Annotated in this window: 44 protein-coding genes (2 of these 44 cut by a window edge); 20 read left to right on the top strand and 24 right to left on the bottom strand. The window is 71.8% G+C overall.

The genetic code is table 11. From position 1 onward, the window contains the following. Positions 1-576, bottom strand: the 5' portion of a protein-coding gene (locus tag ACZ7M7_RS31505; protein ID WP_472122686.1) for a carbohydrate kinase family protein. The gene continues 354 nt to the left of window position 1, outside the view; 576 of the gene's 930 nt are visible here — the first part of the coding sequence; its start codon is at positions 574-576; the stop codon falls past the left edge of the window. Next, positions 573-1259, bottom strand: coding sequence for a class II aldolase/adducin family protein (locus ACZ7M7_RS31500; RefSeq protein ID WP_472122683.1), 687 nt, complete (start codon positions 1257-1259; stop codon positions 573-575). Before ACZ7M7_RS31500 ends, ACZ7M7_RS31505 begins: the two co-directional genes overlap by 4 nt. Positions 1260-1316: 57 nt before the next feature. Between ACZ7M7_RS31500 and ACZ7M7_RS31495 the strand changes: the two genes are divergently transcribed. Beyond that, positions 1317-1976, top strand: coding sequence for a TetR/AcrR family transcriptional regulator (locus tag ACZ7M7_RS31495; protein ID WP_472122680.1), 660 nt, complete (start codon positions 1317-1319; stop codon positions 1974-1976). 79 nt (positions 1977-2055) lie between these two features. After that, positions 2056-2817 carry a YqjF family protein gene (locus tag ACZ7M7_RS31490; RefSeq protein ID WP_472122677.1) on the top strand — a complete coding sequence of 254 codons (762 nt, stop codon included), beginning with the start codon at positions 2056-2058 and terminating at the stop codon, positions 2815-2817. A 139-nt stretch (positions 2818-2956) separates the two neighbouring features. Here the strand turns inward: ACZ7M7_RS31490 and ACZ7M7_RS31485 are convergent, their stop codons facing one another. The 3 genes from ACZ7M7_RS31485 to ACZ7M7_RS31475 all read right to left on the bottom strand — a co-directional run bounded on the left by ACZ7M7_RS31485 (position 2957) and on the right by ACZ7M7_RS31475 (position 6436). After that, positions 2957-4954: a DUF1996 domain-containing protein gene (locus ACZ7M7_RS31485; protein WP_472123308.1), complete on the bottom strand. Its 1998-nt coding sequence runs from the start codon at positions 4952-4954 to the stop codon at positions 2957-2959. Between the two features lie 232 nt (positions 4955-5186). After that, positions 5187-5639 (bottom strand): flavodoxin family protein, encoded by a 453-nt coding sequence (locus ACZ7M7_RS31480; protein WP_328429991.1) that lies wholly within the window; start codon positions 5637-5639, stop codon positions 5187-5189. Positions 5640-5698: 59 nt separating this feature from the next. Next, entirely contained in the window at positions 5699-6436 is a 738-nt protein-coding gene (locus ACZ7M7_RS31475) for an ANTAR domain-containing protein (RefSeq protein WP_472122674.1), read from the bottom strand. A gap of 129 nt (positions 6437-6565) precedes the next feature. On the opposite strand from ACZ7M7_RS31475, the gene ACZ7M7_RS31470 reads away from it, so the two are divergent. Further along, a complete protein-coding gene (locus tag ACZ7M7_RS31470) occupies positions 6566-6931 on the top strand; it encodes a helix-turn-helix transcriptional regulator (protein WP_472122671.1) in 366 nt (121 codons plus the stop codon). Positions 6932-7209: 278 nt separating this feature from the next. Here ACZ7M7_RS31470 and ACZ7M7_RS31465 read toward each other — a convergent pair whose 3' ends face one another. Both ACZ7M7_RS31465 and ACZ7M7_RS31460 read right to left on the bottom strand, forming a co-directional pair. Beyond that, entirely contained in the window at positions 7210-8091 is an 882-nt protein-coding gene (locus ACZ7M7_RS31465) for a YegS/Rv2252/BmrU family lipid kinase (protein ID WP_472122668.1), read from the bottom strand. Between the two features lie 91 nt (positions 8092-8182). Next, complete coding sequence (locus ACZ7M7_RS31460) at positions 8183-9781, bottom strand: FAD-binding oxidoreductase (RefSeq protein ID WP_472122665.1); 1599 nt, start codon at positions 9779-9781, stop codon at positions 8183-8185. 74 nt (positions 9782-9855) lie between these two features. Here ACZ7M7_RS31460 and ACZ7M7_RS31455 point away from each other — a divergent pair, with 74 nt between their 5' ends. Next, positions 9856-10455, top strand: coding sequence for a TetR/AcrR family transcriptional regulator (locus ACZ7M7_RS31455; RefSeq protein ID WP_383605971.1), 600 nt, complete (start codon positions 9856-9858; stop codon positions 10453-10455). Continuing rightward, entirely contained in the window at positions 10452-12026 is a 1575-nt protein-coding gene (locus ACZ7M7_RS31450; RefSeq protein ID WP_472122662.1) for a glycerol-3-phosphate dehydrogenase/oxidase, read from the top strand. Before ACZ7M7_RS31455 ends, ACZ7M7_RS31450 begins: the two co-directional genes overlap by 4 nt. A gap of 12 nt (positions 12027-12038) precedes the next feature. Here the strand turns inward: ACZ7M7_RS31450 and ACZ7M7_RS31445 are convergent, their stop codons facing one another. Continuing rightward, a complete protein-coding gene (locus ACZ7M7_RS31445; protein ID WP_472122659.1) occupies positions 12039-12680 on the bottom strand; it encodes a class I SAM-dependent methyltransferase in 642 nt (213 codons plus the stop codon). Between the two features lie 219 nt (positions 12681-12899). Between ACZ7M7_RS31445 and ACZ7M7_RS31440 the strand changes: the two genes are divergently transcribed. Beyond that, positions 12900-13529: an NADPH-dependent F420 reductase gene (locus ACZ7M7_RS31440; RefSeq protein ID WP_472122656.1), complete on the top strand. Its 630-nt coding sequence runs from the start codon at positions 12900-12902 to the stop codon at positions 13527-13529. A 1-nt stretch (position 13530) separates the two neighbouring features. On the opposite strand, the gene ACZ7M7_RS31435 is transcribed toward ACZ7M7_RS31440, so the two are convergent. Continuing rightward, positions 13531-14328 (bottom strand): maleylpyruvate isomerase family mycothiol-dependent enzyme, encoded by a 798-nt coding sequence (locus tag ACZ7M7_RS31435; protein ID WP_472122653.1) that lies wholly within the window; start codon positions 14326-14328, stop codon positions 13531-13533. Positions 14329-14433: 105 nt separating this feature from the next. On the opposite strand from ACZ7M7_RS31435, the gene ACZ7M7_RS31430 reads away from it, so the two are divergent. Next, positions 14434-15159, top strand: a complete 726-nt coding sequence (locus ACZ7M7_RS31430; RefSeq protein WP_472122650.1) for a lipoprotein — start codon at positions 14434-14436, stop codon at positions 15157-15159. A gap of 90 nt (positions 15160-15249) precedes the next feature. Here the strand turns inward: ACZ7M7_RS31430 and ACZ7M7_RS31425 are convergent, their stop codons facing one another. The 8 genes from ACZ7M7_RS31425 to ACZ7M7_RS31390 form a co-directional block, all read right to left on the bottom strand. Beyond that, positions 15250-16632 (bottom strand): glycoside hydrolase family 10 protein, encoded by a 1383-nt coding sequence (locus tag ACZ7M7_RS31425; protein ID WP_472122647.1) that lies wholly within the window; start codon positions 16630-16632, stop codon positions 15250-15252. Between the two features lie 169 nt (positions 16633-16801). After that, positions 16802-17440, bottom strand: coding sequence for an SRPBCC family protein (locus ACZ7M7_RS31420; RefSeq protein WP_472122644.1), 639 nt, complete (start codon positions 17438-17440; stop codon positions 16802-16804). After that, positions 17433-17786, bottom strand: coding sequence for an ArsR/SmtB family transcription factor (locus tag ACZ7M7_RS31415; protein WP_383625492.1), 354 nt, complete (start codon positions 17784-17786; stop codon positions 17433-17435). Before ACZ7M7_RS31415 ends, ACZ7M7_RS31420 begins: the two co-directional genes overlap by 8 nt. Before the next feature lie 108 nt (positions 17787-17894). After that, the gene (locus ACZ7M7_RS31410) at positions 17895-18674 is read right to left on the bottom strand and encodes an alpha/beta fold hydrolase (RefSeq protein ID WP_383605996.1); all 780 of its coding nucleotides are present in this window, start codon (positions 18672-18674) and stop codon (positions 17895-17897) included. 73 nt (positions 18675-18747) lie between these two features. After that, positions 18748-19887, bottom strand: a complete 1140-nt coding sequence (locus ACZ7M7_RS31405; RefSeq protein WP_472122640.1) for an alpha/beta hydrolase — start codon at positions 19885-19887, stop codon at positions 18748-18750. After that, entirely contained in the window at positions 19884-22406 is a 2523-nt protein-coding gene (locus ACZ7M7_RS31400) for a thioester reductase domain-containing protein (protein WP_472122637.1), read from the bottom strand. Before ACZ7M7_RS31400 ends, ACZ7M7_RS31405 begins: the two co-directional genes overlap by 4 nt. A gap of 61 nt (positions 22407-22467) precedes the next feature. Next, positions 22468-36252: an SDR family NAD(P)-dependent oxidoreductase gene (locus ACZ7M7_RS31395; RefSeq protein ID WP_472122634.1), complete on the bottom strand. Its 13785-nt coding sequence runs from the start codon at positions 36250-36252 to the stop codon at positions 22468-22470. 69 nt (positions 36253-36321) lie between these two features. After that, a complete protein-coding gene (locus ACZ7M7_RS31390; protein ID WP_472122631.1) occupies positions 36322-38082 on the bottom strand; it encodes a fatty acyl-AMP ligase in 1761 nt (586 codons plus the stop codon). A gap of 619 nt (positions 38083-38701) precedes the next feature. Here ACZ7M7_RS31390 and ACZ7M7_RS31385 point away from each other — a divergent pair. Genes ACZ7M7_RS31385 through ACZ7M7_RS31360 form a run of 6 tightly spaced genes read left to right on the top strand, consistent with a single transcriptional unit; the run spans position 38702 to position 44122 of the window. Further along, on the top strand, positions 38702-40246 hold the full coding sequence (locus ACZ7M7_RS31385) for an ATP-binding protein (protein WP_472122628.1): 1545 nt from the start codon (positions 38702-38704) through the stop codon (positions 40244-40246). After that, positions 40243-40665, top strand: a complete 423-nt coding sequence (locus ACZ7M7_RS31380) for a roadblock/LC7 domain-containing protein (protein ID WP_383606012.1) — start codon at positions 40243-40245, stop codon at positions 40663-40665. The genes ACZ7M7_RS31385 and ACZ7M7_RS31380 overlap by 4 nt, the downstream gene beginning before the upstream one ends. After that, the gene (locus ACZ7M7_RS31375) at positions 40662-41027 is read left to right on the top strand and encodes a DUF742 domain-containing protein (RefSeq protein ID WP_472122624.1); all 366 of its coding nucleotides are present in this window, start codon (positions 40662-40664) and stop codon (positions 41025-41027) included. Before ACZ7M7_RS31380 ends, ACZ7M7_RS31375 begins: the two co-directional genes overlap by 4 nt. Continuing rightward, positions 40996-41640 carry a GTP-binding protein gene (locus ACZ7M7_RS31370; protein ID WP_383625506.1) on the top strand — a complete coding sequence of 215 codons (645 nt, stop codon included), beginning with the start codon at positions 40996-40998 and terminating at the stop codon, positions 41638-41640. The genes ACZ7M7_RS31375 and ACZ7M7_RS31370 overlap by 32 nt, the downstream gene beginning before the upstream one ends. Beyond that, positions 41637-42875 carry a cytochrome P450 family protein gene (locus tag ACZ7M7_RS31365; protein ID WP_472122621.1) on the top strand — a complete coding sequence of 413 codons (1239 nt, stop codon included), beginning with the start codon at positions 41637-41639 and terminating at the stop codon, positions 42873-42875. Before ACZ7M7_RS31370 ends, ACZ7M7_RS31365 begins: the two co-directional genes overlap by 4 nt. Then, positions 42872-44122, top strand: coding sequence for a cytochrome P450 family protein (locus tag ACZ7M7_RS31360; RefSeq protein ID WP_472122618.1), 1251 nt, complete (start codon positions 42872-42874; stop codon positions 44120-44122). Before ACZ7M7_RS31365 ends, ACZ7M7_RS31360 begins: the two co-directional genes overlap by 4 nt. Before the next feature lie 126 nt (positions 44123-44248). Here ACZ7M7_RS31360 and ACZ7M7_RS31355 read toward each other — a convergent pair whose 3' ends face one another. Continuing rightward, the gene (locus tag ACZ7M7_RS31355; protein WP_472122615.1) at positions 44249-45781 is read right to left on the bottom strand and encodes a helix-turn-helix domain-containing protein; all 1533 of its coding nucleotides are present in this window, start codon (positions 45779-45781) and stop codon (positions 44249-44251) included. 173 nt (positions 45782-45954) lie between these two features. On the opposite strand from ACZ7M7_RS31355, the gene ACZ7M7_RS31350 reads away from it, so the two are divergent. The 3 genes from ACZ7M7_RS31350 (at position 45955) to ACZ7M7_RS31340 (ending at position 49158) form a co-directional block, all read left to right on the top strand. Continuing rightward, positions 45955-46575 carry an L-threonylcarbamoyladenylate synthase gene (locus ACZ7M7_RS31350; RefSeq protein ID WP_383606030.1) on the top strand — a complete coding sequence of 207 codons (621 nt, stop codon included), beginning with the start codon at positions 45955-45957 and terminating at the stop codon, positions 46573-46575. A 123-nt stretch (positions 46576-46698) separates the two neighbouring features. Beyond that, positions 46699-47454, top strand: a complete 756-nt coding sequence (locus ACZ7M7_RS31345) for a dienelactone hydrolase family protein (protein WP_472122612.1) — start codon at positions 46699-46701, stop codon at positions 47452-47454. A 306-nt stretch (positions 47455-47760) separates the two neighbouring features. Beyond that, positions 47761-49158: an MFS transporter gene (locus ACZ7M7_RS31340; protein ID WP_472123306.1), complete on the top strand. Its 1398-nt coding sequence runs from the start codon at positions 47761-47763 to the stop codon at positions 49156-49158. Here ACZ7M7_RS31340 and arsM read toward each other — a convergent pair. Beyond that, positions 49067-49840 (bottom strand): arsenite methyltransferase, encoded by a 774-nt coding sequence (gene arsM, locus ACZ7M7_RS31335; RefSeq protein WP_472122609.1) that lies wholly within the window; start codon positions 49838-49840, stop codon positions 49067-49069. The genes ACZ7M7_RS31340 and arsM overlap by 92 nt on opposite strands. A gap of 105 nt (positions 49841-49945) precedes the next feature. Between arsM and ACZ7M7_RS31330 the strand changes: the two genes are divergently transcribed. Continuing rightward, entirely contained in the window at positions 49946-50323 is a 378-nt protein-coding gene (locus ACZ7M7_RS31330) for an ArsR/SmtB family transcription factor (RefSeq protein WP_472122606.1), read from the top strand. 4 nt (positions 50324-50327) lie between these two features. Here ACZ7M7_RS31330 and ACZ7M7_RS31325 read toward each other — a convergent pair whose 3' ends face one another. The 3 genes from ACZ7M7_RS31325 to ACZ7M7_RS31315 all read right to left on the bottom strand — a co-directional run bounded on the left by ACZ7M7_RS31325 (position 50328) and on the right by ACZ7M7_RS31315 (position 52721). After that, entirely contained in the window at positions 50328-51695 is a 1368-nt protein-coding gene (locus ACZ7M7_RS31325) for an ankyrin repeat domain-containing protein (RefSeq protein ID WP_472122603.1), read from the bottom strand. A gap of 151 nt (positions 51696-51846) precedes the next feature. Next, the gene (locus ACZ7M7_RS31320; RefSeq protein ID WP_383625523.1) at positions 51847-52338 is read right to left on the bottom strand and encodes an SRPBCC family protein; all 492 of its coding nucleotides are present in this window, start codon (positions 52336-52338) and stop codon (positions 51847-51849) included. Further along, the gene (locus tag ACZ7M7_RS31315) at positions 52335-52721 is read right to left on the bottom strand and encodes a metalloregulator ArsR/SmtB family transcription factor (protein ID WP_472122600.1); all 387 of its coding nucleotides are present in this window, start codon (positions 52719-52721) and stop codon (positions 52335-52337) included. The genes ACZ7M7_RS31320 and ACZ7M7_RS31315 overlap by 4 nt, the downstream gene beginning before the upstream one ends. 128 nt (positions 52722-52849) lie before the next feature. Here ACZ7M7_RS31315 and ACZ7M7_RS31310 point away from each other — a divergent pair, with 128 nt between their 5' ends. Continuing rightward, the gene (locus ACZ7M7_RS31310; RefSeq protein ID WP_472122597.1) at positions 52850-53650 is read left to right on the top strand and encodes a DUF899 domain-containing protein; all 801 of its coding nucleotides are present in this window, start codon (positions 52850-52852) and stop codon (positions 53648-53650) included. A gap of 83 nt (positions 53651-53733) precedes the next feature. Next, a complete protein-coding gene (locus ACZ7M7_RS31305; RefSeq protein WP_472122594.1) occupies positions 53734-54924 on the top strand; it encodes an MFS transporter in 1191 nt (396 codons plus the stop codon). Between the two features lie 49 nt (positions 54925-54973). Here ACZ7M7_RS31305 and ACZ7M7_RS31300 read toward each other — a convergent pair whose 3' ends face one another. Together ACZ7M7_RS31300 and ACZ7M7_RS31295 are read right to left on the bottom strand one after the other, a co-directional pair. Then, positions 54974-55972, bottom strand: coding sequence for an alpha/beta fold hydrolase (locus ACZ7M7_RS31300; protein ID WP_472122591.1), 999 nt, complete (start codon positions 55970-55972; stop codon positions 54974-54976). A gap of 186 nt (positions 55973-56158) precedes the next feature. Next, positions 56159-57058, bottom strand: coding sequence for an arginase family protein (locus ACZ7M7_RS31295; protein ID WP_472122588.1), 900 nt, complete (start codon positions 57056-57058; stop codon positions 56159-56161). Between the two features lie 299 nt (positions 57059-57357). Here ACZ7M7_RS31295 and ACZ7M7_RS31290 point away from each other — a divergent pair, with 299 nt between their 5' ends. Then, positions 57358-57671, top strand: partial view of an MHYT domain-containing protein gene (locus tag ACZ7M7_RS31290; RefSeq protein ID WP_472122585.1) — the beginning only. It continues 568 nt past the right edge of the window; only the first 314 of its 882 coding nucleotides appear in the window; its start codon is at positions 57358-57360; the stop codon falls past the right edge of the window.

The raw sequence follows: 57671 nt of genomic DNA, 5'->3' as shown, positions 1-57671 counted from the left end.
CTGGTCCTCGTTGGGCAGCATGTGGTCGACGTACGGCAGCGCTGACTCGATCTGTTCGAAACTCCCGAGGGCGCCAGGTGCGAGGAGGTCCACCGAGGTGACCACACCGTGCTCCTTGGCGTACGACAGGACGCGCGTGGCGGTGTCGACGCCGATCAGTTCGGGGCCGCCGAGGTGGAGGTGGCTCGCCTCGGCGATCGCGTCCCAGGGCACGTCGTCGGGGCCGTACGTGATGTTGGCGCCCAGCAGGTGCAGCGAGGGCCGGTCGCCGTTGGGGCGGATGGGCAGGACGCTCGCGGAGGTGGGGGTGTCCGTGCGGCGGACGAGGAAGCGGGTGTCGATGCCCGCAGCGCCGAGCAGTTGGACGAGCATGTCCCCGGTGGGGTCCGAGCCGATCGCCCCGGCGCTGCTGACGGACGCCCCGAGTTTGGCGAGGGTGAGCGCGGTGCCGCCGGCCGTTCCGGCGGCGGTCATCCTGATGTCGTCCACCAGCGTCGCGCCCTGGCCCTCGGGAATCGCGTCCACCGGCCGCACCAGCACGTCCAGCACATGCACGCCCATCGTGACGACCTTCATCGGTGTCCCTCCTGCACGGGTGGTACGGGGTGGGTGGTGCCGTAGTTCCGGGCGAGCGCTGCCTCGATCACCGCGAGTTGCTGGTGTTCGTCGAGCACGCGGGGCTTTCCCAGGGCGGCTGCGTGCTGGTACACGCCGCACGCCCACTCCAGCAGCAGGGCGTGCTCGACCGCCTTGGCCAGCGTGGGGGCGTGGGTGACCGAGCCGTGGCCGGCCATCAGCGCGGCGCTACGGCCCTCCAGCGCCGTCAGGACGGACTCGGCGAGCTCCGGTGTGCCGAACGTCGCGTACGGCGCCACGCGCACCGAGCCGCCCAGGCTCAGCAACTGGTAGTGGATGCAGGGCAGTTCGTCGAGTACGCAGGACAGCGCGGTCGCCATCGGCGCGTGGGTGTGGACGACCGCGCCGGTGCCGTAGCGGCGGTGGACACCGAGATGCAGGTCCAGTTCGGAGGTGGGCTCCAGGGTTCCGGCCACGATGTTTCCGTCCAGGTCGACCACGGTCACCTGGTCGGCCGTCAGTTCCGCGAGCACCGCGCCCGTGGCCGTGATCGCGACAAGGTTCTCGACCCGCGTGCTGACGTTGCCGGCCGTGCCGATGAGCAGCCCCTCCGCCCCCAGGCGACGGCACGCCTCGGCCACGGCGGCGCGCTCCTGACCCAGCGCTGGGCTTGAGTCGGTCATGTACGCGACGCTAACGTAAACCTGAAACAATGTCACGTTCGGTTTCGGAGGCCGCACATGGGCGATCCCGCCCCGCAACCAGGTGGCGACACATGGCATGTCCAGCTGCGCCGCACTCCCCAGCAGGCGCGCAGCAAGGCCCGGCTGGCCCGCGTGCTCCAGGCGGCGGAACGCGTTCTGGTCGACGAGGGCGTCCAAGCGCTGACCACGACCCGCATCGCCGCCGAGGCGCAGGTCTCGGTCGGTTCGCTGTATCAGTACCTGCCCGACCGCGACGCGATCATCGATGCCCTCGCGGCCGGATACTTCGCCCGGCTCGAGGGCGCCATGGAGGACCTCGTACGCGCCGCCGCGGCCGAACAGTGGGACGACCCCGTCGGCGTGCTCATCGACGCGTACGCCGCGATCTATCGCACCGAGCACGGCTTCAGGGCCCTGTGGTTCGGCAGCATCCTCACCGAGCAGACCCGGGCCGCGGACCGTGAGCACAAGCGCCGTATGGCGGACGGAATCCGGCGCATCCTGCTGGTCCTCGGCGTCGCCCAGGACGACGATGCGCTCGGCCTGGCCTGCCATGCCGCGATCCTCGCCGCCGACGCCCTCGCGCAGGAGGCCTTCCGCCGTGACCCCGAGGGCGATGCGGGGGTGCTCGACGAAGCCAGGCTCATGCTGCGGGGGTACCTCACCGGTGTCGCCGCCCGCTATGAGGGGCCGTAGGGCAGGTGCCGGACAGGTGCGGCGCGCGGGACCCTGCCATGCCTGGGGCGTCGGAGTGCGACTCTGACATCCTGGCTGTGTGCCGAAACCGTCTCCTGTCACCCCAGATGCCCCCGCCCACATACGCACCCCGCTCCTCACCCAGCAGTGGCTCGACCTCGCCTTCATCCACTGGGCCGTCGAGCCGGACGTCGTGGCGGGCCTGCTGCCGAAGGGCACCGTTCCGGACATCCATGACGGCGTCACGTACGTCGGGCTCGTCGCCTTCCGGATGCATCGGGTCGGCTGGCTGCGGATGCCCGGAGTGCCGTATCTCGGCACGTTTCCCGAGACCAACGTGCGCCTGTACTCGGTGGACGCACACGGGCGGCGCGGCGTCGTGTTCCGGTCGATGGACGCGTCCCGGCTGATTCCGGTGGTGATGGGGCGGGTCGGATTCCGGTTGCCGTATCTGTGGTCCCGGATGGCCGTGCGTTCGGCCGGCGACACGGTCACGTACACCAGCTCCCGTCGCTGGCCGGGGCCGCGCGGCGCGTCCAGCCGGATCACCGTACGCACCGGTGAGCGCATCGAGGAGCCCACCGAGCTGGAGCACTTCCTCACCGCGCGCTGGGGCATGCACAACGCGTTCTTCGGCGGTCCCGAGCCGGTGGCGTACCTGCCCAACCACCACCCTCGGTGGCCGCTGTACCGTGCCGAGGTGGTCACCTGCGAGGAGAACCTGATCACCGCGGCCGGGCTGCCCGCCCCGAGCGCCGCCCCGATCAGCGTCCTGTACTCCCCCGGTGTGCCGGTCCGTCTGGGCCGCCCGGCGCGGCCGGCGGGCATCCCCACGCCATGATCGGCGGATGACGGCAGCGGCACTACCTGCACGGAGCCGCGAGCCCGCAAAGCTCAGGGGGCCCGGACCGGGATGACCGGTCCGAGCCCCCTGGAAGGTATCGGCGTCAGACGCCGTTACGGGGTGTCCGTCCGCACCTTCACTCGGCGCGGCGCCTCGTGCGCATGAGCAGCAGGAAGCCGCCCATCAGGAGCACTGCGCCGGCCGCGGCCGGCCACAGCGACGTGCCCGTCTCCGCCAGGTCACCGTTCCCGACCGCTTGCGGCTCCGTCCCGGAACCGCTGCCGGAGTCGTCGCCGACCGCGGCGGGCTGGGTCTGCTCGGGAGTGCTTCCCGAGCCGCCCTGTGCCTGGCCGCCCTCGGCCTCGTTCGCCGTGGGGGTGCCGTCCGCCTTGGGCGCCACCGTGCTCGACAGGGTGGGCTGGCCGTCTTCCTCCGCCGGTTCGGTCGCGGGTTCCTGCGTCGCAGGCTCGTCCGTCGCGGGCTTCTCGGTCGCAGGCTTCTCCGTCGCGGGCTCCTGCGTGGCGGGCTCGTCGGTGGCGGGGTCCTCGGTCGCCGGCGCGTCGGTCGGCTTGTCCCCGTCGTCGCCGGGCTCCGGCTTGTCGTTGCCGGGGTCGTCGTTCCCGCCCGGCGGGGTGGTGGGGGCCTGCGTCGGCTCCTCGGTCGGCTCCTCGCCGCCCGGCTCGCCGCCGTCGCCCGCTCCGGCGCCGCACTTGCGGCCCTCATTGATGCAGTCGACCATCTCGCCCATCAGGTCCTCGCTGAAGACGTTGATGAAGTCGCCGTGGTCGGTGACCGGCTTGTGCAGCTGCTCGGGGAAGGAGTCCACCGCGAACAGCGGGGTTGTCTTCCCGCCGTCCTGGAGGCTGGGCGCGTCGACGTCGTACACGATCCGCTGCACCAGCTGCGGAATGGCCTTGAACCCGTTCGCGCAGCTGCCGTCGGCCGCCGCGAACGCCACGTGGGTGCGGTGGTTGGCGCTGTCGATGTTCTGGCCGTCCCAGCAGCTCTGGAACTTGAAGGTGCGCACCACGTCACTGCCCTGCGGGCACAGCGGGTACTTGTCCTTCAGCTGCCGGTCCTCGAAGCCGGTGCAGCTCCAGGAGGCGTTGGCGTTGGCGGTGCCGTTGACGAACGCCTTGGCGTCGCCGGTGATGATGCGCAGCAGGCGCGGCATTTCGGCGACCTTGCTGCGGGGGTTGCCCACGAAGTCCAGCGTCACTGCCTTAGGAGTGACGATCTCGCCGGCGTTGCCCTCGATGCCACCGCCGGGCGAGTTGGCGTCCTGTTCCTGCGTTCCGTTCTGGAGCCGGATCACGGGCCAGTAGTACGTGGACTTGTCGCCCTGGTCGACGCAGCTCGTCTCGGCGTTCGCCAGGTCCTCGTCGCTCGCGAAGGCGTCGTTGGACTGGTTGCCGATGTAGTCGTGGAAGTGGTGGGCGCCGTTGGAGACGCCGGGGGCCACGATGACGTTGTCGGAATTGAACAGGCCGTTCTCGTTGACGCCGCAGCTGGTGGCGAAGGTGCCCCGGGAGGCTCCCTTCTGCGCAGCCGGGTCGGACACGTTCGGCTGGACGGACTTGATGTCCACATAGTCCGCGGCGACCGGGCCGTTGCCCGCCTGTCCTCCGTTGCCCTGCTGGTCGCCGTTCCCGGGCTGCTGGTTGCCCTGGTCCGCGCCGTCCTGGTTGTCGCCGCCCTGTTCCTCGTCGCCGGCGTTGCCGTCCTCACCCGTGCCGTTGTCCGCGGCGCGCAGCGTGCAGGCGGCGAGGGAGTCCAGGCCTTCGGGCCTGTCTCCCACGCGGTCGACGGCGACGGCGATCCGCTCGATCGTCGCAGCCCGCTTGTCCTTGAGCGGATTCATGATCGCGCTGTCGGCGAACCCGGCGTCCTGCTGGATGGCCTGAGCCGACTCCTGCAGCCGCTGGTAGGCCTCGGCTATCTGCTGGTCGAGGAGCGCGAGTTCCTTCGCGACGTCCTCCCGTGCTCCGTCCGGCACGTCCGTCAGTTCGCTGCCGACATCCGGGCAGTCGATCGTGCCGGCCGGGGTGGACAGCGTCCGGGCGGGATCTGCTCCGCCGTCCTCGGTGGCCGAGGCATAGACGTTGGCCGCGACCAGGCCGCCGCCGCCCAACATCAGCGCGACCGCTGCAAAAGTCGCGCGCCGTGCGCCCGTGGGGCGTCTTCGCGTGCTGCGTCCCAAGGAAGTACTCCTACGCCTCGTGATCGGTCAGGGCATGAAAATCCCCCAGTCCAATACGGAGATGGGTCGCGCTGTGTTCAAACGCCTCACGGATTCACAGAAATTTCTCACAACGAGGGTAAACACCCTGGTCAGTGTGGGGTGTTGGGAGAAACTGCCGTTCAGGTCAGCCCATCAGACCGGCGGCGAGCGTGGCTCCGAGCTCCCAGCAGGCCTCGGTGTCCGCCTTGGTGGGCTCGCCCGTGACGGTCACCGGATTCGCCGCCCGGCGCCAGCCCAGGCCCGTCGTGATCGAGTCGATCGCCCGTACCGCCCCGGTGACGTCGCTGCCGCCGTGCACGTAGTAGCCGAAAGGCCGGCCCTGGGTCGCGTCCAGGCAGGGGTAGTAGACCTGGTCGAAGAAGTGCTTGAGGGCTCCGGAGATGTAGCCGAGGTTCGCCGGGGTGGCGAGCAGGTAGCCGTCGGCGGCCAGCACGTCGGAGGCCGTGGCCGACAGTGCCGGCCGTCGCACGACCTCGACGTTCTCGATCTCCGGCGCCGTGGCACCGGAGATGAGGGCTTCGAGCATGGCCTGGCAGTTGGGCGAGGGCGTGTGATGCACGATCAGCAAGGTGGGCACATCCGAACCCTGCCGGGCTGCCCGTTCGCGACGCAACCCTGACGTGCGGAGTGTTGCCCTCAGTGCTCGGGGATGACGGTACTGACGCTGGCGACCGCGGCCGACAGATGTTCCTGCACCTCTTCGGGCAGCGCATCGCCCTTGACCGCGGTGACCAGGTCACCCGCCAGGGAGTGCAGTTTGGTGTTGGTGTTCTGGGAGGCCGTGACCAGTACCGTCCAAGCGTCCTCGGAGCTCAGGCTGAACGAGGCCATCAGGATTCCGCGGGCCAGGTCGATGGTCGGCCGGGTCTGCATCGCCCGGCGCAGTTGGGCGACTTCTATCCGCAGATCGTGATGGGCGCCCACGGGCGCCTCCGGGTCCTGGGCGTGCCCATCGACCGCGGCATGCCCGTCCGGGTCGAGCCGGCCGAACAGCGAGTGCGTGCCGGTCAGGGAGAGCAGGCGGTCGACTGCCGTACTCGTTGCATGGATCGCGACCGTCTTGCCCTGCTCCAAGGCGAAGTGGCGCATGTTGAGCAGGATGTTGAGGGTCGAGCAGTCGCAGAAGGAGACGCCCTCCAGATGCAGGTCGATGCCGCGGACCGAGCGGTTCAGCGCTTCACGAAGGACGCCCTGGAGTCGCTCGCCACTGTCGAGGTCGAGCTCTCCGGAGACCTTCACCATGACCCTGTCGCCGTCCGCGCGGACGGTGGTGACCAGCGGACACGACGAAGCCGCCGCTGGTTCGCCGTCGTAGTTCACACGGTCGGCAGCGCCCCTGTTGGGGGGCTGTGCAGAAGACGCGAGCTCGGGCATGACCGCCTCTCTCTCAGGTACTCCCCGTCTCGCTACAAGAGTGAACCCGAACCGCGGAACACGTCAACAGATACATGAAATTGAGTGCGTGTATTTGTATTCGTGAACACCCCGCCCTACTCTTGGGGCATGGACGGAGTCCCTGAGCCGCACACCGGATGGACGTTTCTGACGAACCATGCCCGCGTCCTCGCGGCCATCGCCGACAACCCGAACGTGCGGATCCGGAACATCGCCGCGCACTGCCGACTCACCGAGCGCGCTGTCCAGAAGATCATTTCCGACCTGGAGCAGGACGGCTATCTGTCCCACACCCGCGAGGGACGCACGAACACCTACCGGATCGAGGCCGGCAAGGTGCTGCGGCACCCCGCCGAGGCCGGACTGCCGGTGGCCCAACTGCTCTCGCTGCTCATCCAGGCCGAGGCCGGCCACATCTCCGCCCCGGAGCAGCTCAGGACGGCACGCCCGCGGATGCCCGTGGACGGCGGTTGACCCGCGGAGGGTAGATGACTGGCGGACGGCGCCCGCTCCGCCGAGGGCTGACGACCGGCTGACGGCGCGTGCCCCACGAAAGGCGCATTGTCTGCTGACGCGCTTGTCCCGCGGAAAGCGCATGGTCTGCCGCGGCGCGTGCCCCTGGAAGGGCGTATGACCTGCGGATGGCGTATGAGCCGCGGATGGCGCACGCCCCGCGCAGATGACATGCCTCGGCCACGGCGGGCGGCCGGTCGCCTGACTCGGCCGCCCGGGAAGCACCCGGTGGCCCGGCCTCAGCACAGGACGCGCAGTGCCCCCGGCAGAACCCTGACCGTGACCGGCAGGGTGGCCTCCACCTCGCCGTCCGCGCCGTAGGGCACCTCACGGTCGGCCGCGATACGGATCTCCCTGCCCCGCAGGATCTGCACCTGGGGGCGATGCACGTGGGCGCCGGTCTTGAGCTCGTTCATCAGGGCGAAGAACAGCCGGCGCGGCGCCTCGCGGATCATCACGACGTCCAGCAGACCGTCGTCAACGCGGGCGTCGGGGGCGATCAGGCGGCCGGATCCGTAGTAGCCGGAGTTGGCGGCCACGACCGTGTAGCCGGTGTGCAGATGTTCCTGGCCGTCGACGGTGACGCGGTAGCGCGCGGGGCGCCAGGTGGTGACGGCTCGCAGGCCGCCCGCGTAGTAGGAGGCCGAGCCGCGCAGCAGTTTGGCTTCGTTGGCGTGGCGGTTGGCCAGGGCGTCGACGCCGGCGTACACGCTGCCCAGGACCACCGTGCGATCGTGTACGGCGGACTCGACCTCGATCGTGTCGACCTGCCGGGGTTCGTTGTGGAGCAGTACCTCGGCGAGGGCGGCGGGCTCGGTGGGCAGGCTCAGTGCCCGGGCGAAGTCGTTGCCGCGGCCGGCGGGGACCAGGCCGAGCAGGGCGTCGGTGCCGCTGAGGGCCCCGCCGACACCGCCGGCGATTCCGTCGCCGCCGACGGCGAGGACCACCCGGCCCCGCTCCCCGGCGTCACGCGCCAGTTCCTGCGCGTGGGCCAGGCTGCGGCTGTACTCGGTTTCCAGGTCGGCCCCGGCCTCCCGCAGCGGCCTGGCCACGTTCAGCAGTGCGGCAGCTGAGGCGGATCCGCCCGCCGTGGGGTTGACGATGGCGGTGAACTGTCGCATCGGGGGTGCCTTTCGGGCCGACGGGAGGGTGCTGCCGGAGGCGGGCGGAGGAGGTGGATGAGCGGGGGGGGGGTGAAAAGGTGCGGTGAGGTCAGTCGAGGGGCAGGAGGACCCCGGGGTTGAGCAGACCCTGCGGGTCCAGTCGGCGCTTCACCGCCTGCAGCGCCTCGATGCCGAGGGGGCCCGCCTCGCGGACGTACCAGTCGCGGTGGTCGGTGCCCACGCCGTGGTGGTGGCTGATGGTGCCGCCCGCGGCGAGGATCGCCTCGTTGGCTGCGTGCTTGGCCTTCTCCCAGTGCACCACCGGTTCGTCGCCCTGCGCCGAGACGACGGTGAAGTACAGCGAGGCACCGTTCTCGTACACGTGGGAGATGTGGCACATGATCAGGGGCGGGGTGCCGGCCTCGGTGAGCGTGGTGGACAGGGCGTCGCGGACGGAGGCGTACAGCTCCGGCACGCGTGACCAGAAGGTCGCCGTCTCCAGCGTCTCGACGAACGCCCCGGCGTCCAGCAGGGAGTCCCGCAGGTAGGGGGCCGAATAGCGGCCGTGCGCCCAGCGCTGTCCGGGTTCCTCGCCCAGCGGGGTTCCGCCGCAGTCCCGAAGGACGGCCGACGCACGCTCCCGGCAGTACGAGGTGTCCTCGTCGGTGCCTTCGTAGCCGGCGATCGCCGTGCATCCCGGGGACTGCTGCCCGTCGACGGCGGCACCTATGGCGTCGGGCTGGGCGAGGCCGATCAGCGTCTCGGTCTCGTCGGACAGTCGCAGCACCGTCGGGCGCGGGCCGTCCTGGGCGAGGCGGCGCAGCGCGGCGGCGCCCGCCTCGAAGGAGTCGAAGCGCCAGCCCTCGTACACGCGGGTCGCGGGCACGGGACGGATCCGCACGGTGACGGACGTGATGACGCCGAACGCGCCCTCCGAGCCGAGCACGAGCTGCCGCAGGTCGGGTCCGGCCGCCGAGCGAGGCGCGCGGCCCGTGTCGAGGGTGCCCTCGGGGGTGGCGACGGTCAGGCCCAGGACCATCTCGTCGAAGCGGCCGTAGCCGGCCGACGCCTGGCCGCTGGAGCGGGCGGCGGCGAACCCGCCGATGGTGGCCCACTCGAAGGACTGGGGGAAGTGGCCGAGCGTGAATCCCTGTTCGGCCAGCAGCGCCTCGGCCTGCGGTGCGCGCAGCCCGGGCTGCAGCGCGGCGGTGCGGGAGACCGGGTCGAGGGCGAGCAACTGGTCCATGCGGCGCAGGTCCAGGGCGATGAAGGGGCCGCGCCGGGCGGGGGCGAGGCCGCCGACGACGGACGTACCGCCGCCGAACGGGACAACGGCCAGGCCGTGTTCGGCGCAGGCGCGCAGTGCCGCGAGCACGTCGTCGTGGCCGGCGGGGAGCACGACGGCCGCGGGGATGTCGTCGACCTCTCCCTCGCGCATCCGAAGCAGGTCGGGGGTGGACTTGCCGCGCGTGTGCCGGATGCGGCTCTCCGCGTCGGTGTGGACGTGCTCCTCGCCGCCGACCGCGGCGGACAGGGCCTGGAGGGCGGCGGGTTCGAGTCCCGGCTCGGGTACGGCGATGTCCGTCAGGGCGACCGCCTCGGCGGTGCGCGGCTTGACGCCGAGCCAGTCGCGCAGCAGCCCGGTCACGGTCTCGGGCAGCGGCGCCGCCTTGGCCGGGTCGCCCCAGCCGCTCCACAGCATGTCCATTGGCTGTTGTCCTCACCGGTCGATTCGAGCGATGCCGTGTCCCGGACGGCTCCGCAGGCGTTACACTGTGACACATGACGCCTATTCGTCACAACCACTCGGACAGCGACGCGGTGCTCGACGCGGTACGCGACTGCGTCCTGGCCGTCGGAGTCCGCCGTACGACGCTGACCGACGTGGCCCGCCGCGCGGGTGTCTCGCGGATGACGCTCTACAGACGCTGGCCCGATGTGCGCTCCCTGGTGGGCGACCTCATGACCCGCGAGTGGGTCGCGGTGGCCACGGCGGCCATGCCCGAGCGGCGGCCCGGCACCGACGCGCGCGGTCTGATCGTCGACGGGCTCGTGACCGGGGTGGATGCCTTCCGCGCCCATCCGCTCTTCCGGAAGATCGTCGACGTCGATCCGGAACTGCTGCTCCCCTACGTACTCGACCGCCGCGGCGCGAGCCAACAGGCCCTTCTCGCCCTGCTGGCCGACGGCCTGCGCGAAGGCCACGCCGACGGGTCGGTACGCGCCGGCCATGTCGAACGGCAGGCACGGGCCCTGCTGCTGATCGTCCAGTCCTTCACCCTGTCCTTGCGGACCATGACCGACGAGGACGACGCCGACCTGAGCAGTGAGGCCTTCCTGGCGGAACTGCGCAGCATCCTGGAAAGGACCCTCACGCCATGAGCCCCGCCACTCCCCCGGTTCCCGGATCGTCCCTGTCCGCCGCCCGGCGCTCACGCGAACTGGCCGAGGCCGTCGGCGGTCCGGCCGTGGACGTCCTGGTCGTCGGGCTGGGCGCGACGGGTGCCGGGGTCGCGCTGGACGCCGCGGCCCGTGGTCTGTCGGTGATCGCCGTCGATGCGCACGACCTGGCCTTCGGCACCTCGCGCTTCAGCAGCAAGCTCATCCACGGCGGGCTGCGCTATCTCGCCTCGGCGCAGCTCGACGTGGCCCACGAAAGCGCCGTCGAGCGCGGGGTGTTGATGGAGCGCACCGCACCGCATCTGGTGCGGGCCCAGCCCTTCGTGCTGCCCCTGACCCCTCTGGTCTCCCGGGGCCAGTCCGCCCTGGCCCGGGCCGGATTCCGCGCCGGTGACACTCTGCGCCTGGCGGCCCGCACGGCCCGCGCCACCCTCCCCGCCCCGCGCCGGCTCTCCGCGGTGGAGACGCGGCATCTCGCCCCGGCCCTGCGCACCCAGGGCCTGCGCGGCGGCCTGCTGTCCTGGGACGGGCGGCTCACCGACGACGCCCGGCTGGTGACCGCGATCGCCCGCACCGCCGCCGCACGCGATGCACGCATCCTGACCCGTGTCAGGGCTCTGGAACTCACCGCGTCCGGCGCACGCATACGTGACGAACTCACCGGCGAGGAAGGCGAGATCAGGGCCCGCGCCGTGATCAACGCGTCCGGCGTCTGGGCGGGCGATCTGGTGGAGGGCATCCGGATCCGCCCCTCACGCGGCACTCACCTCGTCCTGCGCTCCGACCGCCTCGGCCCCCTGCCCGCAGGGCTGCACGTCCCGGTCCCCGGCGAGACCAACCGTTTCGTCCTCGTCCTGCCCCAGGGCGACGGCCGCGTCTATGTCGGGCTCACCGACGAGCCTGTCGAGGGCGACATCCCCGACGTTCCCGAGGTCCCCGAGACGGACATCGGCTTCCTCCTCGACGTCCTCGGCTCCGTCCTGGACCTCCCCGTCCAACGCGACGACGTCGTGGGCGCGTTCGCAGGTCTTCGCCCCCTGCTCGACACCACCCCGACGGCACGCTCCGGCGCGGCCCCGCGGACCGCCGACATCTCCCGTCGGCACGCGGTGGTCACCTCGCCGGACGGCGTGATCACCGTGGTCGGCGGCAAGCTCACCACCTACCGGCGCATGGCCCAGGACGCCGTCGACGCGGCGGTCACCGCTCGTCGGCTCACCGCCGGCCCCTCCCCCACGGCCACCCTGCCCCTCGTCGGCGCCGCATCACCCGCCACCCTCGGCTCCCTCCAGGCGCCGCACCGCCTCATCCAGCGCTACGGCACCGAGGCACCGGCCATCCACGCACTCGCCGCCCGGGATCCCCGCCTGGCCGAACCCGTGCTGCCGGGGCATCCCGTCACCAACGCCGAACTGCTGTGGGCCGTACGCCACGAAGGCGCCCTGGACGAGGCCGACCTGCTCGACCGGCGTACCCGAATCGGGCTGGTACCGGCCGATCGCACGGCGGCGCTGGATGCCGTACGCCGGGTCTGGTCCGACGTGTCCGCCTGAGGACGCGGCACATCAGCCGCCGGTGCGCCGAAGCCGCCACACGTGGTCGTCCCGGAAGCCCTGCAGCCCCTCGGGTGACTCGCTCGGCTTGCGTACCGTGTCCAGCGTCTCCACGCTCCAGTCGGCCTCCGGCAGGGCGAGTTCGTCGAGGACGCCCTGCAGGGTGGGGAACTCCGCGTCGAAGGGCGGCTCGGTCTGCCAGGACGGCCAGCCGGCGTGCATGACGATCAGCAAGGTGCCGCCCGCCGCGACCGCCGCTGCGGCCTGCCGCAGAACCCGCTGCTGGTCCAGGGCGACCGGTGACTGCAGGAACTGCGCGTTCACCAGGTCGAAGGAGCCCTCGGGAAACGTCTCTCCCAGCACGTGCCGTTCCCAGGACGTTCGGTCGATCACACCGGCGTCGGCGGCGTGCAGGGCGGCGCGTTCCAGAGCCGTGTGCGCGATGTCGACGCCGGTGACCCGCCAGCCGCGCGAGGCGAGCCACACCGCGTCGCCTCCTTCGCCGCATCCGAGGTCGAGCGCGCTTCCCGGTGCGAGGTCGGCGGCCTCACGTACGAGCAGCGCGTTGGGGCGGCCGCTCCACAGACGCCCGTCGCGGTCGCGGTAGCGGGCCTCCCAGAACTCGGCGGCCTGCACTGCGGATGTCTCGGTCATGGCGCCTCCCGTATGCACAGATGTCGTGGTGGGACACGAGCAGCGCGAGGCTTCCCGGTCCACGCTGATGAAGCCTGCGGGAGGCCTTGGCGGGAGACAAACAGTGTTGCCGGTTCGGCAAAGCCAGGGGTGAACGACCACGGAACTACGACCTTGGTCCCGGTGCACCTGAGCCCGCGGCCCGATCTACCGGACCCGCGCTCCGCCTAGCCTCACAGCATGCGTATCGGACTACTTGGCACCGGCAACGTCGCACGAGCACTGGCCCATGGATGGAGTGCCGCAGGGCACGACGTATTACTGGGTTCACGCAACCCGAAGGAACGCACGGACCTCGGCCTCCCCGTGGCGGGCCTGAGCGAGACGGCGGCCCACGCGGAGGTTCTGGTCAACGCCACCCCCGGGACCGTCTCCGTGGAACTCCTGCACTCGATCGGGGCACCGGCGCTGGCCGGCACCTTGCTGATCGATGTCGGGGTCGGCCTCAGCGACGACTACAGCGAACTCTCCCATCCCAACAGCAGCCTGGGTGAACAGATCCAGGAGGCCTTCCCTCTGACCCCCGTCGTCAAGACGCTGTGCACCATGGACGCCACGGTGATGATCGCCCCGAACGATCTCGACGGCCCCAGCACCGTCTTCCTCTCCGGCGACGACACCGAAGCCAAGCGGACCACCGGCCGACTGCTCGCCGACCTCGGCTGGGCCCCGTCGTCCCAACTCGACATCGGCGGCATCCGCACCGCGCGCGGACAGGAGCACTTCGCGTTCCTCTTCATGGGGATCGCGGGCGGCGTGGGCGCGCACACGTTCAACATCAAGGTGGTCACCCGCGCCGCCGTCGAATAGGTCACTCCTCCGGCGCCTCCAGCCAGAAGCCAGCGCGCGTGCGCCAGAGGTCGAGGAGTGCGGTGTCGCCCTTGGTCACGACGGCGGCTGCCGGCCGGCGGTAGAAGTACAGGAGGAGGTCGGTCACGGGGCCGCGTACGGTCGCGGTCGCAGTGGCGTCGCGGGGTCCGGAGCGCCAGACCGGCTGCTTGCCCGTGAGGTCGACGACCCATTCCCCGGCGTCGGTCGCGTCGAAGTGGAGCCGACGGTCCGGGCCGAGCAGGTCGGGCAGGTCCGGACCCGGCTCGAACGCCTCGGGGAACGTCGAGAACTCCAGCCACTCCTGCACCGCGTCGACGGCGAGGTCGCCATCGAGAGCGAACTCCGCCCCCGTCGCCAGGGCGGCGTCGGCCCGGTGCAGGGCGGTCTCGTAGGTCATGCGCCGGGCCCAGAACACCACCGGCGCCGACCGCTCGTCGGACGGGTTCCACGCCTGCGCGTCGGGGCCGGCCGCGCGGAGGGTGGCACTGAGCCGTGCCGCGCCTTCGGCGAGCCACGGGACCAGGAACTCCTCGACCTCTTGGGTGTAGGGGGTCAGGTCGTTCACGCCGTCGTCGGGGATCGGACCGGTGGCGCGGGTCCGTACGATCTCCTCGGCCCACCGATGGTCGCCGCCCACGTGCCGCAGCAGCTGGCCGAGGTTCCAGCCGGGGCAGGAGAGCACCGGGGAGTCCATGGCCGCGCCGCGCACATGGGCGGTGAGCTGCTCGGTCTGGGAGACGATCGCGTCGCAGTAGCGGTCGAAGGTCAGCGAGGTCATCGCCTCATGATGCCGCAGGGCCAGAAGCCGCCTTGTCAGTGGTCTCGGATACTGTGTGCCGCCTGAGCAAGATCAGAAAGAGCAGGATCGGGTGGGGAGAGCACGATGTTGGTGGGGGCGGGACAGGTACGGCGCCGGCTGGCGCAGGTGGCATTGCTGGCAGGGGTGCTGACGGGTTGTTCGGGGGCGGCCGAGGACGACCCGAAGGCGTCGGCGAGCGCGTCGACGTCTGCGTCCGCGTCGGCCGAGGCGGCGAGTGACGGTGATACGGCGGTGAAGCGCGGGGGCACCATCGGCGCCGCCGGATCGGACTGCGAGCTCCCCGTCACCTTCGACATCGCCCAGTACTGGGAGGCGGAGGCCGTCGACGCCGGGACGGGGAAGGACAAGGCGGGTGGCAGTGAGGGGTCCGGCGACTCCGAGGACAGCGAGCTGGCCCAGGAGATCGCCGACGCGCTGCTGCACCAGGGCCCTGTCACGGCCGCCTGCGAGGTGGACGCCAAGCCTGCGGGGAACATCGGCTTCCTGCGCATCTGGACGGGCGAGCCGGGTGACGACGACGCACGCACCGTGCTGGAGGCCTTCCTGGCCGACGAGAACGGCGTGAGCAAGGCGAAGTACAGCGCGTTCACGGCGGGCGGTCTCGCCGGTGCCGAGGTGAAGTACCTCGTCACGAGCAAGCTCCTGGAGGAGACGAAGGAGGAGACCGCCCTGGCCGTCACCACCGAGAAGGGGCCGGTCGTCATACACCTCGGCGGGATGGACACCGAGGAGCACCGGGCGATGCTGCCGGCGTACGAACTGGCCAAGAAGACGCTGCGGGTCGGCTGAACGACGGGTGTGTCCGGCGCGGCTGAGAGCCGCCGCGCCGGACACCGGTCCTGAGCCCGTCCGGTGCCGGTTCGAAGCCGGTCCCGAGGGTCAGGAAGCCGTACAGGAACCGACCACCGGGGCCGCGTCGGCGCCGTTCTTCATGACCGTGAAGCCGAAGCTCGTCGACGCTCCGGCGGCCAGGGTGCCGTTGCCGTTCGGCCTCATCGTCATGACTGTGCCGCTGGTGTCCCAGCTGGGTGTGCCGTTCCAGGTTGCGGAGACCTTCTGCGGGGGTGTCACGGTGACGGTCGCGGTCCAGGTGCTGATACCTGAACTCCCCGCGGTGATGGTGACCTTGCCGTTGAAGCGGTCACTCCATTCCTCGGCCTTGCTGTAGGTGGCCGTGCAGGCGGTGCCGGGAGTGCCGCCGCCGGAGGAGGAGCCGCCGAGTGCGGTCAGGACCGCGTTGTACGCCGGCTTCTTGTTGTAGTTGCCGTCGAACAGCAGGGGCGTTCCACTGGCGCGCCAGGAGTACTTGTCGGTGACGCCCCATACGGTGATGCCGGTGCAGCGCGAGACGGCCAGGCAGGCCCGCGTCACGTTGGTGTAGCTGTTGGCCTGTGCCGTGCCCGAGCCCTCGATGTCCAGCTCGGTGATCTGCACGTCGACGCCGAGGTCGGCGAAACGCTGCAGGTTCGCCTGGTAGTCGGACGGGACCGGCGAGGCGCTGTTGAAGTGGGACTGGAAGCCGACGCAGTCGATCGGTACGCCGCGGGACTTGAAGTCCCTGACCAGGTTGTAGACGGCATTGCTCTTCGCGTTGACGCCGTCGGTGTTGTAGTCGTTGTAGCAGAGCTTGGCGGCGGGGTCCGCGGCGCGGGCGGTGCGGAACGCCTCCTCGATGAAGCCGTTGCCCAGCTTGTCCTGGAAGGGCGAGCTGCGCCGGGCGCCGCTGCTGCCGTCCTGGAAGGCCTCGTTGACGACGTCCCAGGAGTGGATCTTGCCCTTGTAGTGCTGCATGACCTGGGTGATGTGGGTGTTCATCGCCGATCTGAGGTCGGCGGTGCCGAGTCCCGCGACCCAGCTCGGTAACTGGGAGTGCCAGACCAGGGTGTGCCCGCGGACCTTCATGCCCCGGCTCTGGGCGTGGTTCACGATCTGGTCGGCGGAGCCGAAGGTGAAGGTGCCGCGGGTGCGCTCGATGGCGTCCCACTTCATCTCGTTCTCCGGCGTCACAGAGTTGAACTCGGTGTTGAGCGTCGAGGCGTACGGGGCTTCGCCCAGGTGGTTCGCGGCGACGGCGGCGCCGAAGTAGCGGCCCTTCTCGGCTGCCGCGGCGCCGAGGGTGCCGGCAGCCTCGGCGGTGCCGGCGAGGGCGGTGACACCGCCGGCGGCGAGCAGGCCCGCCATGCCGAGGGCCAGTGCGCTGTGGGTGCGCGAGCGGCGAGGGCGACGCTCGGGAGGCGGGTCGATGGATGTGCGGGGCACCATCTCGTCTCCTTCCTAGGGTTTCGAAACTTTCGGACTGATTTCCGAATTTCGCGGCAGACCCTAGGAGCGACACCTTGTGCCGTCAACAGACCGCGCACCCACCGACCCCAGTTGGCTCAAGAAAGCCTCTCTGCGACACCCGTCAACGGTTCGAAAGTTTCGAGCCGCTCTACGACCCCGCGCCGGTGTAGAACGCGATCGTCGCCGCCGTCGTGGCCGCCACGACCTGTCCGTCGGCGCCCGAGGCGGTGTAGGCCTCGCCCCACAGCTCGCCGGACCGGGTCGCGTAGGCCTTGCCCTCGTCCGAGAGCTGCCAAGCCTCGGACTCCTCCTTGCTCATCCCGCCGCCGGCGAGGTGCATGGCGAGGCCCAGCAGCCCGAGGTCCCAGCCGATGCCCACGGCTCCCGGTCCGAACTGGTCCCAGAACTCGTCCGGGACGACGGCCACGTGCTCCAGCTCCAGCACCGTGCGCTCCTCGCCCTCCGGCGTGATCCGCACCTCGACCTCGCTGAACCCCGGGTCGGGCCCGTACAGCCAGCTCACGCGCAGCCGCGTGGGCTCCTCGCACTCGAGGATCTCGCCACCGGCGTTGCCCTCCAGCTGGTAGCGCCCGCCGACCTTGAACTCCCCGCTGACGGGCAGGAACCAGCGGCTGATCCGCTCGGGCGACGTCACCGCGTCCCACACGTCGGTCAACTCGGCGTCGTACGTGCGCCGCAGCAGCACCGTACGGGCCTCGCCCGCCTCGACCTGCCGTGCACCGACCTGCCGGTGCAGGCGGTTCAACTCGTCGACGATCTCACTCATCCCCGGTCGCTTCCTTTCTCAGCCTGCGCTCACGCTTGCCTCGCGCGAGTTCCGTCCCGAGGGCGTCGAGCCGCTGTTCCCAGAAGCCGCGGAACCTCTCCAGCCATGCGTCCACCTCGCGCAGCGGCGCAGCGTCGACGGCGTACAGCCGGCGCGTGCCCTCGGCCCGCACGGACGCGAAGCCGCTCTCGCGCAGCACCCGCAGGTGCTGCGACACGGCCGGTTGGGAGATTCCGAACTCGTCCTGGATCACGGCACCGATGTCGCCCGATGCCTGCTCGCCGGTCGCGAGCAGCTCCAATATCCGGCGCCTGACCGGATCACCCAGCACATCGAATGCGTGCACGGCTTCACTATGCCAGCGACTGCTTATATAAGGCAAGGCTTAAATAATGCCCCTGGCCGGACCGGGGCCCGAGCGGGGTGGCCGCCCGCCTGCCCCGTACCCTCCCGCCTATCCCCGGTCGGTGAGGAACCCGTCGAGTGCCGCGGTCAGTTCGGCCGGCTTCTCCACCGGCAGTTCGTGGCCGGCATCCAGGACACGGATCACCGCGTCGGGGTAGGCCTTCGCCATCCGCAGCATCTGCGCGAGGGGCAACTGGATGTCGTGGTAGCCGTGCACCATCAGGGTGGGCGTGCGTATCTCGCCGACCCTGTCCAGCACATCGAAGGCACGCATGGCGCCGTAGAGCGTCATGACGACTTCGCGGGGGGTGTCGGCGGAGGCGCGGATGTACTCGCGGATCTCCTCGCGCGGATAGCCGGGGGCGAAGGCGCGCTGGATGTTGGTGGCGACGAACAGCTTGAAGGGGGCGAGCGTCGAGGCGGCCATCAGCAGGGCGCGGCCCCGGCTGTAGGCCATCCTGCCGATGGAGTTCACCAGCACCATGCGCTCGACCCGTTCCGGGTGGGCGAGGGTGATGGTCTGGGCGATCATCCCGCCCATGGAGTGGCCGGTGATCGCGAACCGCTCGATCTCGAGGTGGTCGAGAAGGGCGAGCACGTCCTTGGCCAGGTCGTCGATCGTGCGCGCACCCGCCCCGCTGCTCTCGCCGTGCCCGCGCAGGTCGAGCCGGACCACGCGCCGCTTCTCGGCGAAGTGGGCCACCTGGTGGTCCCAGCGATGCCGGTTCGCCGTCCAGCCGTGGACGAACACCAGGGGCACACCCGAGCCCTCGCGGGGGCCCTCGTCGTCGTACGTCAGCGTCGCGCCGTCGACTTCGAGCTGCGGCATGGGTGGCCTCCTGGGATACGGCGGGAAGGGTCTGGTTACTGATCGGTACGGTAACCGGCGTCGTGGCCTGCCGTCACCGCCGTTCGTCCAGGAAATCGAGGATGTGCCCGAACACGTCGAGGGCCGCTCCCCTGCCGAGGAACGTGTCCAGGTGGCCGTAGCCGGGGATCTCGGTGTAGGTCACGTCCAGTTGCGGCTGGCGGTGGGCGAGGACGTCGCGGCACAGCTCCTGGGAGTCGAGCCACAGGCCGTTCTCGCTGCCCGCCAGGAGCAGGACGGGGGTGTCGATGCGGGCCGCCGCGTCCAGGGCGTTCTGCGGGAGGGCCCGGTAGCGCTGGTCGGTGTCGTGCCAGCGGACGACGGTGCGGGCCAGTTCGATGCGACGCAGGTGCGGCAGGATCCACAGCGGGGCGGGGCCGAGGAGGTCGGCGAGGCGGCTGTGGGTCGTGTCGGTCAGGTGCTCGTGCACGAACAGGGAGGCCCCGGTTCCCCACGCCGAGTTGTGCAGGATCTGGCACGTGGGGTCCGGGCAGGTCGCCTTGCGGGAGGCGAGGGCGAACAGCGGGGTGTACTTCGACCGCAGGCCGACCTTGCGGAAGTCGACGGGGATGTGGTCGATCCGGGACTTCAGCAGCTCCCCGGCCAGCGTCATGCGCAGGGAGGTGCGGCCCGCGAGCTTCGGTGTGAGGAACACGCCCTGGGACACCACGCCGGCAAGTCCGGGGACCAGGCCCGCCGTCATGCTCAGGGAGAGGGTGAGGGAGCCGATGCAGTGGGCGACGGCGAACAGGGGGCTCTCGCCGATACGGGTGCGGATGTGGCGGACGGCCTCGGGGATGTCGTACAGGGCGACGTCGTCGTAGGTGTACCGGCGGCCCGTCTCGTTGTACGGGAGGCGGCAGCTGCCCCGCCAGTCGAGCAGCCAGGGCTCGTAGCCCTCGTCCAGCAGGACGTCGACCAGGTTGCGGGTCTCGGGCAGCAGGAACATGTCGGCCGAGGCGGTGTGTCCGTGCAGGAGCAGGACGGCGGGGCGGCCCCGGTCGCCGGTGTCGATGCGGGTCAGGCCGAGGCGTACGCCGTCGCTGGTGTGGAACGGGATCTCCTCGACCCTGGCCGGGTCGAGGCGGTGCTGGAGGGGGCGCAGGGTCGTGGTGGTCCTGACCTTGCGCAGGGCCGGCCTGGCTGTCCTGGGGTTCGTCGTCCGGAAGATCATCGGTGGTGCTCCGTGGGGGTCTGGGTGCGGCGCAGGTCGAGCAGGTCCGCGGCGGCGCGGGCGAAGGGCCCGAGCAGGCCGCGGCCCATCTCCAGGCCGAACCAGGCGAGCCAGGTCAGCTTGGCGGCGCGCTTTTCCTGGCTGGTGAGGCGTGGGTCGACCTTGATGCCGTCGATCTGGTCGCGCACGTAGGAGTCCGCGGGGACGACGACCTCGCCGGCCAGGCTCGCCGGTTCGCCCTCGCGGCCGACCTCCACGGTCAGGGCCCGCGTCTGGCGCCAGACGTCGCGGCGGGCGCGGGCGTACTTGTGACCCTCCAGCCACCAGCGGCCACCATCGGCGTCCGTCAACTCCATGCGGTAGCGCAGGAGTTGGTGGCGCAGGCCGTGGCGGTGCGGGATGCCTTCCTCGGGGCGGACCCAGATGTCGCCCCGTTCCACGGTCAGCGGCTCGGGGTGCACGGCCGGGCAGGTGACCTGGCCGCCCACGTCGACGCGGCGGTCCGTCACCAGCTGGTGCATGCTCGCGATGGAGAGGGTCAGGGACATCGAGCAAGGGGTGTCGGGCGCGGCTCCGACGGGGCCGACACTGCCCTCGGTGGTTTCGTCGAACCAGAGGTAGGGCTGGTCGTCCTTGTGCGGGAGGCGGGCCAGACCGTCACCGGCGAGGCGTTCGAACGTCTTCAGCTGGGCGCGGGCGTCGTAGCGGGCGGCCGGCTGGAGTCCGAGTGCCTCGACCAGTGCCGTGGTGCGGTCGGCGACGGCGGCCGGGCCCTTCAGGGTGGCCTCACACAGCTTCAGGGCGGTGGGGCTCTGCAACACGCGGGTGAGGAAGGCCAGTTCGGGGACCGGGTCGGCCTGCAGGCGCGCCAGAGCGTCGGTGCGCCACTCGTCCCAGTCCTGTACACGGACGTGCATGCCGCCGAGCGCCATGTCCTGCACGACGTCGTCGAGGGTGTTGGGGACGCCGGTGAGGTTGTAGTCGAAGCCCCAGGCGTCGGGTTCGCACACGGCGGCGACCGCGACGCGGCTGACCCAGTCGACCGGGGCGGCGTTGAGGTAGCGGAACGCGGGGACGGTGCGGAACCGGCCGAAGGCCGAGATGAGGCCGCTGCTGAGGTCCTGGGGGTTGTAGGCGCCGGTCCTGCTGTGGCCGCCGATTCCGCCTGGGCGCAGCGCGGTGACGACCAGGCCGTGGTCGCGGGCCCGGCGCAGGGCGACCTCCGCGGCCCACTTGGTCTGGTCGTAGCCGGCGATCAGGCGGTCGATGTGCGCGAAGGGGTCGTCCTCACCCATGGAGGGGATGCCGACCTCGTTGAAGACGGCGATCGAGGAGATGTGGTGCAGGGGCTTGGGGCGCCCGGTCGCGGCGAGTTCGGCCAGGGTGAGGGCGCCGAGGACGTTGCTGCTGCGCAGGGACTGGTACCCGCGCAGGAAGTCCACCGCGGCCGCGACGCCGACGACGCTGTCCAGTTCCTGGGCGAGGCTGTTCCAGAGGTCGTCGGACAGGCCCAGGTGGGGGTGGCGCATGTCGCCGGGGAGGACGGTGATGCGGCGGCGGACCTCTGCTGACCAGGGCAGCGAGTAGCTCTTGAGCGCCTCGCCGAGCCGGGAGGTGGCCGCCTCCTCGTCGGCGGCACGGACCAGGCAGTAGACGTGGGCGTCGCTGTGGCGCAGCAGGTCCAGGAGCATATGGCTGCCGAGGAAGCCGGTGGCGCCGGTCAGCAGGATGCGGCGGGGCGGGAGGGGGGCGGGCGAGGCGGTGAAGGGGAGACGGTCGGCGAGGGCCAGGTCGGCGAGGATCTGGGTGAGGTCCTCGGGGCGGGCCGCGGCGTCCGAGGAGGTGGGGCGGGCAAGGGTCGGGAGTGGCGGCGGGGCGGTGACGGCCGGGAGCGGGGCGGCGGCTGCCGGGGGCTGAACCGTCCGGACCGCCACAGGTATGGGCGCTTGCGGTACGGCGGCTGCCGCTACGGCCTTGGCCAGCACGGCCGCTTCCGGTACGGCCGTAGCCGATCCGTCGGCCGGGGCCCCGGTGCTGCTCCCGAACCCCCGCCTGGCCAGGTTGACCGGCCGGGCGTCGGCGAACACCTCGTCCAGGTCGATCTCCATGCCGAGTTCGTCCTCCAGCGCGGCGACGAGCTCCACGGCATTGACGGAGGTGCCCCCGGCGTCGAAGAAGTCGACGTCGGGCGCGAGCTGTCCTGCGGGGACGTAACGGCCGGCCACGGCTGCGACGGCGGCCGCAAGGGTCTCCATGTCATGCGGCGTGGCGCCGCCGGTGTCGGTGTCTGTGCCGGCGTCGGTGTAGGTGTAGGTGTCGGACGGCGCTCCCGCACCGCTCGGGACCGTCCGCTGCGGAGTTGAAGGTGCCGCGGTCTCCGGCTGCGTGGGCGGCGCGGCCGATCCCGCGAGCCTGGCCAGCAGGTCGGTCACGGACAGACCGAGACCACCCCGCTCTATCTCCTCCGCGGTCGCCCGCTGTTCGGCGGCTGCCGACACGTTCTCGTTCACCTCACGCATGAGAGCCCTTCACGGTGTTGCCCTGCCCCTTGATCGGTACTGACCGGCCGGATGCCGGCCGTCACTGCCGCCGCCACGAGCGGAACGCCCGCAGGTGTTCCGGCGTGACCACGGTCTCCAGTCGGTCGTCGTCCTGGTCGCCGCCGCCCAGTGCCGACAGCAGACGGCGGGCCGGGGTGTTGCGCGGCGTGCGCTCCGCAGTGAGGCGGACCTTGGCGCAGTCCAGTTCCTCGGCGCGGTCGGCCAGCCATTGCAGCAGCCGCTCCTCGACGCCCCGGCCGAGTGCACGGCAGCTCATCAGCCAGGCCAGGACGTCGAGTTGGTCGCCCTGGCGGTGCACCGCGAGCAGGCCGATCTGGCCGTAGTCGCCGAACCGGTCACGGGCCGCAGCCGTCCAGACCTCACCACGTTCGCGCCACCGAGCGACGTCGCCGCCGTCGGTGGAGCGGGCGCGGAGGGTGAACTGGTTGGTACGGGCGACGAGTTGCTCCGCGCGCTGGACATCGGCGTCGGCCAGGGCCCGGATGTCGACCTGCAGGTCCAGCTGGTCCAGGAACTCCTCGAAACTCGCCTGTTCACGGACGGCGTCCCGCTCCCGCTCCTGCTCGTAGAACCGCGCCCGCAGCCCGTCCTCGGCAGTCGCGGCGGCAGGGACCAGCGGCCACAACCTGCGCAAGAACCCCGGGAGTTCGGCGACCGAGGGGCAGGTCACCGACAGCACCTGCGGCAGCGCCGAGCGCATCTTGGCAATCTCGGCCGGGTTGTCGTCGAGGAACAGGAAGCTGTCCACGCCCAGGTTGAGCGTCCGCGCCACGTCCGCGAGGCGAGTCGGCTTCGGCCCCCAGGCCGCGGAGAGCACGCTGAAGTGCTCCGCCTTCAACGGGCTGTCCGGGCGGTCCAGTACGGCGCGGACCGTGTCCTCGTCGTTGTTGCTGACCAGGACGAGCAGCGCGCCCGCCGCGCGCCACTGCAGCAACCGGCGTGCCAGCAGGTCTCGCGGCCCGGTCAGGTCCACGGCCTCGGGGCCGATCTCCCCGGCCACGCCGCCCCACAGGGTCTCGTCGCCGTCGACCGCGACCACCTTCGGCGCCGGGCGCCGGACCGCCCGTACGACCTCGGCGAGGCGGAGCGCCACGGCTGCCTGGAAGTGTGGGGTGAACGGGAGGTGGGCCAGACGTTCGGTGCGCTCGTCGAAGCGTTCCTCGACGGGATGGTGGCGGGTCCACTCGTCGGGGCCGAGCACCGCGATGCCGGGCACCTCCGCCAATTCGGCGGCGATCTCCTCTTCCCACCGCCGCAAGCGGTCCTCACTCTGCGCGGCGGGCAGGAAGCCGACGATCAGCGGCTTGCGGGTGCGCTCGGCCACCGCACGCAGGGCGGCCGGGTAGGCGGTGCGCAGTTCGGACAGCAGGGCGTCGTCGACGGGGCCGAAGCGTTGCAGGTCCGTCGCCCTCAGGAGCACGACGCCCGCCGTCGTGCCGGGGTCGGCGAACACGCCGGACGGGTCGCGCAGGCTCGCCAGCACGTGGTGGTACGGGGCTTCGGCGACGGTCGTCGCGCTGCCGTCCCGTACCGACTCGTTGACCGCCGTTTCGCACATCGGCGGCAGGTTGCCGAGGGCGAAGGTGGCGGCGAGGGCGAGGGTGTGGGTGTGGGCCGGCGTCGGTGTCGTACGAACCGGCCCCGTCGCGTCCTGCGCCGTCGCCGCGAGCAGACGCACCAGCGCCTCCCCCAGCTCGGCAACGGTCGCCGCGTCCAGGATGTCGAGGTTGTGGTCGAGCCGGATCCGGCCCGCGTCCGGCGTCATGGTGACCATGAGGTCGAGGTCGGAGTAGCCCGTGCCCGCCGGCAGCACCTCCAAGCCGGTCAACCCGCCCGCGGCGCGTACGTAGTTGAAGTACACCTCCACCAGCGGCGCATTCTCCCGGTACAGGCCCTGCTGGGCGAGCACCGGCAGTACGTCGGAGAACATCGCGCCCTTGGTCAGGACCCGCTGCAGCCGCCCGTCGGTGCGGCGCAGCACCTCCTCGATGCGCTCGCCGGCATTTGCCTCGGCCGGGAAGGGCACCGGCACGCCGAAGAAGCCCAGGGCGTCGTACGCGTCGGCGTGGATGCGTGTGTCGACGGGCACGGCGAGGACGAAGCGTTCGAGCTCGCGCTTCCTGGCCAGCAGGACCGTCAGGGTGCCGAGGCAGAAGGCGGCCGGGGTCACGGCCAGACCGCTCGCGGCGGCCGAGATGCGGTCCATGAGCCCGTCGGGGATGGGCACGGTGACGCTGCCGGCGCGGTACGAGCGGGTGTCGGGCCGCGACCGGCTGAGAGTGAGGTCGAGGCGAGCGCTGCCTTGGAAGGCCCCGCGCCACTCGGCGGATTCGGCCCGGGCGTCGGCTCGGCTCCCGTCCTTCCCGTCGCCGCGCCCGTCGGCATGCTCGCCGGTCTGCTGAGCCTCGATCAACAGCGTGATGTCCCGGTTGGTGACCGTGTCGCCGAGCACGTTGCCGGACAGCTCGGCGTCGATCTCGCTCGCCACCAGCAAAAGCGACTGCAGGTCACTGACCGCGTGGTGGGCGCCGTACACCAGCATCTGGCCTCGCTCGCCGCCGTCCAGCAGCTCGAAGCGCCACAGCGGCGCGACGGCCAGGTCGAACGGCGGTTCAAGGACCTCGCGCAGCCGGTCGGCGGCGTCGAAGGAGACCTCGTCCGGGACGGCCGTCCACCGCAGCAGCGGTTCCGGCAGTTCGCGGTGCACCTGCAGCTCGCGGCCGCCCTCGCTCGCGGTGACGATGGCGGTGCGCAGGGCCGCGTGCCGTGCGGTGAGGCGGCCGAGCATGGCGGTCAGTGTCTCGGGGGTGGTCGGCGTGGTGAGGCGCACGGCGAGGCCGACGGCGTGGGCCGCGTCCGGCATGCCGGGCTGGGCGCTGCGCAGCAGCCGTACGACGTCGCGGGTCGCGGGGTGCAGTTCGGTCGCCGGTACCTCGGTGGTGTGCTGCGGCTCGTCGTCCTGTGCCGTGGTCCGCCGTTCGGGCAGTGCCGTGCTCAGGGCCTGGGCGAGGCCGCGCATGTCGGCGGCCGAGAAGACGGTGGCTGCGGGGAGTTCGACGCCGAGTTCACGGGCGAAGGCGTTGCGCAGCCGCACGAGCATGAGGGAGTCGAGGCCGAGTTCCTTCAGGGCCGTGGTGGCGGAGACCTGGACCGCGCCGCCGGCGACCTCGCCGACCCTGGCGCGTACGTATGCCTCCAGGCGTACGGTCCGCTCGGTGTCGGTCGTCGCCGCGAACACCTTCTTGACCAGGTCGTCCGTGCCGGGTGTACCGGTGGGGACGGTGACCAGGTCGGCCAGGATGGGGCGGGTGCGGGCCGCGTCCGGGTCGAGGGACAGCAACTCCCAGTCCAGGACCATGGGGGCGAGCTGACGGCGGGCGGTGCCGAGCACGCGCTCGAAGAGCTCGCCGCCGTCCTGCGCCGAGAAGGCGACCAGACCTGAGCGGCCGGTCTCCGCCTCGCGCACGCCGGACTCGGACACCATGCCCACTCCGGACCAGGCGCCCCAGTCCAGGCTCAGCGCACGACGGTCCGTGCGGGAGAGGTGGTGCGCCCAGGAATCGAGGAAGGCGTTCGCCGCCGAGTACGGGCTCTGCCCGGCGGAGCCGAGCAGACCGGCCGCCGAGGCGAACAGTACGAAGTCCGCCGCTTCCGGGGTCAGTTCGGTGAGCAGGGCGGTGCCCAGGACCTTGGGGCCGAGGACGCGCAGGACACGCTCGTCGGTCAGGTTGGCGATGGTGGCGTCGTCCAGGGCGCCGGCCGCGTGCACGACCCCGGTGATCGGGCCGAGTGCGTGTCGTACGGCGTCCAGGGCGGCGGCCAGTCCGTCGCGGTCGGCGACGTCCGCGCGCGCCAAATGCACGGTCACACCCCGCTCTTCGAGTCCCTGGATCCACCCCATGGCCTCCGTGGCAGGCGCGCTCCGGCTCATCAGGGCCAGCCGGCGGGCGCCGCGACGGACCAGGCGCTCGGCGACGACCCGCCCGAGACCGCCCAGGCCGCCGGTGATCAGATACACGCCGTCCGGGGTGGTGGCCCCGTGCCCGGCGTCGTCCGGGCGGGTGCGGGTCAGGCGGGGCACCAGTCGCCCGGTCTCGCGCAGTGCGACGAGCCGTTCGTCGTCGGCGTGCCGCAGCTGGGCCCACAGTGCGTCGACGCCGTCCGTCGGAGGGAGATCGATGAGGGTGGTCCTCAGCTCCGGGTGTTCCTGGGCCGCGGCGAGGCCGAAGCCCCAGGCGAGCGCCTGCTGAGGGTGCGTCACCTGCGTGCTGTCGCCCGCGGCTTGGCTGCCTCGCACGACGACGAAGAGCCGGGGCGCCGGTCCCTGCGCCCGCTCGGCGAACGTGCGCACCACGTGGAGGGTGCTCAGGCAGCACAGCCGCGCCGCCGCCTCGGCGCTACCGGCGTCCTCGATCGCGGGTGCGTCAAGTGCGGTCAACTGAACGACACGCTCGGGTGGTTCACTGACAAAGGCCTCGTCGAGGAGGCGGCGCAGATGCTGCGGGTCGGCAGGGTCCAGGACGTAGCGGCCGGGGCCCTCGGCGGCGAACTCCTCGCCCCTGCGGGCGATCACCAACGGCACCGCGGTGCCCAGCCGCTCGACGAGTTGGGCCGCCACGCCCGACTCGTCGGCCAGGATCAGCCAACTGCCCTGTGCAGGGGGATCGTTGGCGATCGGGAGGGGCTGCCAGCGAGTCTCGAACAGCGCGCCGTCCAGGGGTGAGAGCGCGGCAAGCTCGAACTCCTGTGCCTCCAGGAGAAGTTGATCCTTCTCGTCGTACAGCCGGAGGTCGAGCGTCGCGGTGTCGCCGGACACGGATCGCAGCTCGCAGGTGACCCACGCGGGCGTGGAGCGGAGTCCGGTGTGGCGGAGCCGGCCGACCCCGGCAGGGATGAACGCCCGTCCCTCGGGTGCGTCGCCGGGCAGCGCGGCCGTGTGGAAGGCGGCGTCCAGGACGGCCGGGTGGAGGAGATGACCGGCGGCGGGCCTGTCGGCCAGCCGGGCGAGGGCGGTGGATGGGGCCCGGTGGCCCGACTCCAGGCCTCGGAAGGCGGGGCCGTAGTCGATGCCGAGGGCGGCGAGGGCACCGTAGACGGCGGGCAGGTCGACCTGCTCGGTGCACTGCTCACGCAGCGCGGCGAGTGACTCGCCGGCCTCGACGGCGGGCTCGACGACGGGCTCTGCAGGCGTGACCGGCGTGACGGGTGTGACGGCAATCCGTCCGGAGACGTGGCGTTCCCAGGGAACGCGCTGTCCACCGCCGGTGGGCGCCGAGGCGATGGTGAAGTCCCGGAAGCCGTCGTTGGCGGGCCGCAGGACCAGTTGCAGCCGGGTCGGCCGGGACTCGTCGAGGCGCAGCGCCTGGAGGAACCTGACGTCGGCGAGCCGTACGTCGCCGCCATCCTGCACGGTGGACGCGGCTTCCAGCGCCATGTCGAGGAACGCGGCGCCGGGCAGCCAGACCTCGCCGGTGACCCGGTGGTCGGTCAGATAGGCGAAGCGGCTGTCGCGCAGGTCCACCTCGCTCTGGAAGAGGTGCCGGTCGGCTTCGTCGCTGGCCTCGACGTGCGTGCCGAGAAGCGGCGAGGCGCCCGTAGCGGTCGCCGGGGCGGGTGCGAGCCAGTGGCGTTCGCGGGCGAAGGCATAGGTGGGCAGGTCGGCACGTCGGCCCTCAGGGAACAGCGCCGACCAGTGGGGCGTGTGGCCGCCCGTGTACAACTCCCCCAGCCTGCGCAGCAGTACGTCGCGTCCGCCCCGCTGGCGGCGCAGCGAGCCGACGCTCACCGCGTCGATTCCGGCGTCCGCGGCCACCGCTTCGATGGACGCGCCGAGCGACGGGTGCGGGCTCAGCTCGACGAAGTAACGGTAGCCGTCGTCCAGCATGCGGCGGATCGTGTCGGCGAAGCGGACGGGCTCGCTGAGGTTGGCGTACCAGTAGGCGGGGTCCAGACGGTCTCCGGGCACGGGCTCCGCCAGCACCGTCGAGTAGAGCGGGATCGTGGTCCCGGTGCCCCGGATGCCGGACCAGCGGTCGAGCAGGTCCTCGCGAAGCCGGTCCATCAGCGGGGTGTGCGAGGCGAACGGGGTCGACAGCGATCGCGCCTCGATGCCCTGCTCGTCGAGGCTCCGGCGCAGCTCGGCCAGCGCCTCGCCGGTACCGGACACGGCCGTGGAGTGCGGGCTGTTGACCGCGGCCACGAACAGCCGGCCGGCGTACGGCGCGAGGAGTTCCTCGACGAGGGGCCGCGGCAGGTCCAGGGAGAGCATGCCGCCCTCGCCCGCGACCGGTGCGACCGCCTGGGCGCGCCCGGTCACGACGGCCACGGCGTCGTCCAGGGTGAGGGCGCCCGCGCCGTACGCGGCAGCTATTTCGCCCAGGCTGTGCCCGGCCACGGCATCCGCGGTGACGCCGAGCGAGCGCCAGGCGGCCGTCAGTGCCGCGTTCACCGCGAACAGGGTCGGCTGCAGATACTCGGTCCGCTCCAGAGGGGTGAACTCCTCCGGAGCGCGCAGCGCGTTGAGCACCGACCAGCCGACGTGTCGCTGGACCGCCTCGTCGATCCGGGTCAGTTCCTCGTGGAACGCCTCGGACTGGCTCATCAGGTCCAGGCCCATGCCGGGCCATTGACCACCGTGTCCGGCATAGACGAAGGCGACCTTGCCCGTCTGCTCCTCCCGGAACGGCGGCAGCGTGACCCGTCCGGCAGCCAACTCGCCCAGGACGGAACGCAGCTGGTTCGGGTCCTCGGCCAGGACTGCGGTGCGCCGCTCGAAGTGGGTGCGGTGGCGGGCCAAGGTGTGGGCGAGGTCCGGCAGCGCGGCGGCGTCGGTGCCCTCGGCGAGGTGACGGGCCAGGGCGGCCGCCTGTCCCCGCAGGCCCTCCTCGCTGCGGCCGGACAGGACGAACAGCCGCTGACCGGCGGGCGATTCGGCCGCGGTCTCCGGCACCGGCGCCTGGGGGGCCTCCTCCACGATCACGTGGGCGTTGGTGCCGCTGATCCCGAAGGCGCTCACACCGGCACGCCGTACCCGCTCCGCCGACGCGGGCCAGGCCGTCTCCTCCCGCAGCAGGTGCAGGCCGCTGTCCGTCCAGTCGACGTGACGGCTGGGCGTGTCCGCGTGCAGGGTGCGCGGGAGGGTCTCGTGCTGCAGGGACTGCACGACCTTGATCAGGCCGACCACGCCCGAAGCCGCCTGTGCATGCCCGATGTTGGACTTCAGCGAGCCCAGGTACAGCGGGCGCTCGCCGGTGCGAGTGGCGCCGAAGACCTCCGCGAGGGCGTTCGCCTCGATCGGGTCGCCCAGGGTCGTGCCCGTGCCGTGCGCCTCGACGTAGTCGATGTCGGCGGGCCCGAGGCGGGACTGCTCCAGGGCGCGCCGGATCACCTGCTCCTGCGCGGGCCCGTTCGGCGCGGACAGGCCCTGGCTGCGGCCGTCCTGGTTGACGGCGGTGCCGCGCAGCACGGCGAGGATCCGGTCGCCGTCCCGCCGGGCGTCGCTCAGCCGTTTCAGTACGACCATGCCGGCGCCCTCTGCCCAGATGGCGCCGTCGGCCGCATCGGAGAAGGAGCGGCAGCGGCCCGTCGGCGACAGGCCGCGCAGCCTGCTGAACTCGACGAAGGTCTGCGGCGTGACCATCAGCGTGACGCCGCCGGCGAGCGCCAGGTCGCACTCCCCCGCCCGCAGCGCCTGGGCCGCCAGATGCACGGCCACCAGAGACGACGAGCAGGCCGTGTCCACCGTCAGCGCCGGGCCGTTCAGCCCGAGCGTGTACGCGAGCCGGCCGGAGGCCACGCTCAGCGCGGAGCCGGTACCGACGTAGCCGTCCAGTTGGTCCAGGCGGGTGCCGGACAGGTAGTCGCTGCCGAACATGCCGACGTACACACCCGTCGTGCTGCCCGCGAGGTCGGCGGGCACGATTCCGGCGCGTTCCAACGACTCCCAGGCGGTCTCCAGCAGCAGCCGCTGCTGTGGGTCCATGGCCGCCGCCTCCTTCGGGGTGATGCCGAAGAAACCGGCGTCGAAGGAGTCGATGTCGTCGAGGAACCCGCCCTCGCGGGCGTACGACTTGCCCAGCGCGTCCGGGTCGGGGTCGTACAGCGACTCGACGTCCCACCGCCCCGCCGGGAACGGTCCGACCGCGTCCCGGCCCTCGGCGACGAGGCGCCACAGGCCCTCCGGGGCGCTCACTCCGCCGGGCACCCGGCAGGCCATGGCGACGAGGGCCACCGGCTCGTCCGAGGACAGCCCAGGCGAGGCCGTGGTCTCGGGCACGGGCACGGGCTTCCGGCTCGTACGGCCTGTTGTCGCCAGGGCGCCCGCCAGCAGGTACGCGGCGAGGCGGGTGGGCGTGGGGTGGTCGAAGAGGAGGGTCGCGGGGAGCTTGCTGCCGATGCGGGCGCTGATGCGGTTGCGCAGGTCCACCGCCGTCACCGAGTCCATGCCGAGGTCACGGAGCGGCTGATCGGGACGCACGGACTCCGCGGAGCGCAGACCGAGCGCGTGAGCGGCCTCCTCGCGGACCAGGGCGAGGACACGTGCGCCGCGTTCGGGCTCCGGGAGCCGGGCCAGACGGTCGGCCAGGCGGTGGCTGCCGGTCCGGGCGGAGCGGGGTGCGGGGAGCAGGGAGCGCCACAGTGCTCCCGTCGGGGCAGCGTTCCTGAGACGGGGCAGATCCAGAGCCCAGGCCACCAGATGCGGGGTGTCGCGCCGCAGGGAAAGCTCGGTCAGCTCGCGGCCCTGGTCGGGGGTGAGGGCGCGGTGGCCGAGTCGGGCCATCCGTTCCAGGTCGGCGTGCTCGGCGGCGAGCCCCTCGCCCGACCAGGCCCCGAAGGAGACCGAGGTGCCGGGCAGGCCCAGGGCGCGCCGGTGGTGGGCGAGTTGGTCGAGGAAGACATTGGCGGCGGCGTAGTTGGCCTGGCCCGCGTTGCCGACGACTCCCGCGGCCGAGGAGACCAGGAGGAAGAGGCCGAGCGGGTGGCCGGCGGTGAGCCGGTGCAGGTGAGCGGCACCGTCGACCTTGGGGCGCAGCACGTGGGCGAGCCGGTCGGGGGTCAGTTCGGCCATCACGCCGTCGGCGAGTACTCCGGCGCAGTGGACGACGCCACGCAACGGAGACGCGTCGCCGAAGCGCGCCAGTACGCCCGCCACGGCCGTCTCGTCCGCGACATCGCATGCGGCGACCTCGGCCTCGGCGCCGAACGTGGCCAACTCGGCGATGACTTCGGTCGCGCGAGGATCGGCAGCACCTTGACGGGACGTCAGCAGCAGGCGCGGGACGCCGTTCTCGGCCAGCACGCGGGCTATGTTGCGGCCCACCGCGCCGAGGCCTCCGGTGATCAGCACCGTGCCGTCGGTGGGGATCGGAGCCGCACGCCGGTCGGAAGGTGCGGGACGGGCACGGACCAGACGCGGCGCGAGCAACTCGCCTGCACGCAGGGCGAGTTCCGGCTCGTCGGCGTCGGCCACCGTGGTGAGCGGCGGCTCGTCACTGCCGTCCAGGTCGAGCAGGGTCAGCCCGAGGTCGGGGTGTTCGGTGCGGGCGCTGCGGGCCAGGCCCCACAGCACCGACTGGGCGGGCTCGGGGACGGTGTCGCCGTCGGCGGCCGCGATCGCTCCGCGGGTCACCCAGATGATGCGTGCGGGCGCCTCGCCGGACGGGAGGGCGATCAGCGTCTGGAGTTCGGCCAGGGCCGTGGCCGCCAACTCATGTGCCGTGGCGGCCGGTTGGATGCCGCCCGTCGGTCGGAGCCAGAATCGTACGACGGTGTCGGTGCCTTCGTCGGAGACCTGGATGCCGGCCGCGCGCAGGTCGTGCAGGGCCGCCGCGACGGCCGGGTCCGACTCGTCCCCGTGGACGGCCCATGCGGTGCCGGTCGCCTCGGCCGGCCGGTCCGGTACGGCCGCCGTCTGCTCCCGTACTGCCGTCCACGCCACCTCGTACAGGTGCCGGGCGTTCTCCGAGGCGCCGGCCAGGTCGGCCGGGTTCACGGCCCGGAGGCGTACGCCCTCCAGTCGGCCCGCCGGGAAGCCGTCGGCGTCCCACAGGGTGACGTCCAGCGTGAGGTCCGTGCCGGACCCGCCTGTGCGGCGGACGGACACGGTCAGGTCCGTCGTGCCGACGGGAGGCAGCACGCAGCGGGCCATCGCGACCGGCAGCAGAACCCGCTGGTCGGAGATGTCGAGAGCGGCGGCGACGTGGAGGGCGGCGTCCAGGAGCGCGGGGTGCACCGGGTAGGGGTCGGCCGTGTCGCGGGCGGCGGACGGCAGCGAGAGGCGGGCGATCAGGGTCCCGTCGCCGATCGCGGCGGCCCGTCGTACGCCCTGGAAGGCCGGGCCATAGCCGAGGCCGAGCCCGTTCAGCCGCTCGTAGGTGTCCTCGCGCCAGGCCGGTTCGGCGGTCTCGGGCCAGGTCGGAGGCTCGCCGGTCGGCGCGGCAGCCGGCTCGGCGGCGGAGGCGGTGGCGTGCAGGGTCCAGTCGGTGGCTTCCTGGCCGCGAGGCCGGCTGTGGACCGCGATCTCCGGAACCGTTCCTGCGGTGACCACCTCGACGGACACCTCTACCGTGCCGGTGCCGGGCAGGGTGAGCGGCGCGAGGAGGAGCAGGTCGGTCACGTCGGCAGGGATGTCCGGGCGGGCCACGGCGAGGGCGGCGCGGCAGAGCTCCATCAGGGTGGTGCCCGAGACCACGGTCCGGCCGAAGACCTTGTGGTCGGCAAGCCAGTCCGCGGTGGCCGGGGACCACTCGTTACGGAAGGTCCAGCGGGTCTCGTCCGCCGACTGGAGCTGGATGCCGAGCAACGGGTGCGCGGCGCGGTCGAAGAGGCCGGGGGCGGTCGCGGAGGCGACGGCTTCGATCCAGTGGCGCTGCGCGTCCCAGGCATACGTCGGCAGATCCGCCGGGGTGGGGTGCGGGACCAGGCGGCGCCAGTCGAGTCGCCGTCCGTGGACGTGGAGTTCGGCAGCGGCGCGGTCGAGGCAGGCGGGGCCGTCCTCGTCGCGGCGCAGCGATCCGACCGCGACCAGGTCCTCGTCGATCGTGCTCAGTGCGGTGAGCAATGAGGGGTGCGGGCTCAGTTCGACGAAGTGGCGGTAGCCGTCGGCGGTCATGCGCTCGACTGTGGGCGCGAAGCGGACGGGTTCGCGCAGGTTTGTGTACCAGTAGTCGGCTTCGAGTTCCTCGGTGACCGGCTCGGCCGTGACCGTGGAGTACCAGGCGACGGACGTCGGGTAGGTGATGACGCCGTCGAGTTCGTCGAGGATCGTCGCGCGGACCGGCTCGACCTGGGTGCTGTGGGAGGCGTAGTCGACGTCGAGGCGGCGGACGAAGACCTGCTGCCGGTCGAGGTCGGCGAGAAGGGCTTGCACGGCGTCGACGGCACCGGCGATGACGGTCGAGCGGCCGCTGTTGACGGCGGCGACACTGATCTCGCCGCCGTGGTCGGCGAGTCGGGCCTCGACGTCGGTGTGCGGCAGCGCGACGACGGCCATCGTGCCGGTGCCGGACAGCTCGGTCAGGGCCTGGCTGCGCAGGGCGACCACGGCCGCGGCGTCGTTGAGGCTGAGCGCCCCGGCGACGCAGGCCGCGGCGACCTCGCCCTGGCTGTGTCCGACGACCGCGTCCGGCCGTACGCCGCGGGCGCGCCACACGGCGGCGAGGGACACCATCACGGCGAACAGGACCGGTTGGACGACGTCCACGCGGTCCAGGGTCGGGGCGCCCTCGTCGCCGCGCAGGACGGACGTCACTGACCAGTCGGTGAACGGGCGCAGGGCGGCGTCGCAGCGGTCCAGCTCATCCGCGAACACGGGGTCCCGGTCGAGGAGATCGCGCGCCATGCCGGCCCACTGGGAGCCCTGCCCGGGGAAGACGAACGCCACCTTGCCCGCGGGGCCGGGCTGTTGAGGGGCGATGACCGACTCCACATCGGGCCCTTCTTCGGCGAGGGCTCGTAGCGCGGTGAGCAGCTCGTCGCGGTCGCTCGCCCGGAGGACGGCTCGGTGCTCGAAGTGGGTGCGGTGGTGGGCCAGACTCGCGGCGACGGCGGGGAGCGGCAACCCGGGCTGCTGAGCGAGGGTTTTGAGAAGGCGTCCGGCCTGTCCCCGGAGCGCGGGGAGGGTTCGAGCGGAGAGCGGGAAGAGAGTCGTACCGGGAAGGTCGCCGGGGGACTGCGGCTGCGGCTGCTCCTCGGGCGCCTCCTCCAGCACCACATGGGCGTTCGTGCCGCTGATGCCGAATGCGCTCACGCCGGCGCGTCGCACCCGCTCGGGGTCCCGTGGCCAGGCCTGGGCCTCGTCGAGGACGCGCAGGCCGCCGTGCGCCCAGTCGATGTGCCCGGTCGGGGTCTCGGCGTGCAGGGACGCCGGTATCCGCTCGTGGTGGAGGGCCAGCACGGTCTTGATGACACCGGCGATGCCCGCCGCGGCCTGGGTGTGGCCGATGTTGGACTTCAGGGAGCCGACGCCGAGGGGGCGGTCGGCGGGGCGGTCGGGGCCGAAGACGGCGGCCAGGGCGTGGCCCTCGATGGGGTCGCCCAACGGGGTGCCGGTGCCGTGCGCCTCGATGTGGTCCAGGTCGTGCGGCTGGAGCCCGGCCGTGTCGAGGGCGGCCCTCAACACCCGTTCCTGAGCGGGGCCGTTGGGGGCACTGAGGCCCTGGCTGCGGCCGTCCTGGTTGATCGCCGAGCCCTTGACGACGGCGAGGATCCGGTCGCCGTCGCGGCGCGCGTCCGCCAGCCGCTTGAGCAGCACGACGCCGCAGCCCTCGGCCCACACCACGCCGTCCGCGTCGGCCGAGAACGGGCTGCACCGCCCGGACGGCGACAGTCCGCGCAGCCGGCTGAACTCGACGTGCCCTCGCGGCGTCACCAGCAGCGTCGCCCCGCCTGCCAGCGCGAGGTCGCACTCGCCGCCGGCCAGGGCCCGAGCCGCCAGATGCAGGGCGACCAAGGAGGACGAGCAGGCGGTGTCGACGGTGACCGCCGGGCCCTGCAGGCCGAGGGTGTAGGCGATACGGCCGGATGCCACGCTGGACGCCGAGCCGGTGCCGACGTGCCCGTCGAGCTGGTCCAGGGCGGCCGCGGCGAGGTAGCCGCTGTCGTACAGGCCGATGTAGACGCCCGTGGAGCTGCCGTTCAGCGTGTCCGGGACGATCCCGGCGCGCTCGATCGCCTCCCAGCCGGTCTGCAGGAGCAGCCGCTGCTGGGGGTCCATGGCCGCGGCCTCACGGGGCGAGATCCCGAAGAAGGGCGCGTCGAAGCGGTCGATTCCGGCGAGGTAGCCGCCGCGCAGGGAGTACGCCTTGCCGGTGGCCTCCGGGTCGGGGTCGTGCAGCCGCTCGGTGTCCCAACGGCCCGGCGGCACCTCGGTGATGGCGTCCTCGCCCGTGCCCAGCAGCCGCCAGAGGGCCTCGGGGTCGTCGGCGCCGCCCGGGAAGCGACAGGCCATGGAGATGATGGCGATGTCGTCGTCCTGCCGCCCGGCCGCGCCCGCCCGGGTGGGAGCGGCGGTCACCGTCTGCGTGGGCCCTTCGTCGAACACCGCCCCGGAGAGAGCCGTGATGGTCGGGTGGTTGAAGACCAGAGACGGGTCCAGGGTCCGGCCCGTCAGCGTGGACAGCTCGGCGGCCAGGGTCACCAACTGCCGTGACCCCAGCCCGAATTCGGCGATAGGACGGTCCGGGTCGACGGCCGACGGGGTGAGCCCGGCCGCCTCGGCGACGGCCGACTCCAGCCAGGCCCGCACTCCCTCCGGATTGGTCAGGGACGGCTCGAAGGAACGCTTCGGCGACTCGTGCGCAGGCATGTAGACAGGTGTCCTCGTGGATTCGGGCAAAGGCTGTGGCCGTGGCCGTACGACGGTGAACCGTGCGGGTCAGCTCAGGACGGGCGCGTCGAGCACGGCGAGGGTGCCGCCCAGGTAAGCCGCGCGGGAGGCCCGGCGCTGGATCTTGCCGCTGGACGTCTTGGGGATGGTGCCCGGCTGGACCAGGACGACGTCACGCACCGACAGGCTGTGGGCCTCGCCGATCCCGCTGCGGATGACGTCGATGATCTTCTCCGCCTCGGCCGCCGCGTCCGGGGCGATCTCGGCGACGATGACGGGCTGCTCGCCGGCCGCTCCCCCGTCGCCCCCGGCCACGGAGTCCGCGGCTTCCAAGGCCTCCACGGAGAACGCGGCGGTGCAGCCGGGGCGCAGGGCCGGGTGGGACATCTCGGCCGTCAGTTCCAGGTCCTGCGGGTAGTGGTTGCGTCCGTCGATGACGATCAGGTCCTTTAGGCGCCCGGTGACGAACAGTTCGCCATCCCGCAGGAACCCGAGGTCGCCGGTGCGCAGGAAGCGGCCCTCGTGCCCGGCCAGCGTCGCGCGGAAGGTCTCGCGGGTGGCGAAGGCGTTGCGCCAGTAGCCCTTGGCGACGCTCGCGCCGCGCACCCAGATCTCGCCGATCTCGCCCTCGGGCAGTTCCTCGTGCCGTTCGGGGTCGGCGATGGCGACGGTGAGGTCGGGTCCGGGGCGGCCCGAGCTGACGGCCGCGGCGTCGGTCCGGCCGGCGTGCGGGCCGGTCTCGGAGGCCTGGAGCAGGGTGGGCGGGGTGTGGACCGTGCCGCCGGTGACCATGAGGGTGGCCTCGGCCAGGCCGTAGCAGGGGTAGAGGGCCTCGCGGCGGAAGCCGGCCGGGGCGAAGGTCTCGGTGAAGCGGCGCAGGGTGGCGGCGCGTACGGGTTCGGCGCCGTTGAACGCGACGCGCCAGCTGCTGAGGTCGAGGCCGTCGAGGAGTCCGGGTCCGGCGTGCTTGAGGGAGAGTTCGTATGCGAAGTTGGGGCCGCCGCTGGTGTGCGGGCGGTAGCGGCTGATCGCGTTCAGCCAGCGCTGGGGCTGCTGCAGGAAGTGCAGCGGCGAGAAGAGGGTGGCGGTCGCGCCGAGGTACACCGTGTTGAGGACGGGGCCTATGAGGCCCATGTCGTGGTACACGGGCAACCAGCTGACGAACATCTCGTGGCCGTACTCGGCGAGGACGTCCGGCGTGTGGCCCATGCGCTCGGTGATGACCCGCTCGTTGTCCAGCAGGTTTCCGTGGGTGACCATGACGCCGCGCGGGGCGGAGGTGGAGCCGGAGGTGTACTGGAGGAAGGCGACCGAGTCGGCGGTGAGGTCGGGCTCGCGCCAGTCGGCGGCCGCCTCGTCGGGGATGTCCTCGGTGGCGACACAGGTGATGTCGGCGAACTCGGGCAGGTGCTCCACCATGCCGGACAGAGCCGTGATCACCTCGCGGCCGCCCAGGATCACCTTGGCGTCGGCGTCGGCGATGAGTCGCTTCATCCGGGTGAGGGCACGGTGGTTCTGCGAACGGCCCTGCGGCGGGACGCCCGGGACGGCCACGACACCGGCCGCGAGACAGCCGAGGTAGCCGCAGATGAACTCCGGGCCGGGCGGATACAGCAGCATGGCGCGGGAGCCGGCCAGGCCGCGCTCCTGGAGCCAGGCGGCGACGGCGTGGGACCGGTCGGCGAGACTGCGGAACGAGATCTCCTGGATCTCACCGTCGCAGTCGCCGGTGACGAGGTAGCGGTACGCGGTTCGGTCGGGGTGGTGGGCGGCGTGCTTGGTCAGCAGATCGACCAGGGATCGAACCATGTTGCGAGTCTCACCTGTCTGGATCGGTGGGCGAGGAACTGGAGTTCGAGGCTCGGCCGCTGGATGGACACAGCAGCCTGATCGGTCCGGGCCCCCTTGCCCGACCGTTCGTCCCGACGACTCGCCGAGGAGCGACGACGCTGATCCGCCGACCCCTCACGTCCCCCGTGGCGCTTGCTACCGGCGAGTTGAACGATAGCAACTCCGTTCGGTCCGACGGGCCGAACGGGTGTTAACCCTACGTGTCCGAGCACAGCTCGTGCAGTGACGTATGTCGCACACCCGATCGCCGCATCCGGATGGAACCACTCCCGGACAGACGAAGGCCCGGACACCACGGCTACCCGGGTGCCCGGGCCGCAGCTGTCCGGGCCGTTGTGGTCGGCCCCATACGACACCCCCCGGGGCAGACAAAGGCACCAACTCCCGTACTCCGTAGGCAATACAGACAGTCTCAGGCAGAAGTGAGCAGAGCTCCGGCAGTTGCGAAATCAAGTATCGATCGACCGTGCGAGATCGGTCGATGACGGTGTGTACTGTGCTGCGAACGCCTCGTCCCACGGCCGCGGACCGAGCGCTGCCCGACTGCCCCGAACCGACTTCCTGGGGAACCGACTCGATGATCGAACTACCGGACCTGGCGACCGGCGGTCTCGCCGTCGGCATGCTGTCCGCGCTCGCCTTGGGCGGCGGGCTGCTGCACGCACAGCGCCAACAGGCCAAGCAGCGCGCCGAGATCGCCGCGCTGCGCCGCCAACTCGAGGGCGTACTGCAGGCCTTCACAGCCGAGGTGGAGCATCTGGCGGCGCATCGCCTCCCTGCCGCCGCCCGTCAGCTGGCTCACCCCCATGTCGCCGTACCGGGCCCGCTGCATCCGCAGACCGCGGAGTCGCCGCTGGGTCCCGCACTGGAGAACGTGCTGAACGGACTGCGCACCGAGCTGTCCACCCAGCGCACGCGCATCGACGCGGCGGCACAGGCCGGAATGCGCGGGGCCACACGCGAGATCCAGGCGGCCCTGTACCGGCTGCAGGACGCCCTGCGGCAGCTTCAGCAGAAGTACGACGACCCGGAGTTGGCGCAGACCCTGTTCCAACTGGACCACGAGAACGAGCAGTCACTGCGGCGGGCGCAGGTCGCGGCCGTGGTGTGCGGGGCCTGGGTCGGGCTCGCCCGGGAGGAGTCGCATCTGGTGGAGGCGGTGACCGGCGGCCAGGCCAGGCTCGCGGGCTACCACCGGGTCCGGGTCCACAACCACCTGACCGCCGGCTCCGCGCTCGTGTCCCACGCCGTGGAGCCCGTCGCGATCATCGTCGCCGAACTCCTCGACAACGCCCTGCGGCACTCCGCACCGGACACGGACGTCGTGGTCAACCTGGAGCACGTCCATCACGGCGTCTGCGTCACGGTCGACGACGCGGGCCTGGGCATGACCCAGGAGGAACGCGCCCGCGCGCAGCGGCTGGTGGCGGGTGCGGAGCCGATCCTCCTCACCGACCTCGGCGATCCGCCGCGCATGGGTCTCGCCGCGATCGGACAGCTGACCAGACAGTTCGATCTGAGCGTGGACGTGTCCTCGCCGTCGCCCTACGGCGGGGTTCGGGCGGTGCTGCGCGTCGAGAGCCATCTGCTCAGCCATATCGACCCCGGCGAGCGACCGCCCGCGGCGAGTGCGCCGCGCTCCACGCGCACGGCCTCCCGGGACGAGACACCCGTCGACAGCGGAACCCAAGCATCCGTCGGCGACGACCCCGGCACCGAAGCATCCGCCGACATCGCCCCGGGTGCAGAGGCGTCCGGCACCTCGCACGGATACGGCGCCGACCATGACGCCGACGCCTCCGACCCCGTATCCGGGCATCGGGCCCCGAGCGACACGGGTGGTCTGCCGCGGCGCCGGCGTCGCGCGCAGGTCGCCGCGGCGACGCGTGACATGCCCGCATCGCGGCCCGCGGTGCGCCGACCGGAGCGGGCCGCCGCCGCGCTGGGTGCGCTGCAGGCCGGTACCGCAGCCGCTCGGTCCGCTCCCGACGAGGACGCCGACGACGCCTCCACCGCCGTACCGAAGACCGAGCCGGAGAGCGAGCGTGCGGCGCAGCGGCCGACCGAAGCCGCGGCGAACGACACCGAACTGACCGACCATGAAGGGGGAACGGCTCGATGACCAGCCGCGATACGGGAGACACGGCGTGGGTGCTCGATCCGATCCTGCAGGTGCCGCACGTGGTCGCCGCCGTGCTGCTCACGCGGGACGGACTGGTGACCGGCTACACAGACGCGCTCAGCCGGCCCTCGGCCGAGCGGGTGGCCGCGATCACCAGCACCGTGCAGGCGGCGTGCCGTACGGCGGCAGCGGCGTTCGCCGACCGGGAGGGCGCCGAGGTACGGCAGGTGGTGATCGAGTCGGACCACGGGTATGTGCTCATCGTGCCGACGGACCACGGCACCTGCGTGGCCGCCTACGGGGACGAGGAGGTGCGCCTGGACCTGCTCGCGCACCGGGTGCACTCGCAGGTGGCGCGGCTGGGCGAGAAGGCGATGGCCGCCGCGCCCCGAGGCGGCGACGGCGACGCAGGGGCATGACGGGCCGCCGCGGCGGCCGTCCCCTGGTTCCCGCGTATCTGTCCACCGGCGGTGTGGCCCGGCCCAGCCGGCCCCAGCTGGAGCGGCTGTCGGTGCTCACGGGCACCGGCACCGCCGCACCGGCCGGTCTGCCGGCCGCCCAACTCGCCCTGCTGGACGCCCTGGACGCCGGTTCGCTGACGGTCGTGGAGGCCGCGGCGCTGCTGCGGCTGCCGGTGTCCGCGGTGCGTGTACTGGCGGCCGAACTCGTCGACCGGGACCTGGCGCTGGCCCGTGCGCCGATCCCACCCGCCGGACGCTTCGACCCCGACCTGCTGAAGAGAGTGGCCGATGGCCTTCGCGCCCTCAAGCACCACCCGTGACACCGGCGTCCCCGGCACCGCAAGCCCGGCCGCGGACATCCACCTGCCCGACACCGCCCGCGACCTGGTCAAGATCCTGGTCGCCGGCCCGTTCGGCGTGGGCAAGACGACCCTGATCGACTCCGTCTCCGAGATCCGGCCCCTGCACACCGAGGAGCCGCTCAGCGAGGCGTCCGCGCAGGTGGACGATCTCGCCGGGGTGCGGGACAAGACGACGACCACCGTCGCCGTCGACTTCGGCCGGATCAGCCTGCCCGGCGGGGTGGTGCTGTACCTGTTCGGCACGCCCGGGCAGGAACGGTTCCGGGCGCTGTGGGAAGACATCGCGTACGGCGCGCTGGGCGCCCTGATCCTGGTCGACAGCCGGCGGATCGACGCGTCGTTCGACGTGCTGGGGCTGGTGGAGGAGACGGGACTGCCGTACGCGGTCGCCTTCAACGCCTTTCCGGACGCGCCCCGGCACCACACCGAGGAACAACTGCGCGCCGCCCTGGACCTGGAGGCGGGCACACCCATGGTGACCTGTGACGCGCGGGACGCCGACTCGTCCGTGGACGCGCTGCTCGCGCTGGTCCAGCACCTGATCGACCGTCACGTTCCGGAGGACCGGTGACCACCCACTCCCCCGACATGCAGACCTTCTCGCGCTCCGCTCCCGTGCGGCTGTGGGAGGACGGCTTCGCGCTGGATCCGTACCGCTATTACGAGTCCCTTCGTGCCCAGGGCCCGGTCGGCTGGGCGGAGTTGGCGCCGGGCGTGCCGGCGTACGTCGTCACCGACCGGCGGGCGGCGCTGGATCTGCTGCACGACACGGACACGTTCTCGCACGACCCCCGGCCGTGGGAGGCCACGGTCGCCGACGACTCGCCGATCCTCGGCATGATGCGCTGGCGGCCCAACACGCTGTTCGCCGACGGCACGGCCCATGTCCGCTACCGCACCTCGCTGATCGACACCTTCGACCTGATCGAGCCGCACGACCTGCGGGCGCGCGTGCACCGGGCGGTACGGGTGCTGGTGGGCCGGTTCGGGCCGAAGGGCCAGGCCGATCTGGTGGCCGAGTTCACCAGGCCGCTGATGGCGCTGGTGTTCAACAGCCTCTTCGGGATGCCCGACAGCCAGAGCGACCGGCTCAACGCCGCCCTGGGCAAGCTGATGGAGGGCGGCGCCGAAGCGGCCGAGGGCGAGGCGGAGTTCGGCGGCTACGTGCTGGAGCTGATCGCCGCCAAGGCCGAGCGGCGGGGCGACGACCTGCCGAGCCGGCTCCTCGACCACCCCGCCGGGCTCACCCCCGAGGAGGTGACCTGGCAGGTGTTCCTCACCCTCGGCGCCGGGCACGAGCCGACGGCCAACCTGGTGTCGAACGCGCTCTCCCGCATCCTCGGCAACCCGCTGTACTACTCCACCCTCACCAGCGGCGCCCGCCCCGTGATGGACGCGGTGGTGGAGGTGCTCCATCACGAGACGCCGCTCGCCAACTACGGCATCCACTACGCCCGCAACCCGGTGTCCTTCCACGGCACGTGGATCAGGGCCGCGGTGCCGGTGGTCGTCTCCTACGGGGCGCTCGCGCACTTCGCCGAGCAGGAGGTCTCCGGCGGACGCCACCCCAAGGACGCCTCGCACCTGTCCTGGTCGGCGGGCCCGCACGCCTGCCCGGTCCGGCAGCACACGCTGCTGATCGCCACCGAGGCGATCGAGCGGCTCACCCAGTGGCTGCCCGACCTGGAGCCGGTCCTGCCCCGGGCGCGCCTGACCTGGCGTCCCGGCCCCTTCCACCGTTCGCTGACCTCACTGCCCGTCCGGTTCAGCCCTCGCTCCCCCGACCATCCAGGAGTTCCGTCGTGACCGTGACCGACCGCCTCGACCGCGTTGCCATCGACCCGTTCGGCGCCGACATCGCCGCCGAGAGCGCCCGGCTGCGCGCCCTCGGCCCGATCGTGCCCGTGGAGCTGCCCGGCGGCATCCCCGCATGGGCACCCACGGGCTACGACACCCTGAAGGGACTCATCCTCGACCCGCGGGTCAGCAAGGACCCCCGACAACACTGGCGGCTGTGGCCCGAAATTGGAGAACACCCCTCCTGGGGCTGGATCCTGGGCTGGGTCGGCGTGATCAACATGCTGTCGACGTACGGCGCCGACCACACGCGGCTGCGCAGGCTGGTCGCGCCGAGCTTCACCCAGCGGCGCACGGAGAAGATGCGGCCGCGGGTGGAGGCGATCACCGCGGAGCTGCTCGAAGCGCTCGACAAGGGCGGCGCGGACGACGCGAGCGGTGCGGTGGTCGATCTGAAGGCCGGGTTCGCCCACCCGCTGCCGATGCGGATGATCTGCGAACTGTTCGGTGTGCCCGAGGAGTTGCGGGAGGACACCGCCAAGCTGATCGCGGCCATCATGGACACCTCCGACCCGAGCCCGGAGCACGCCGCGTTCGTGCAGCAGCAGATCGGCACGGTGCTGGGGGCGTTGATCGCGCACCGCAGCGAGCACCCCGGGGACGATCTGACGACCGAGCTGATCCGGGTGCGCGACGAGGACGGTGACCGGCTCAGCGACGAGGAGCTTCTGTACACGCTGCTGCTGGTGATCGGCGCCGGGTTCGAGACGACCGTCAATCTCATCGGCAACGCGGTCGTCGCCCTGCTGACCCACCCCGAGCAGCTGGCCGCCGTACGCTCCGGGGAGATCGGCTGGGACGCGGTGATCGACGAGACGCTGCGGGTGCATCCGTCGATCGCGTCCCTTCCCCTGCGGTTCGCCGTCACCGACATCGAGGTGGGCGACGTGACCATTGCCGCCGGGGACGCCATCATCACCACGTACGCCGCCGCCGGGCTGGACCCCGTGCACTACGGGCCGGACGCGGACAGCTTCGACGTGTCGCGCGGGGCCGACGACCATCTGGCGTTCGGGATCGGAGTGCACCGCTGCATCGGCGCTCCGCTGGCCCGTGTCGAGGCCCTGACGGCGTTGCCCGCGTTGTTCGACCGCTTCCCCGGCCTGGAGCTGGCCGTCGGTTCGGACGAGCTGCGTCAGGTGCCGTCGTTCATCGCGTTCGGGTGGCAGGAGATCCCGGTGCGGCTGCAGGCCTGAACCGGACGCGCGCGCGGGGACGCGACCGGTCCCCCGTTCCGGTCGTGCCCCCGCGGGAAGTCGAACCTACGTCGACGGTGGAGGCCTTGGGTATCGCATCCGTGCCCGATGTGCCGCCCCGGGGACTCACCTGTGCACAAGTGAGTCCGGAAGGCCCGATTTCGGCGCGGGCAGGGCGGGCTGATCCAGGTCACCCAACGCGAGGTGGGCAAGGACGACCTCGTACAGGTCGCTGCCGCCGGCGAGGAGCTGGCGTTCCAAAACGGGTTCCGCGCTGCGGACGTGCTCGCGGACGGTCTGGGCGTGCACGCCGAGGGTCTGCGCGGCACGTTCGGCGTTGCCGCCCTCGGCGATCCAGGTGCGCAGGGTCCGGCGCAGGTCACGCGTGTCGTCCTCCAGGCGCGCGAGCACATCCTGCGCCCAGGTGCGCAGGGCGGGCCCGGACAGCAGGTCGCGCAGCGAGGCCTGAGCCGTTGCCGCCGAACCGTCGGTGTCGGGTACGTCCGCCAGGCTCACCTGGGTGTTGAGCGCCAGGTGGACCACGGCGCGGGCGGTCACGTCGGAGAAGTCCGTCCGCAGCAGGGCTTCCACGCGTTCCATACGGGCACGGACGGTGTTGCGGCTGACGCCGAGGACCTTGGCCGCGCTCACGGCCGTGAACTCCAGGCCCAGCCGGGTGGTGGCGAGCAGTTCCGCGCGGGTGTGGTGCGCGAGGGTGTCGAGCGGGTGCAGGACATTTGCCGCCCAGCCGCGCAGGGGCGCCGGGTCGATCAAACGCTCGGGGTGGGTGCGTTCGGCGTAGACCGCGGCCTTGCCGGGCCGGAAGTGCGCCACGGCCAGGGCGCTCACCGCCTGCCCGTACGCGGTGGCGATGCGGGCCAGGCTCTGGCGGGCGCTGCCGCCGATGAACGTGCGCGGGCGGGGGCCGATCAGCGTCCGCAGTTCCCGGGCCTCCGCCTCGCCCGGCGTGACGACGATGACGTGCTCGTCCACCGCCGGGCAGAGCACGACCAGCGCCCGCTCGCCCGTCGCGTCGATGCACTCCTCGGCGAGCCCGTCGCGCTCCTCCACGGTGCACTCGACGACGTAGACACACGCGGAGTCCGTGTCCAGCAGGCCGGGCCACAGTCCCGCGGCGACGCGACGCGCCGAGACGGTGTCCTCCACCATCAGCAACTGCAGGATCGCCAGCCGCAGATCGGACGTCGCCTGTTCGAGCCGGCGCCCCGCGGCGGTCGTCTCGCCCGCCTTCAGGAGCAGTTCGACGACCCGGACGGTGTGCGTGACGATGTCGGAGCTGCGCCGGTCGAAGGGGGTCTCGCGCGACACGGCGAGCACGCCCGCCGACGCCGGGTTCGGATACGACACCCGGACCAGACGCAGGTGGCGGCCCTGGCCCTCCCAGGCGGCCGACGCGATCCGCCCGGCGGCGACGGCCGCGACGAGGTCGCCGTCCAGGTCCGGCAGCGTGCCCGCGAGCAGCGCGCCCGTGTCGTCCTGCAGCGAGGCGGTGCCCTGCACGGCTTCGGCGAGCCAGGCGACGACCCTGCCGACGTCCCGTCCGTTCGGCCGCAGGTGGTCCAGCAACTCCTCCGCCCACGCGGAGGCCTCGGCGCACCTCGCCCCCGTCCGGCGGACCCCGTCCTCTCTGCCAGCCATGTCGGCCTTCACCTCGCCCTGCACGTCACTCACGGCATACCGCCCGGGACGTTACCTCACATGCCCTCATCAACACTGTGCCGGACGGCCCGACCGGCCGAACCGATACATGGACGCACCAGCTATTCGGGTGCCTGCGCAGCCGCATGGCCTCCAGGGCATAGGCTCGGTGAATGGCGAAGTACTTCGACGTGCACCCCGACAATCCTCAGCCGCGCACCATCTCCCAGGTCGCCGACAGCGTCCGCGCCGGTGCGCTCATCGCGTATCCGACGGACTCCTGCTATGCGCTGGGCTGCCGCCTGGGCAGCCGTGACGGCATCGACCGGATCCGGACCATTCGCCGCCTGGACGACCGGCACCACTTCACCCTCGTCTGCCAGGACTTCGCGCAGCTCGGCCAGTTCGTGCGGGTCGACAACGACGTGTTCCGCGCGATCAAGGCGTCGACGCCCGGCAGCTACACGTTCATCCTGCCCGCGACGAGGGAGGTGCCGCGCATGCTCCAGCATCCGAAGAAGAAGACGGTCGGCGTGCGCATCCCCGACCACGTCGTGACCCACGCGCTGCTCACCGAGCTCGGGGAGCCGCTGCTGTCCAGCACGCTGCTGCTGCCCGACGAGGAGGAGCCGATGACGCAGGGATGGGAGATCAAGGACCGGCTCGACCATGTGCTGGACGCGGTCGTCGACTCCGGGGAGTGCGGCACCGAGCCGACGACGGTGATCGACTTCTCGGGCGGCGAGGCCGAGATCGTGCGGAAGGGAGCGGGGGACACGTCCCGGTTCGAGTAAAGCCGTCCCCAAGTGGGCGGGGGTGCCGCGGCCCGTTTGTCTGGTGCCTGAAACCCTGTGAGCGACCCGGTTCCGCCGGGTCGGCGACGCGTTCGCCATGGACCGCTCAGAGAGGCAACCCCCATGACCTCCGTACAGGGAACAGACGTGGACGTCCCCACCGAGGACGGTGCAGCGGACGCGTACCTCGCCCACCCGGACGACGGACTTCCCCGCCCGGGCGTCCTCCTCTACCAGGACGCCTTCGGGCTGCGTCCGCAGCTGCGGTCGATGGCCGACCGGCTCGCCGGCGCCGGGTACGCGGTCCTGGTGCCGAACGTCTTCTACCGGCACGGGCGCAGCCCGGTGTTCGATCTGCCCGAGTTCATCGACCCCGCAACCCGGCCCGGGCTGTTCGACAGCATCGGCCCGGTCATGCGGGCCCTGACGCCCGAGCTCGCCGTGCGGGACGCCGGCGCCTATCTGCGCTGGATGGCCGAGCGGCCCGAGTTCGCCGACGGTCCCGTCGCCCTCACCGGCTACTGCATGGGCGCGCGGCTCGCCCTGCGCACCGCCGGTGCCTACCCGGAGCGGGTGGCCGCGGCGGCCGGATTCCACGGCGGGCAGCTGGCGACCGACGCGCCGGACAGCCCGCATCTGGCCGCCGAACACGTCACCGCCGAGCTGTACTTCGGCCATGCCGACGCCGACCACTCGATGCCTCCCGAGCAGATGGAGCGCCTCGCCGCCGCGCTCACCGAGGCCGGCGTCCGCCACCGGTACGAGGTCTATGAAGGCGCCCACCACGGTTACACCCAGGCCGACACCGCCGCGTACGACAAGGCCGCGGACGAGCGGCACTGGGCGGCGCTGCTCGATCTGCTGAAGCGGACGTTGTGAGCACTCACGTCGCCGAAGAGCGCCGGCTCACGCCGGGCGAGTTTGCCGGGTCGACCGGGCGTCGGGTGGCCGCGAAATGAGGTTTTCGCGTCGGGCCGTCGAGGGCTAGGGTCTGGGTGCAGCGAGTCAGCCAGGAGGAGTTGAGGCATGGTCGGTCTTCCGAGCGCGCGTTGACGTTGTAGGCCGTGACCGGCCTGTCATCGCGTGCTGCCCTTGATGTTGCGGCACAGCGAGCTTTCCCCTGCCTGAACCGTCGGTGCGCCTGTGGTGCGCCGGGTGACGGCCTCGTTGTCGGCAACCCGAGGGATCCCCGTGCCGTCCGTTTCCTCTTCCGTATCCGATTCCGGTCGCCCTGCTCCGTCGAGCCTGTGGCGCAACGCCGACTTCCGCAGACTCTGGCTGGGTCAGACGGCTTCCCAACTCGGTGAACACGCAAGTCTGGTGGTTCTGCCGCTCTTCGCCGTCCTGACACTCCATGCCAGTGCCGCCCAGTTGGGCGCCCTTCGGGCGGTGGGGCAGGCGCCGATCCTGTTGCTCTCGCTCTTCGTCGGCGCGTGGGTGGACAGGTGGCGGACCCGCACGACCATGGTGCTCACCGACGTCGGCCGGGCTGTGGCACTGGGCGCCGCCGCCCTGGCCGGCCTCTTCGGCCGGCTCGACCTGCACGGCCTGCTCGCGCTCGCCTTTGCCGTCGGGGCCTTGTCCGTGTTCTTCGACGTGGCATACCAGGCGTCTCTCGTACGACTGGTGGAACGCGACCAACTGGTGCGAGGCAACAGCGCGCTCGAGGGCAGCCGGTCCGCGGCGCAGATCGGCGGTCCCGCTCTCGGCGGCACGTTGGTGTCGCTGCTGTCGGCGCCCCTTGCTGCCGCTTCCAGCGCGATGTTCTTCGCGCTGTCGTTCCTGTCGATCCGGCGAATCCGCCGGTCCGAATCGCTCCCGGCCCGCCCGGAACACCCACACCCCTCTCGGGTCTGGCGGCAAATCCACGAGGGCCTGCGTTTCGTCGCCCGCAATACCGCGCTTCGGACCGTGTGCCTGGCCTCGGCCGCCTTCCAGTTCTCCTTCGCGGCCACGATGACCGTCTATCTGCTCTTCCTGCCGCGGGAACTGCACCTGTCGGGCACCGTCGTGGGGCTGGCGCTTGCGGCGGCGGGACCGGGTGCGCTGCTGGGCTCACTGCTGGCCGCGCGCCTGCCGAGCCGCTTCGGTCATGGCGCGGTGCTCGTGGGTGCGGCAGCAGTCGGCGACGGCGCGTTCCTGTGTGTGCCCGCGCTGCACGGCTCCTCCGCCGCGACGGTTGCCGCTCTCCTCGCGGTCGGCTTCGTGTTCGGGTTCGGCGGCCAGCTGGTGAATGTCACGGTCATGGCCGTCCGGCAGGCCGTCACTCCGGACGGGATGCAGGGCCGCGCGGCCGCGACGATCACGTTCGTCGGCGGGGGGTTGACCCCGCTCGGTTCCCTGCTCGGCGGGTTCCTCGCGCAGGAGTGGGGGCTGCGCACAAGTCTCCTGGTGACGGCGGCAGGCATGATGCTGTCGCCGATGATCATGGCGCTGTCCCCGCTCGCGCTCCTGGGACGGGAGCTTCCCGTCGCGCACGACACGCCTGCCTTCAACTCGAAGGGCCACTCGTGCCGGTGCGGGGCTTGGTGGCGTGGACGATCGCGGAGTGCATGCCGTCGGCGACCGGGTGGGTCGGGGTGATCTCGACGTCCGTGAAGCCCGCGGCCTCCAGACCCTGCCGGTATTCGGCGAAGGACAGCGCGCCGGCGATGCAGCCGACGTAGTCGCCGCGCTCGGCCCGCTGCTCCGGGGCGAGGGTGTCGTCGGCGACCACGTCGGAGACGCCGAGACGGCCGCCGGGCCTGAGGACGCGGAACGTCTCGGCGAAGACGGCGGGCTTGTCGACGGACAGGTTGATCACGCAGTTGGAGATCACCACGTCGATGGTGTCCGCGGGCAGCGGGATCGATTCGATGGTGCCCTTGAGGAACTCGACGTTGGTCGCGCCCGCCTTCGCGGCGTTGGCGAGCGCGAGTTGGAGCATCTCGTCGGTCATGTCCAGTCCGTACGCCGTGCCGGTGGGGCCGACGCGGCGGGCGGAGAGCAGGACATCGATACCGCCGCCGGAGCCGAGGTCGAGGACGCGGTCGCCCTCACGGAGCTCGGCGACGGCCGTGGGGTTGCCGCAGCCGAGGGAGGCGGCCACCGCTTCGGCGGGCAGGGCGTCGCGTTCGTCGGCGGCGTAGAGGGTGGAGCCGAAGTTCTCGTCGACCTCGACGGGCTGCGGCCCGCAACAGGCGGTGCCGCCCTCGGTGACCTGTACGGCGGCTGCGGCGTATCGCATGCGGACGGTTTCACGCAGGTCAGTGGACTGCTCGGTCATGTCTGACTCCTGGGTGACGAGGCGCGGTCACGCCCCGGAACGGCTTGTATTGATGTTCTTTGATGCAAGCTTGCGTCTTGGATCGAAAAACGTCAACATAGAAGCATGTCGAAACAAGAGCTCGAGGTGATCGGTCAGGACACGGACGGCGCCTGCTGCGGCCGACTCGCGTCCGCGCCGCTGGGCGACGAGCGGGCGGTGGAGCTGGCCAAGGTGTTCAAGGCGCTCGGGGACCCGGTCCGGCTGCGTCTGCTGTCGATGATCGCCTCGCGGGAGGGCGGCGAGGTCTGCGTGTGTGAGATGACACCCGCGTTCGACCTGTCCCAGCCGACGATCTCCCACCACCTCAAGCTGCTCCGCCAGGCCGGCCTGATCGACTGCGAACGCCGTGGCACGTGGGTCTACTACTGGGTGCTGCCGGGCGCCCTGGACAAGCTCGCCGCATTCCTCACCACGCCCCGGACCGCGCAGGCGCCCGCCTGACTGCTCACTGCTCGGTGGGCGTCGGAGGGTGGTCTCGTTCCCACTGCCAGGTCCACAACGCGGAGATGCGGTGATCGTCCTCGTAACCGGGGCGGGAGAACGAGCCCACGCGCTTGATCGCCTCATCGGTACGCGCGTCGTCCCGCCGGAGCAGGCCGTGGGCGGCGTTGAGACGCGTCGTGAACTCATCCTCGTCGAGCAGGGCCGCGAGAGCGTCGGCGACCGCCGCCGTACGGTCCTTGCCGGGAGCGACGGCCTCCGCGGCGCCGCCCCGCACAGCGGCAACCGGATCCCGCAGCAACGCGACGAGGGCGTCCGTCACCTCGCGGCTGCCGTCATGGGCCGCAGCGAGCGCCCGGCCGGCCTGATCACGCACGTCCCCGTCCTCGTCCGCGGCGAGGACCAGCAGTGCGGCCCGTGCTTCCGGACTCCAGTAGGGCGGCGGCGCCTCCCACTCGAGGAGCAGGTCGGGAACCCGGGCGCGGACGCGGGGGTCCGGGTGGTCGGCGTACCGGAGTCCGACACCCTCCGTCTCCCGGTGCCCCGTGTCGCTCAGGACGCGGAGCACCACGGCGAGGACCTCGGGGTCCTCCTCACCCTCGGCAGTCCATGCGACGAACAGGTCCGCTGCCTCCTTTTCATAGGAGTTACGCCAGCTCGCGTGACCCATCACGTAGTAGAAGATCACGTCGACGACGAACCTGCGGTGATGCGGATCCGGGCTGTGCCGGTACGCCGTGACGGCCGACCACGTCTCCTTGCTGCGGCGTTGACTGAGGACCAACCCTGCGGACGCCCAGGCCACATGGTCCGGATCGCGCGGTGCCACCGCTCTGGCCACCAGTTCGGCCACGGGCGTCAGGATGCGGAAGGCCCACTCCAGATCCGTGAGGATCGCGCTGTGCCCGGCGCGGACCGTGCGGCCGCCGAGGGTCAGCTGATCCACGTGGTCGTACTCGTCGTCCAGCACCCGGACGCGGTGGGCGGGGCCGGACGCGCCCGTCCGGCGCCGCAGTGCGTCCTCCGCGCCGGACTCGTGCAAGCGCCGGGCCAGGGCCAGCAGTCGCTCCCGTTCCGCCTCGGGCAGGCGTAGTCGCGGCTCTCTGCCCAGGACGGCTTCGACCGTCGCCGGTGAACCGCCCTCGACCGCCCGTACCAGCGGAGTCGTTCCGTCCGGCAGCAGCCGGCCCGGATCCGCGCCCGCCTCGACCAGCGCCTTCGCGACCCCGGCGGCAAAGGCGTCGACCGCAAGACACAGCACCGGCAGCCCGTCGTCGGTGACGGTGTCCGGGGCGGCTCCCGACTCCAGCAGCGCCCTCACGGCTTCTGCGTCCCCGCGTCGTACCGCCGCGACCAGCTCCGTACCGTCCAAGTTTCGCTGTCCCCCCGCCTCGCACCGACCGCCCGTCTGTCCAGCGCTCCGACGAGCAGGCAAGACGGGCCCAGGTGAGGGTAGTTCCGCCGTTCCTGGGCCGCGACCGGATTTATGCGGGCCCAGCACCTGCCCTCGCCCCGCAAGTCGGCTACTTCAGGGACTCGAAGTACGCCTTCTGCGCCGGGTAGTACTGCTCGAACTCGGGCTGGGGCCCGCCCGTGCGGGCGGCGGTGAGCATGTCCAGGTAGTACTCCCAGCCCGGGCCGGTCTCACCGAGCTGTTCCGTCGAGGTGAGGTGGTGGATCAGCCGGAGCTCGGTGGTGCCGTCGGCCTCGGCCAGGAGCAGCTCCAGCGACCAGGAGCCGACGGCGTCGTCCGTCATGACGGCGAGTCGGTGCGGCGGTTCGCAGGCTTCGATCCGCATCGGGTACCAGGGGGCCGACTCCTCGAACACCAGCTGCACCTCGACGGTCCGGCCTGGTCCTGCCTCGCCGCGCCAGGGGCCGAACCAGCGGGCGGTGCGCTCCGGTTCGGTGACACTGGCCCAGACGTCGTCGACCGGGGCACGGTAGGTGCGGGTGATGATCAGGTCGTACCCCGTCGGGGTGGGTACGAGCTGCCCGGTGGGTTCAGGGTTCATGCCGTGTCCTCCTGGTGCGCGGTTCGCGGGGTGTCGGCGGGGGTCGAACGGGTGCGGTCCCTGCGCGTCCGGTGGACCTCGGTCTCCAGCGCCGCGAGACGCTGCGACCAGTCGGACCGCTGGGTGTCGAACTGGGCGAGCCAGGCGGTGAGAGGCCCCAGCCGGGAGCGGTTGAGCGAATAGCGCCGATGACGTCCGGACTGCTCGTCCCGGACGAGGCCGCTCTCGCGCAGCACCCGCAGATGACGGCTCACCGCCGGCCGGCTGATCGAGAATCCGGCGGCGATGTCGCCCGCGGTCAGCGGAGCGTGTCGCAGCATGACCAGGATCTCCCGGCGCACGGGATCGGCGATCGCGTCCGCCACGTCCGTCAGTTCGTCCACGGAAAAAGCGTAACCCATCGGTTACGCATCACAAGCCCGGGCGCGGATATGCGTCCCCTGTGGGGCAGGCGCAAGCTGGACATGTGCCCGCCTCGTCCACTGGCACCAGACGTGTGGGGAGAACTCGGATGACTTCGATGGCGAACCTGCCGGAGGTGGTGTCGCGCGAGGAGTGGGTCGCCGCCCGTAGGGAGCTGTTGGCCAGGGAGAAGGAGCTGACGCGGGCCCGTGACCGGGTCAATGCCGAGCGGCGGCGGCTGCCGATGGTGCGCGTCGACAAGCCGTACACCTTCGAGGGGCCGGACGGGCAGGTCGGTCTGCTCGACCTGTTCGAGGGGCGGCCCCAGCTCGTCATGCACCACTTCATGTGGACCTACGACATCGCCGCGGACGGCACCGAGCACCCCCGCGACACGGGCTGCTCGAGCTGTTCCTCCGCGGCCGACCAGATCCCCGCCAGGCTGCGGCAGCTGCACGTCCGCAACACGACGCTGGCCGCGGTGAGCCGGGCGCCGTACGCGAAGCTCGCCGCGTACCGGGCGCGGATGGGGTGGACGTTCCCCTGGTATTCCTCGGCCGGCAGCGACTTCAACTACGACTTCCACGCCACCGTCGACGACCGGGTCGCGCCGGTCGAGGTTGACCAGCGCACCGAGGCCGAGCTGGCCGAGGCCGGAACGCCGTGGTCGGAGGCCATGCGTGGCGACTATCCGGGCATCAGCGCGTTTCTGCGCGTCGGGGACGACGTCTTCCACACCTACTCCACGTTCGGCCGCGGCATCGAGGAGTTCCACAACGGCTATCCGCACCTCGACCTCACCGCGCTCGGCCGCCAGGAGGTGTGGGAGGAGCCCAAGGGCCGCGCGGAGCCGCTCGGAATGCAGGTCGGCGGGCCCGGTTTGCGACTGCCCGACGAGTACGACGCCTGACGACGGCACCTGACGTCGACGCGACATGCCGACCGCCGCCCGACGGTCCTGCCGTCAGGTGAGCGGGGTTTACCGTCGGCGGCATGGACGGTGATCGCCAAGGGTGGCTCGCGTGTCTGCTCAGCGGGGCGGTGTTCGCCGTGTGCATGGCCGGCACCACGCTGCCGACTCCGCTGTACGGCCACTACCAGGACAAGTTCGGGTTCTCCGAGCTGACGGTCACGGTCGTCTACGCCGTGTACGCCTTCGGAGTCATCGGTGTGCTGCTGCTGGCGGGCAACGCCTCGGACGCCGTGGGCAGGCGTCCGGTGATCCTGTCGGGACTGGTCTTCGCGGCCGCGAGTGCCGTCTGCTTCCTGTGCGCCACGGGGCTGGGCTGGCTGTACGCGGGGCGGCTGCTGTCGGGACTGTCCGCCGGCCTGCTGACCGGGGCCGCGACGGCGTACGTGATGGAGCTGGCCCCGCAAGGTGGCGCCTCCCGGGCCACGTTGGTCGCGACCGCCGCCAACATGGGCGGGCTGGGCTGCGGTCCGCTGCTCGCCGGAGTGCTGGCGCAGTACGCTCCGTGGCCGCTGTACCTGCCGTTCGTCGTGCACCTCGCGCTCGTGGCGGGCGCGGTCGCCGTGCTGGTGTGGCTCCCGGAGACCGTACGGGAGCGGCGGTCGCTGCGTACGGTGCGGCCGCAACGGCCCAGCCTGCCCGCGCAGGTGCGGGCGGTGTTCGGGCCGGCGGCGATCGCCTCGTTCGTGGGTTTCGCGCTGTTCGGGGTGTTCACGTCGGTCAGCCCGGCGTTCCTGGCCGAGTCCCTCGACGAACGCAACCACGCCGTCAGCGGGCTGGTCGTGGCGCTGGCCTTCTTCGCCTCGACCGCGGGGCAACTGGCCGTCGGCCCCGTAGGGGTGGGGCGATCGCTGCCGCTGGGTTGCGCCGTGCTCCTCGGCGGGCTGGCGCTGCTCGCGGGAGCGCTGTGGTGGGACCTGCTGTGGCTGGTCGTGCTGAGCGCGATCGTCGGCGGAATCGGGCAGGGGCTGTCGTTCCGCGGGGCACTGTCCGCGGTCGCCGCGGCGTCTCCGGCGGAGCAGCGCGCGGCGGTGATCTCGACGCTGTTCGTGGTGGCCTACGCGGGCATCTCGGTTCCGGTGATCGGTGTGGGCGTCCTGACGGAACCGATGGGGTTGGAAGGCGCCGGCCTGGTGTTCATCGCCTGTATGACCGTCCTGGTTTCGAGCGCGGCCGCCTATCTGCTGCGGCGGCCGGTACCGGTGGAGGCCTGAACCTGTGCGGGCACGGTGCACCGCACAGGTCCGAGCCGGTCGGCGGCAGCTACGCGCTTTCGGGGGACGGCAGGGAAGCGAGCCAGTCGGTCAGCAGTGCGTTGGTCTCCTTGGGGCGTTCCTGCTGGATCCAGTGGCCGCAGCCGTCGAGGACCTGTGAGGAGCGCAGGGCGGGCAGGGTCGCGGGGAAGGCCTTGATCGCGTCTGCCAGCCATGTGGTCGAAGCGTCCCGTGCGCCGCCGAGGAACAGCGAGGGCTGGGTGAGGGGGGCGCCGGAGTGGTCGGCCAGATCTGCCCAGTCGCGGTCCATGTTCCGGTAGCGGTTCAGGGCGCCGGTCATGCCGGTGCGTTCGAACTCTCCCGCGTAGACGTCCAGGTCCGACTCGTCGAGCCAGGCGGGCAGTCGGCCGGCGGGGAACCTGTCCCGCAGCGTGCCGCCGGGTCCGACGAAGTGCGGGTCCGGAGCGTCGGCGGCCGGCAGGGTGTCGGCGGACAGTGCGGCGTAGAAGCCGGCGAGCCAGCCGCGGACGTCCGGCTCGATCTCGGCCTCGGCCCGACCTGGCTGCTGGAAGTAGGAGACGTAGAACTCGTCCGGGCCGCCCATGTGCGCGAAGACCTCGCTCGGCTTCGGACCGCCGGGCGGGGTGTAGGGCACGCTCAGCAGCCCGACCGCGCGGAACAGGTCGGGCCGCAGCAGCGCGGAGGTCGCGGCGATGGTCGCGCCCCAGTCGTGCCCGACGATCACCGCGGATTGCTCACCGAGGGCCTCCAGCACGGCGACGTTGTCCTCCACCAGCTCCAGCATCCGGTACGAGTCGACCGACTCCGGCCTGGAGGAGCGACCGTAGCCGCGCACGTCCATGGCGACGGCGCGGTATCCGGCCGCGGCCAGCGCCGGGAGCTGATGGCGCCACGAGTACCAGGACTCCGGGAAGCCGTGCACGAGGAGGACGAGGGGCCCCGTCCCCGCCTCCGCGAGATGGAGCCGTCCGGCGGGAGCGGGTACCAGGCGGTGTGTGGCGTCCGGTGTCTGGGCGGGGTGCGACATGAGTCCTCCGGAACTCCGATCGGTGGGCGCGCCGGGCATCGCGGCCTCTGGGGCGGCCGCCAGGCTCCGCGCGTCGTCCCGCCATCGTGGGGTCGTGTGCCGCGGCGTCGCGAACCCCGTTGCCGGTTCGGCAACATCGGCGCTCGGGCGTCGATACAGGGGGGTGGCGTTGCGGGGGCGGCCCGCTCAGTCGCGTACCCGATCCGTCCGTGCCGACAGCCCCCGGCGCAGACACTCGGCCAGCCGGGTGGTGATGGTGCCGTCGGGGTCGAGGCGAGGGTTGAAGATCGTGACGTCGAGCCCTACGGCTCGCGGGTCGCCCAGTGCCGTCCGCAGCACGCTCTCCAGCTCTTCCCAGGTCAGCCCGCCGGGAAGGCGGTAGTCGACCGCCGGCATGATCGCGTCGTCCAGGACGTCGACGTCGAGGTGGACCCAGAACCCGGTACTCGCGCCGGCAGTGAGCCGATCGACCGCGCCGCGTGCTGCCGTGGCGGCGCCGACCGCGCGCACAGCGTCCAGGTCGATCGCCTGAAGTGCGGGGGGAAGCGGCTGCATGCCGGCCTGGGCCGACTCGTCGGCGTCGCGGAAACCCAGGGCCACGACGTCCTCGTCGCGCAGCAGGGGACCGCGGCCCTCGAGGTCGGTGAGCAGCCGGGGGCCGCGGCCGGTGACCAGGGCGAGGTCCATCGAGGCCGCTTCACCGTACGGCTCGGCCGAGGGCTGGTAGAAGTCGGTGTGGCCGTCGAGGAACAGCAGGCCGTGGCGTCCGCGGCGGCGCAGGGCGAGGAGATTGCCGAGCAGGATGCTGCAGTCTCCGCCGAGGACGACCGGGAAACGGCCGCTGTCGAGGACGTCTCCTACGGCGTCGGCGAGGCGGGCGGAGTACTCCGCGATGGCCTGGGGGTTGAGGACTCCGGTGTCGGGGTCGCGCGTCGGGTCGTAGGCCGGCGGTTCGACGCAACCGGCCCGTACCGCGTCGAGCCCGTCCGGCAGGCCGGCGTCGAGCAGAGCCGTCGGCAGGTCCTGGACCCCGGACGGCCGCAGGCCGAGGACGGACGGTGCCTCGATGATCGCGAGCTCCTGCATTTCCGGCCCTTCCCGTCACTGCCTGCCGTCGCTCCCCCACTCCATCTGTGCCACATCCGGTGGACGGCCACCACTTGTGGTCGGCCGGTGCGGCGAAGGCCGGAGGTCGTGCACGCCGCCCTACTGGCCGGCATTCAAGAGTGCGGCTCCCCTGTGGCTGAAACTCGCCGCAACCTGACCGGAGTTGACCCTGGGTGATACACATTTCAACGGCTACCGGCGGTAAAGGCTTGCTTTGCACATCCTTCACACGTACACCTTGCTCCACAACTGGCCATGACTCTGGGGGGAGTTGGCTTATGGAAGGCACGGTTGACGGGTTCCGCTATGGTGCGGTGACCCCGGTGGCGGCCTATTTGATGGCCTGCCTGGGAGGGGCGCTAGGACTGCGGTGCATCGTCCGGTCCTTGCTCGACGAACAGTCGTGGAAACCCGGTTGGCTGGCGCTCGGCGCCGCGTCGATCGGCTGCGGCATCTGGACGATGCACTTCATCGCCATGATCGGCTTCGAGGTCGAGGAGACCCGGATCCGCTACGACGCCGGTCTCACCGTCCTCAGCCTCGCCGTGGCGATCGTGGTGGTCGGCATCGGCGTGTTCGTCGTGGGCTACCT

The organism is Streptomyces sp. NPDC111606, from assembly GCF_055656945.1.
Note: the sequence above shows the minus strand (reverse complement) of the source record. Positions and strands in the feature narration are given on the sequence as shown.

Excerpts from the sequence above, each read along its gene's own strand:
- ACZ7M7_RS31460 (WP_472122665.1), bottom strand. The coding sequence starts at position 9,781 with ATGGACATGCTGTGGAGCGGCTGGGGCGACCCGGCCAAGGCGGCGCCG.
- ACZ7M7_RS31390 (WP_472122631.1), bottom strand. The coding sequence starts at position 38,082 with ATGGTTCGATCCCTGGTCGATCTGCTGACCAAGCACGCCGCCCACCAC.
- ACZ7M7_RS31310 (WP_472122597.1), top strand. The coding sequence starts at position 52,850 with ATGACTTCGATGGCGAACCTGCCGGAGGTGGTGTCGCGCGAGGAGTGG.
- ACZ7M7_RS31455 (WP_383605971.1), top strand. The coding sequence starts at position 9,856 with ATGACGCCTATTCGTCACAACCACTCGGACAGCGACGCGGTGCTCGAC.
- ACZ7M7_RS31295 (WP_472122588.1), bottom strand. The coding sequence starts at position 57,058 with ATGCAGGAGCTCGCGATCATCGAGGCACCGTCCGTCCTCGGCCTGCGG.
- ACZ7M7_RS31330 (WP_472122606.1), top strand. The coding sequence starts at position 49,946 with ATGTCGAAACAAGAGCTCGAGGTGATCGGTCAGGACACGGACGGCGCC.
- ACZ7M7_RS31475 (WP_472122674.1), bottom strand. The coding sequence starts at position 6,436 with ATGCCCGAGCTCGCGTCTTCTGCACAGCCCCCCAACAGGGGCGCTGCC.
- ACZ7M7_RS31500 (WP_472122683.1), bottom strand. The coding sequence starts at position 1,259 with ATGACCGACTCAAGCCCAGCGCTGGGTCAGGAGCGCGCCGCCGTGGCC.
- ACZ7M7_RS31435 (WP_472122653.1), bottom strand. The coding sequence starts at position 14,328 with ATGACCTCGCTGACCTTCGACCGCTACTGCGACGCGATCGTCTCCCAG.
- ACZ7M7_RS31430 (WP_472122650.1), top strand. The coding sequence starts at position 14,434 with ATGTTGGTGGGGGCGGGACAGGTACGGCGCCGGCTGGCGCAGGTGGCA.
- ACZ7M7_RS31465 (WP_472122668.1), bottom strand. The coding sequence starts at position 8,091 with ATGCGACAGTTCACCGCCATCGTCAACCCCACGGCGGGCGGATCCGCC.
- ACZ7M7_RS31450 (WP_472122662.1), top strand. The coding sequence starts at position 10,452 with ATGAGCCCCGCCACTCCCCCGGTTCCCGGATCGTCCCTGTCCGCCGCC.
- ACZ7M7_RS31485 (WP_472123308.1), bottom strand. The coding sequence starts at position 4,954 with ATGTTGGGCGGCGGCGGCCTGGTCGCGGCCAACGTCTATGCCTCGGCC.
- ACZ7M7_RS31495 (WP_472122680.1), top strand. The coding sequence starts at position 1,317 with ATGGGCGATCCCGCCCCGCAACCAGGTGGCGACACATGGCATGTCCAG.
- arsM (WP_472122609.1), bottom strand. The coding sequence starts at position 49,840 with ATGACCGAGCAGTCCACTGACCTGCGTGAAACCGTCCGCATGCGATAC.
- ACZ7M7_RS31425 (WP_472122647.1), bottom strand. The coding sequence starts at position 16,632 with ATGGTGCCCCGCACATCCATCGACCCGCCTCCCGAGCGTCGCCCTCGC.
- ACZ7M7_RS31440 (WP_472122656.1), top strand. The coding sequence starts at position 12,900 with ATGCGTATCGGACTACTTGGCACCGGCAACGTCGCACGAGCACTGGCC.
- ACZ7M7_RS31300 (WP_472122591.1), bottom strand. The coding sequence starts at position 55,972 with ATGTCGCACCCCGCCCAGACACCGGACGCCACACACCGCCTGGTACCC.
- ACZ7M7_RS31320 (WP_383625523.1), bottom strand. The coding sequence starts at position 52,338 with ATGAACCCTGAACCCACCGGGCAGCTCGTACCCACCCCGACGGGGTAC.
- ACZ7M7_RS31395 (WP_472122634.1), bottom strand. The coding sequence starts at position 36,252 with ATGCCTGCGCACGAGTCGCCGAAGCGTTCCTTCGAGCCGTCCCTGACC.
- ACZ7M7_RS31345 (WP_472122612.1), top strand. The coding sequence starts at position 46,699 with ATGACCTCCGTACAGGGAACAGACGTGGACGTCCCCACCGAGGACGGT.
- ACZ7M7_RS31375 (WP_472122624.1), top strand. The coding sequence starts at position 40,662 with ATGACGGGCCGCCGCGGCGGCCGTCCCCTGGTTCCCGCGTATCTGTCC.
- ACZ7M7_RS31385 (WP_472122628.1), top strand. The coding sequence starts at position 38,702 with ATGATCGAACTACCGGACCTGGCGACCGGCGGTCTCGCCGTCGGCATG.
- ACZ7M7_RS31350 (WP_383606030.1), top strand. The coding sequence starts at position 45,955 with ATGGCGAAGTACTTCGACGTGCACCCCGACAATCCTCAGCCGCGCACC.
- ACZ7M7_RS31420 (WP_472122644.1), bottom strand. The coding sequence starts at position 17,440 with ATGAGTGAGATCGTCGACGAGTTGAACCGCCTGCACCGGCAGGTCGGT.
- ACZ7M7_RS31410 (WP_383605996.1), bottom strand. The coding sequence starts at position 18,674 with ATGCCGCAGCTCGAAGTCGACGGCGCGACGCTGACGTACGACGACGAG.
- ACZ7M7_RS31305 (WP_472122594.1), top strand. The coding sequence starts at position 53,734 with ATGGACGGTGATCGCCAAGGGTGGCTCGCGTGTCTGCTCAGCGGGGCG.
- ACZ7M7_RS31400 (WP_472122637.1), bottom strand. The coding sequence starts at position 22,406 with ATGCGTGAGGTGAACGAGAACGTGTCGGCAGCCGCCGAACAGCGGGCG.
- ACZ7M7_RS31355 (WP_472122615.1), bottom strand. The coding sequence starts at position 45,781 with ATGGCTGGCAGAGAGGACGGGGTCCGCCGGACGGGGGCGAGGTGCGCC.
- ACZ7M7_RS31470 (WP_472122671.1), top strand. The coding sequence starts at position 6,566 with ATGGACGGAGTCCCTGAGCCGCACACCGGATGGACGTTTCTGACGAAC.
- ACZ7M7_RS31445 (WP_472122659.1), bottom strand. The coding sequence starts at position 12,680 with ATGACCGAGACATCCGCAGTGCAGGCCGCCGAGTTCTGGGAGGCCCGC.
- ACZ7M7_RS31380 (WP_383606012.1), top strand. The coding sequence starts at position 40,243 with ATGACCAGCCGCGATACGGGAGACACGGCGTGGGTGCTCGATCCGATC.
- ACZ7M7_RS31405 (WP_472122640.1), bottom strand. The coding sequence starts at position 19,887 with ATGATCTTCCGGACGACGAACCCCAGGACAGCCAGGCCGGCCCTGCGC.
- ACZ7M7_RS31370 (WP_383625506.1), top strand. The coding sequence starts at position 40,996 with ATGGCCTTCGCGCCCTCAAGCACCACCCGTGACACCGGCGTCCCCGGC.